A 57,671-nucleotide genomic window follows, 5' to 3' on the forward strand; every position below is an offset into this window, starting at 1 on the left:
TGAATATGTCTGTCAGCATTCTGCCGACACTCGCGCCCATTTGTACTGAGGGGCCTTCCCGACCAAGCACCAAGCCTGCGCCAATCGCGCCAATGCCGCCAAAAAATTTCACGGGGATCACCCGCCACCAGCGTACAGGGCGAACACCATCTAGCGCACCTTCAATCTCAGGGATGCCAGAGCCTGCCGCTTCAGGTGCCATGCGTATCACGAGATAAAAGCCAAAAGCAGACAGTATCGAACTGCTCAGCATAATGACAACAATGGTCGACCATGCCAGATCAGAGCGGCCATCTAGCCAATGTTCACGTTGATTGACCACCCAATCGATAGTGATATCAAAGAAAGTACACAGAAGCCCTGCAAATAGGCCAACAAACACGGAGAGAAATAAAATGGGCAGCGAGCTTTTGTGAGTGGCAAGAAAGCGCCGCATGACGCCTGAAGTTGGCTTCCTTTCTGGATTGTTGTCGGTATTGTCACCAGATGGGGTGGTCATACAGCGGCTTTCCCTATGAATTACTAGATACCTAACCAGCATAGAGCAGTTATGTGGCTCACTATTCTTCGGAAATGATACAGCGAGTGATCATTGGCATCAGTCCTCGTGATCATCAATAAGTGAATACACAAGGGCTGACGTCTTTGATAGACAGTGTTCTTATTACGCAGCGAGAATCGCTTTAAGATCTTCTTCAACGGTCGAGATAGAGCGCATGTCGAACGTGTCTTGAATGATCGTAATCAAGTTGTCGGTGAGGAATGCGGGAGCGGTAGGCCCGGTGTAAATGCCTTTCACACCTAGAGCAAACAAAGTCAGTAAAATCACGATGGCTTTTTGTTCAAACCAAGACAAAACGAGGGTTAATGGTAGTTCATTAATGTCGCACTCAAATTCATTGGCAAGCGCAAGTGCAAGCTGAATGGCCGAGTAGGCATCGTTACACTGGCCAACATCAAGAAGACGAGGAATGCCGTTAATGTCACCGAACTGATTCTTGTTGAAACGGTATTTACCGCAAGCCAGTGTCAGAATGATAGAACTTTCAGGCGCTTGAGCAGTGAAGTCGGTGTAGTAGCTGCGCTCAGATTTATCACCGTCACAACCACCCACTAAGAAGAAGTGGCTGATGTTGCCTTTCTTCACTTCTTCAATAACGGCAGGGGCAGCAGCCATCAACGCGTTACGACCAAAGCCAATGGTGATCATGTGTTCAATTTCGTTGTGTTTGAAGCCATCAAGTCCCAGAGCACTATCGATCACTTGGCTGAAATCATCACCTTCAATGTGCGCTACACCCGGCCAACCGACAATGCTGCGGGTAAATAGGCGATCTGCATACTGGCCGATATCTGGGTTAAGCAGGCAGTTTGATGTCATCACAATCGCACCAGGGAAGTTGGCGAACTCTTTTTGCTGGTTTTGCCATGCGCTGCCGTAGTTACCCACTAGGTGTGGATATTTGTTGAGTTCCGGATAGCTGTGAGCAGGGAGCATTTCACCATTGGTGTAAACGTTGATGCCTTTACCTTCAGTTTGTTGAAGGATTTTTTCCAGATCGTGTAGGTCGTGGCCTGATACTAGAATGCATTTGCCTTTAATCGGTTTTACATTGACTTGGGTTGGTGCTGGGTGACCAAAGGTGGTGGTTTCACCGGTATCCAACATTTCCATCACTTTGTAGTTCATCAAACCAATTTTCATTGAGTAATCGAGCAGCTCACCCAAGTCTTCAGGATCGGTTCCAAGCCACGCCATAATGTTGTGATAATCACCATACACAGCGTTGTCAGTTTGACCGAGTACCAGGGCATGCTCCATGTACGCTGCCGCACCTTTTAAGCCGTAAAGACACAGCAGACGTAAGCCGATAACGTCTTCATGCACGCTGTCTTTTCCGCGGTTTACCGCGACATGTGGAGCAAGAGCCAATATTGCTTCAGCATTCTTTGGCAGTTCAAAACTGGCGACAGGCGGTAATGCAGGCAGGCTTTTGTCTGCCATTTGGTAAGCTGCACGGACATGTTGTTCAAGGCGTGCTTTGTATACTGACGCTTGATGCGTCAGTTCAAGAATGCGCTCAGGGTCGAAGTTAACGTTGGTAAGAGTCGAGAAGAAAGCCTTCGGTGCCCATTGGTTGATTTCGTCGTTGACGATGTCGAATTCACTTGCCAGATTCGCCCAGAAAGACACCCCTTGTAATGCGTACACCAACACATCTTGCAAGTCTGACACTTCGGCGGTTTTTCCACACATACCTTTCGCGAATGAACAGCCTTTGACAGTGGGTGTTTGAATTGTCTGCTCACATTGAATACAGAACATAGCGGGTCTCCAGTGGTGATATTGATTTATTTCAATTAATGCACTGTGATTGCATGCTTTGTGCCAACAGTTATCTATTTGATATTAAATAATATTTATTCAATTTCAATATTCATTCGATGTAAAAAAGACAACGCGTTTGTTGTCTTTTTTACATCGAGCGCGGAAATTGGAGAAGAAAACCTTTATCGATGAATGCCGAGCTTTTTCCCCATACGATAGAGGTTGCCCCTGTCCATGTGCAAAAACTCAGCGGCTTTTGACCAAACACCCCCCGTTTTTTCTAGTACATGAGAGATAAGGTCTCGTTGGTAGGCTTCAACCAACTCGCGCATATTTTGGTTTTCGGCGGGGAAATACTGCGATGTCTTTTTGACATCATCACTCGTGACGACCACATCAAAATGGATCAGATTAATCGTGTGGCATTGGTCCTGAATTGCGCGCAATGCTGCGCGCGTCAGCGTATGTTCAAGCTCACGAACATTACCTGGCCAAGGTTGCTCTTCTAGCATGGAGAGCGCTTTTGCGTGAATGTGAAGATTTGGCACATTGAATTGATGCCTGACTTTTTCGAGCAGATGACCCGCGAGCACGGGAATGTCGCCTTCGCGTTTTCTCATCGCCGGTACCGTTATTGGAAACACGTTCAAACGGTGAAATAAATCGGCGCGGAAATTCCCTGCTTCAACTTCGTCTTCAAGCTTGCGATTTGTCGCGGCCACAATGCGAACATTCACCTGCAAGTGCTTGTCACTGCCTACGCGTTGTAACTCACCTTGCTGGATCACTCGCAGTAGTTTTGCTTGTAAAACGAGCGGCAATTCGCCGACTTCGTCTAAAAACAATGTACCACCGTCGGCTAACTCAAATTTACCCGCACGATTGTTAATGGCTCCCGTAAATGCGCCTTTTACATGACCAAACAATTCACTTTCCGCCAGGCCCTCTGGCAGTGCCGCACAGTTAACGTAAATCATCGGTTTGTCGTTGCGATTTGATTGAGCATGAACGCTATGCGCAACCAGTTCTTTGCCTGTACCGGTTTCACCCGTAATAAGAACGGCATAATCTGATTTTGCGACGGTCGCGATATTCGTTCGTAGTTGGTGCATTTGCGGGCTAAAACCGACCATGTCACCTTTTAGTGAACGAGCTTGTCGGATTAGCGTTTCGGTCACGGTTTTTTGTTTGTGATTTTGCGTTTTCAACGCTTCGACTAAACCAATATTTCGCAGTGTGGCAGCAGCAAGTGCGGCGAAGGTTTCAATGGCTACGGGCTCAATGTGGTCAAAAGCACCCACCGTCAGGGAATCCATCGTGAGTGCACCAACAAGTTGGCCATCGACATACAAGCTACAACCCATACAGTCATGGACATCAATGGTTGTGTTCTCGGTTAGCAAGACGCCATCAAAGGGGTCGGGTAGCTCGCAGTTTGCATCAAAGCGCACTGGGTTCAGGCTCTTTACAATGGCATCTAATCGAGGATGTGATTTTGGAAAGAAGCGACGCCCCAAAACTGCGCTAGACAAGCCTTTTACAGCGACTGGCGTGAGAAAGCCTTCTTTATCAAATATAAATAATGCGCTGGCATCGTAGGGAAAAACCTGCCCCATTCCTTCTATTAACCGTTGGTATTGTTTATCACGATCAAGGTTAGAACTGAGGTTCAAGGCAATATTCAGCAGAACATGATCCATATTCGAAGTCATAATAGAAACCACAAAAAGAAGAGGCGACCGATGGTATCAGTGTGATGTCATTTAAACATCATCAAAGGAAAATGATTGATGTCTGATTGACAGCGATCAAGCGGTACTTGTTTTAATACGGAGCAGGTCGGTATGATCGAGTGCTCTCGACTGAGGTAATGACGCTTTAGCCGCGCGAAAAGGATGTAGAAATGAAAATCGAGGATGCTGGTTCAGAGGATATGGCGGCATTGTTTGCTTACTTAAACCGTCAGCTTGAAGAGAATGGAGCAGAAGGTGGGGCGTTGTTTCAGCCATTATCTCGCGACGAATGTGTTGTGTCTGACGATGTAAAGAAGCGCTTTAGCGATGGTGTCCTGGCCGATAGGGAATCGTCAAACTGGCGTAAGATTTGGTTGGCGAAAAACAGCAGCGGAAACATAGTCGGTCACATTGATTTACGACACTATGCTGACGAGCATTGTCGTCATCGCGTGTTGCTGGGGATGGGCGTTGATCGCGCAGTTCGTCGTCAGGGGTTAGGCGAATCACTTCTTAAAACCGCGATCGCTTTCTGTCAGAACGACGAAAAAACCGAATGGCTGGATTTGAATGTGATTGGCTGCAACGAGAAAGCCATCACGCTATACCGTAAGCTCGGATTTGAACAACTGGGCGAGATTTCCGATTACTACCGTATTGATGGCCAAAGCTACTCGGAGCTGACATTCACATTACCAACATCTCATAAGGGCTGACACACAAAGAAAAGTGCTCACTGAACGAATCGGAAACAAAACAGTGCGTCTAGCCTTAGTTGAGTGACAAGTGATGGTCGGAACGAAAGTGTCGAGGTTGATGTGAAATGGGGTCGATAAATTCCACCTCTTTTGCCAGCAACTGCAAGGGGGCTAAATAGTTGTCAGCGCTGAGAGGTTGCAATTCAGGGTAGTACTTGTCATTCAAAATCGGCCAGCCAAGCGTTTGCATGTGAACGCGCAGTTGATGGGTTTTACCCGTCACCGGATGCAGCTCAAACAGTGCCTTTTCGTCGGATTGCTTTAGGCATCGAATCACGGAATGGCTGTTGGCTTTACCCTCTGTCACCTGCATGCGAAAACGCGGTTCAGACTGCTCAATTCGGTTTTTCACTTCCCATTCTCGACCAACAATGTTTTCTCCCTCTCGAAGATTGGCAATCGCTTGGTAGGTTTTGTGTATTTGCCGTGTCTCGAACAAATGATGGTAAAGATGGCTCGTCTCAGGGTTGACTGAAAACATGACTAAGCCCGCCGTCACTCGGTCTAACCGATGTAGCGCTTGCAGTTCCGATATACCGGTACTTTTTCGTAACCGATTCTGCAAACATTCATTCACGTAAACACCGCCGGGTAAAACCGCGAGAAAATGGGGTTTGTAAACCACCACAATGTGCTCATCCTGAAACAGGATCTCTTCTTGGAAGGGAACACGAGGCTCGTTTTCAACTTCTCTGTAGTAGTAGATCCGTTGTTGCGGTTGAAACAGAGATTGCGCGGAAACGCGTGTTCCATCGTGGTAATGAACCTTGCCATCAGCCATGCGCTGTTGCCAGACCTGAGCATCAATGAAGGGAAACTTGATAACGAGGTATTCCAATACGGTAGAAACACCCGGATTCGTCTGCGGTAGGCTCAGTTTTGAGGGATAGTCGGAAATGGTCATCGAATGGTCCGGTTTATACCCAGCATCTTGACGTTGCATGGGTATCTGAAGGCAAAAAGCGCGAATTTGCGTCTAGCTGGAACGCCACCTTCTGTGTTTTATGGCCAATCATACTGAATGACAAAACCGAGAATAAGTGCGGGGTGCATTGTAAAGGATAAAGGTCGTCGTCTTTTGATTTTTTATTCGTTACATCCAAGGTTCTTGAAGTCGCTTGGATACAAACTTGGTTCGCGCTATTCGTCGTCAATCAACAATCAACAATCAATAATCAACAATCACTCAAACCGAACAGTATCGGTTCGTGAACATGTAATTGTTTTTTCCCTGATGTTTAATTGTGTACATTGCGTGGTCGGCAAGTTTAACGAGTTCTAACGGTACGTCATCGTCATCAGGGAATAAAGAAATACCAATACTGGCCGTCACGGTGACTTCCACGCTCCCTAAATGATAGGGAGCAGAGACAGCTTCAATCATTCTTTCCGTCACTTTACGAATCGATTCGATATTGACGATATTAGGCAGTAAGATTAAAAATTCATCGCCACCAATACGTGCGATGGTATCAACGTCTCTTACACAAGCACATAACCTTTTCGTGGTTCTTTTTAACACCTGATCACCTGCGTCATGACCGTGAGTATCATTTACCGCCTTGAAGCCATCGAGATCCACAAATAACACAGCCACCTTTCTGTTATGGATTTTCGCATGAGCTAATGCGTTTGATAGACGCTCCATGGCAAGCTTTCTAGTGGGCAGACCCGTTAATGTGTCATGGTTTGCTAGATGGTCGATATGCTTCTTGGCCTCTTTTAAAGCGGTGATATCTTCTTTTACCGCAACAAAATGACTAATTTCACCATTGCGCTGTTTTACTGGTGCAATCGACGCAATTTCCCAAAAGTACTCGCCATTTTTTTTGCGATTATAGAATTCGCCACGCCATACTTTGCCACTAGAGATGGACTCCCACAGATTGGAATATTCTGCTGAGGGCATTTCTCCTGGCTTTAAAATACTGGGTTTATTACCGATGAGCTCTTCTGCTCGATACCCTGTGGTTTCAATGAAGGCGGGATTCACGTAGTTAATCAGCCCCGTTCTGTCGGTAATGATGATTGATGACGCTGACTGTTTAACGGCTTGAGAAAGAATACGAAACTCTGATTCAAGTACGGCATAAGTGAGCAAAATTAGGGTAATTGCCATTCCAGCAATAATGAATATTCCGCCAAGGAATACTAATGATGCGGTTATGTTGTTGGCCATAAAATAGTGTTCTAACGGCGACGCCAACATGATGGCACCTCGTATCCCATGGATTAAACCAAACAGCCCGAACATCGACGCCACAGCAAATCCTGCTGAGCGCCAAGGCGCATTCTTCTCTTGTAAAAAAGTAATGACTACATTGGTGCAAATAATCATAAATGCCAGAGAGACAACGGCAATTCGGATGTTTAAATTTTGGTCAATGTAATTGAAGTAACAGAGAAGTGCTGCAGAAATTGGGACAAGGGCATAATCCAATATGACCAATGGTTGTCGACCAACAAAAATGCGGATGCCACGTAGAATGAGCTGAAAGCCAAGAATATATAGCGAATTAGCGACCACAAGTGAAAAGAGATCTGGAATGGCGTCTCTAAACGAAATCAAAATACTCGCGAGGGCGACACTCGACATCCCCAGCGCCCAAAAAGCTGAACCGTTTGGTTTTGATTGTGAACGCCATAGAGAAAACAATGCGACGGCTGATCCAATAGAGATAAGCGCTGTTACGGTGAGTAGGGTGCGGTTATCTAGTGCAAGCATTTTTTTACCTGTCTTATAGTGAGTCGTCCTGCATTGATGGATCTGTTTCAATCCAATCTGATAGGTATATTTAATTAATATTACAACAGTAGTGTGGATGGTAAAAACATACACATAATATTAACGTCTAAAAGACGCACTTCACATCTTTGTGAGAGTTTGTTTTTTACGATCTTTTAATTTGGAGATCAGCGTCGATATGCTTGATGTTAAGAATTGCATTTTTTAAAAATGCGAGTTGGAAATTTCTATTTTCGGCAGTAAATTTCAATCGGCCTGTATGAAAATTGAACGCATTATGTGATGGATGTAGAAAGTATCCGAGGCCTTCCGGATAGGTTTTTCCTACCTAATAACCTTTAGTGTGCTAATCAATTGCAGGGTTTTTGAGCAGTGGGAATTTGAGTGTTTCTTGGTTACGTCTTTGATTTTATGAAATAAAACGATCTTTGTTATTATTTTCTTACTTTTACACATCAAATCTATTTTTGACAACAATTGCGTTATTTGTAAGTCTGTTTTTAATTGAACGTTCAATCAAAAAACATTTTTGCTACATTTTTAACCAATCAAGGAGGATTTGATGCCAAAGGTAGGGATGCCCGCAATTCGTCGCCCACAGCTCGTGGAGGCAACCATGTCTGCCATCGACGATGTCGGTTTGGCTGGGGCGAGTGTCGCCCTGATCAGCCGAAAAGCAGGGGTGTCTGCGGGGATCATTAACCACTACTTTGGTGGCAAACACGGATTGCTGGAAGAAACCATGCGTTCTGTGCTCCGTGAACTCTCTAAGGGTGTTCAACAAAGGTTGAACATGACCGACCCAAACGATGCCAAAGGGCGCATTCTCGCCATTGTTGATGGCAACTTCGACCCCAATCAGGTGAGCAGCAAAGTGACCAAAACGTGGCTGGCATTCTGGTCGCACGCCATGCACGACCCCGCTTTATTTAGACTCCAACACGTTAACGAAAGACGTCTGCTTTCACATCTTCGCGTTGAACTCAAAAAACTGATGCCCTCGGATCGCGCTGCGTTTGTTGCGCAGGGAATTGCTGCATTGGTTGACGGCATCTGGCTTCGTGGGGCGCTCAATCCGCAAGGTATCGATTCGCTAGAAGCGGTTGCGACGATTGAAGACTACCTCGAACGCCAACTTCAAGACTTTCCATCCATATCAAAAGGCAATAATTAAATGGATATTAAACAGTTATACATTCACGGAGGCTACGTTGATGCGACCTCCGGCGAAACGTTTCAAACCCTAAATCCAGCAACGGGCGAAAAGCTGGCTGACGTGCAACAAGCGAGTCAGGCCGATGTGGATGCTGCAGTAAAGTCAGCTTGGGAAGGCTTTCAGGTTTGGTCGGCAATGAGTGGTGCGGAACGTCGTGCGATTTTGAACCGCGCCGTGGCTATTTTGCGTGAACGCAATGATGAGCTGGCAGCACTAGAAGTGCTGGATGCCGGTAAGCCAATACAAGAAGCGCAGTACGTTGATGTGGTGACAGGCGCAGACGTGATTGAATATTACGCGGGTCTGGCGGTGTCTATTCAAGGCGAACAGCAAAGCCTTGGTGAAAATCAGTTCTTCTATACGCGCAAAGAGCCTTTGGGCGTATGTGCGGGCATTGGTGCATGGAACTATCCGATTCAAATCGCGATGTGGAAAGCGGGCCCAGCGTTGGCGGCAGGCAATGCCATGGTATTCAAACCCTCAGAAGAAACGCCGTTAACGACGCTGAAACTGGCTGAGATATTTTCGGAAGCGGGTATGCCAGATGGCGTATTCAATGTGGTTCAGGGCGACTACCGTGTCGGACAGATGCTCTCTCGCCACAAGGATATCGTTAAGGTCTCGTTTACGGGCGAATGCGGAACAGGCAAGAAAGTCATGGCTGATGCAGCAGGCTCGCTTAAGTCTGTCACGATGGAGCTGGGCGGCAAGTCCCCGTTGATCGTGTTTAACGATGCTGACATTGATAACGCCGTTTCAGGTGCCATGCTTGCGAACTTCTACACCCAAGGTGAAGTGTGCACAAACGGCACTCGCGTGTTTGTACATGATGATATCTACGACATCTTCCTCGAAAAATTGGCAGCTCGCACAGACAAGCTAATTGTGGGCGACCCAACACATCCTGATACCCAAATCGGCGCGTTGATCTCCAGAGACCATTTAGGAAAAGTGCTTGGCTTTATCGAACAAGGTAAGCAAACCAGCGCACGCTTGCTGTGCGGCGGTTACCAAGTCACCGAGGGTGGGCTGGACAAAGGTAACTTTGTTGCGCCGACCATATTTGCAGACTGTACCGATGACATGCCTCACGTTAAACACGAGATTTTTGGCCCTGTGATGTCCGTGCTGCGTTTCAGCGATGAGCAAGAAGTGATTGCTCGTGCTAACGATACGCAGTATGGCCTTGCCGCTGGCGTGTTTACCACCAACTTCTCTCGCGCACACCGAGTGATTGCCAAGCTGCAAGCGGGTATTTGTTGGATCAATAACTGGGGAGCATCTCCGGCTGAAATGCCTGTTGGTGGCTACAAGCAATCAGGCATTGGACGCGAAAACGGTGTTCAAACGCTGAATCATTACACCCAGACCAAGAGCGTTTACGTCGAGTTGGGTGACGTAGATAGCCCGTACGCGTAATAGGATTTTTTTAGCATCATGGCAATTGAAACAGAATTTGACTACATCATCGTTGGCGCGGGTTCAGCGGGTTGCGTGCTGGCGGATCGCCTGACGGAATCTGGCGAGCACAACGTATTGATCCTCGAAGCGGGCGGAACAGACCGCAGCATTTTTATTCAGATGCCGACCGCGCTTTCTTACCCAATGAACACCGAAAAATATGCATGGCAGTTTGAAACCCAAGCCGAAAGCGGATTAGACGGTCGAAAGTTACATTGTCCTCGCGGCAAAGTGCTGGGCGGCAGTTCTTCCATCAACGGCATGGTGTATGTGCGTGGCCACGCCAGTGACTTTGACCAGTGGGAAGCCAACGGCGCGCAAGGTTGGAACTATCAATCTTGCTTGCCGTATTTCAAACGCGCTGAAACCTGGATTGGCGGCGAAGATGACTATCGCGGCGGCAATGGCCCTGTCGGTACCTGCAATGGTAACGACATGGCACTGAACCCGCTTTATCGTGCGTTCATTGATGCAGGCGAACAAGCGGGTTATCCGGTCACCGAAGATTACAACGGCTATCAGCAAGAAGGCTTTGGCCCAATGCACATGACGGTGGACGGCGGCGTACGTGCGTCTACGTCGAATGCCTATTTACGTCGTGCCTTGAAACGCAGCAACCTCACGTTGATCAGAGGCGTGACGGTGAACAAAATCTTGCTGAAAGAGAAACAAGCGGTAGGCGTTTCGTATCGGAAGAGCGGTCAACACCATGAAGTGAACGCACGCAAAGAAGTGATCAGCGCGGCGGGCTCTATTGGTTCACCGCAGTTGCTTCAGCTCTCCGGTATTGGTCCGAAAGCCGTGCTGGAAAACGCAGGGGTTGAGGTAAAGCACGATCTGCCGGGCGTGGGTGAGAACCTGCAAGACCATCTGGAAGTTTACTTCCAGTATTTCTGTAAAGAACCCATCACCCTGAACGGCAAGCTGGGTTTGATCAGCAAAGGGTTGATCGGTACGCGCTGGATCTTGTTTAGAGATGGATTGGGCGCAACCAACCACTTTGAGTCATGCGCATTTATTCGCAGCCGTGCTGGCATCAAGTGGCCGAACGTTCAATACCACTTTTTGCCAGCGGCGATCCGTTACGACGGCAAATCAGCGGTGGAAGGGCACGGCTTTCAGGTGCATGTTGGCCCGAACAAACCGGAAAGTCGTGGTTATGTGCGTATCACCAGCGCGCGTCCAGACGACAAACCTGAGATCGTTTTTAACTACATTGGCACAGAGCAAGACAAGCAGGATTGGCGTGATTGTATTCGTCTGACCCGTGAAATCTTGGCACAAGATGCGATTGCGCGTTTTGGCGATGGTGAAATTCAGCCAGGCGAAAACGTGCAAAGTGATGAAGAAATCGATGCCTGGGTGAAAGCCAATGTGGAAAGCGCGTACCACCCATCATGCACCTGCAAAATGGGCGCAGAGACTGATCCAATGGCAGTACTCGATGCAGCGCTTCGCGTGCGTGGTATTGAAAATCTGCGTGTGGTGGATTCATCGGTATTCCCAACGATCACCAACGGCAACTTAAACGGGCCAACCATCATGGTGGCAGAGCGTGCCGCAGACATGATCTTGAATAACGGACTCTTGCCTTCCACCGATGTGGCGGTATGGCAAGATCCAAACTGGCAGACTCAGCAGCGTTTGGTTCCGCCAGAAAACGCATCTGAAAGTAAAACAGTTTCGGATGCACATAGGCAATAACAGTCAACCAAGAATAGAAAAACCGATCTTGTGCATCGAGTAGCTAAACCAAACTCGAGAATAAACAAGACAACGAATAAAAAACTGAAGGGCGCGGCTTACTGCAACGCCCGCAGACAAAGAAAGGAAGAGGAAAGCATCATGGATATTAAACAGACTCAACGACTGACAGCACTAAGCCTGACCGTAGCGGCAAGCTTGATTGCTGCACCAGCAATGGCAAACCAGTGTGAGAAAGTGAGTTTTTCAGATGTAGGTTGGACGGATATTACCGCCACCACCGCAGCAACGACGCTTGTACTGCAAGGTATGGGATACGAAACCGACATACAGCTGCTGTCTGTCCCTGTTACCTATACCTCGCTGGCAAACGGCGACATTGATGTGTTCCTGGGCAACTGGATGCCAACCATGGAAGGGGATATTGCCAAGTACCGCGATGCGGGCACGGTTGAAACCATCAACATGAACCTTGAAGGCGCGAAATATACCTTGGCCGTGCCAAAGTACGCCTTTGAAGCGGGCGTAAAAACCTTCGCAGATATCGCCAAGTTTGAAGATAACTTCAAAGGCCGCGTGTATGGCATTGAGCCGGGTAACGATGGCAACCGTTTGATCCAAGACATGATCGATGCGGATGCATTTGGGCTTAAAAGCTTCAATCTGGTTGAATCCAGTGAAGCAGGCATGTTGTCACAAGTGAAGCGTGCTGTTCGTCGCGACCAGTGGATTGTATTTTTAGGCTGGGCACCACACCCAATGAACAGCAACTTTGAATTGGAATACCTAGCTGGCGGTGACGACTTCTTTGGTCCTAACTTTGGCGGCGCGAACGTTTACACCAATGTACGCCAAAACTTCACCACCGAGTGTCCGAACGTTGGCAAGCTGCTGACCAATCAGAAATTCTCGTTGGCGATGGAAAACGACATCATGAACGGCATTCTTAACGACGGCGTGAAGCCTGAAATGGCTGCAAAAGAATGGCTGCAAGGTAACCCAGAGGCGCTAACTGCATGGTTAGACGGTGTTAAAACGCTGGATGGCAAAGATGCACTGCCAGCCGTTAAAGCACATCTCAATATCCAGTAAGGCATTGACTGCTGCCCGTCCGCAGTAAGTGTCGGGAGCAGAGGGTGAGGGCGCATTGATGGCGTCACTCACCCAAACCATGATGGATTTTGGAGTACACATGAACTGGATTACTGACAATAAAATACCCCTCGGCGATTACATGGAAACCGGCGTAGATTGGTTAACAGATAACGCTGCTGGCTTCTTCGATGCGCTTTCCCTGTCACTAGAATGGCTAATCCTATCCCTTGTCGATGTGATGCAATGGATGCCGCCATACGTGCCAATTCTGCTGACCGCCGGACTTGCTTGGCTTTTACACAGAAGCATCCCGCTGGTGGTGTTTGTTTGTGCCGCATTATTGCTGATTTTAAATTTAGGCTACTGGACGGAGATGATTGAAACCTTCGTACTGGTGCTCACTGCTACCTCGTTGTCGGTATTGATTGGTGTGCCACTCGGCATTCTCGCTGCACATCGCCCGTGGCTGTATACCTTTATGCGTCCGGTTCTCGATTTAATGCAAACCATCCCAACGTTTGTCTACCTTATTCCAACGCTGGTGTTGTTTGGTCTTGGCGTTGTGCCGGGTTTGATCTCCACCATTATCTTCGCCATCGCAGCGCCAATTCGTTTGACCTATCTGGGTATTCGCAGTGTGCCAGAAGAGCTGATTGAAGCGGGCAAAGCCTTTGGTGCGACGCCACATAAACTGCTGTTCAAAGTTGAGCTGCCTGCGGCAATGCCAAACATCATGGCGGGCATTACGCAGTGCATCATGCTGTCGCTTTCCATGGTGGTTATCTCGGCGTTAGTGGGTGCTGATGGTTTGGGTAAACCGGTTATCCGTGCGTTGAATACCGTGAATATTTCTCAAGGCTTTGAAGCGGGTCTTGCCATTGTACTCGTGGCAATTATTTTGGACCGCTTATGCAAAGCGCCTGCATCACAAGGGAAAGAGGGGTAATCATGAAGGCAGTAACCATAGAAAACTTGGACGTGATTTTCGGTCAGTCGATCGATAAAAGCCTGACCTTGTTAGATGACGGAAAAACGCGCCAGCAAATACAAGAAGAAACGGGCGATGTGATTGGCGTGCATAACGCCACACTGAGCGTCGAAGAAGGGGAGATCTGTGTACTGATGGGGCTTTCAGGTTCAGGAAAGTCCAGCTTGCTTCGCGCGGTCAACGGCTTGAACCCGGTCACTCGTGGTTCGCTAAAAGTGCGCAATGGCGATGAGATGGTCGATCTCGCCGGTATTGATGACAATGCGTTGCGCCATTTGCGCTCACACCGTATTTCCATGGTGTTTCAAAAGTTCGCATTGATGCCTTGGCTATCCGTGGTTGACAACGTTGCTTTCGGTTTAGAAATGCAAGGTGTTGGCAAAGACGAACGTCGTCAACGTGCCATGGAAAAGATCGACATGGTTGGTCTGACGGAATGGCATGACAAACTGCCCCATGAGCTGTCGGGAGGCATGCAGCAACGTGTTGGTCTTGCGCGAGCGTTCACCATGGACAGTGACATTCTGTTGATGGATGAGCCCTTCTCGGCACTAGATCCGCTGATTCGAAACCAGTTGCAAGACGAGTTGTTAGAACTTCAACGTAAGCTCAACAAAACGATTCTGTTCGTGAGCCACGATTTGGATGAGGCGCTGAAATTGGGCAATAACATTGCCATTATGGAGTCAGGCAAAATTATCCAACACGGTAAGCCAGAAGACATTGTGTTGCGCCCTGAAAATCAGTACGTGGAAGACTTTGTGGCGCACACCAATCCGCTCAACGTACTGCGAGGCCGCTCGTTAATGACTGCCATTGGCGATCTTGAGCGCGAAGGAAACACCTTGGTATTGAACCGACACGAACAAACTGTGTTGGAAACCGATGCAGAAGGCCAAATCACGGGTGCGAAACGTCTAGATGCCAATCTTCCAATTGTTCGATGGCAAGAAGGCGAGAGCATCACTGATCTTGCTGTGGACTCGGTTGTGATTACGTCGGCAGATACTTCTATGCGTCATGCACTGGAAATCCGCTATCACACGGGGCAGTCTGTGTTGCTCAGTGACGAAGAAAAGATCATTGGTGTTTTGTCGGACAATGATTTCTACCACGCGTTGCTTGGGAAGCATTTTTCGACTGCGGCTTAGAAAACGCCAGAAACAGTTTTAATTTTAAAGCCAGCTTTGAAGCTGGCTTTTTTTGATGGGCTAGACGGTGTTGATATAGTTAGATTTGTATCCCTCGCTGTGTTTCTTGATAATTTAATATTGTAAGTTAGTAATAATAAGAATAATCTAAATAGCTAATAAAAACATGTCTAATAATAATGCTAAATTCGCACTTTTGATGTACTAACCAACTAGTGTATAGAACTAGTTAATGATTAATCTTCAATAGTTGCTCCGCGTATTTCCTACTGTGTCTTACATTTTTCATGCCTTAAATGAAAAGGTATTACCCATGTTTGATATAAAATATTAGGAAATAATAATGAAAGTTATGCAGTTAGGTTTAATGCTAACAGCTTTAGCATTCTCAACCTCATCATTTGAAACACAAGCATCAGGCCTATCCCCAGGTCAGGTACTGAATAAAACCCATCGAGCTAACACCCATAACATTGTTAGAAATTTTGTTGAAACAAGGAAAGGTTATGGATACGTCACCTTCACCGGAGGGAAGGTGATCGGCAACACTAGCAATGATTTCACAGTCACAGTTGGTCCTCATAATACAACGCTCGGTTCGGTATTGGGCGGGGTTGATTTGAACTTCAAGCCTGAAGATGCCGAATGTGTGCGCGGCCTACATCTTTCGTTAAGTGTGGGCTCCGATGTTCCGTTTTCACTCAGTCCAACCTGTGATGCGCTGCTTCGCACCGATATCAAACGGACGATTAGCCATACCGTTGCTAGCTTTGACGTGCCTATCCCTGCAGTGCCGATAGATCCTGCTGGTATCTTTCGTCTTGGTGTCAGTGTTGGAGCGGCATTAAAGGTCGGTGCAGACTTTGAGGCTGGTCTTGAAGTGGGCGGTTTCGACAAACCCAACAAGCCGATTAAGATAAATGGTGTGCGTCGACCCGATTTTATCTTTGCAAGCGTGAGACCATTTATTTCTGGTGATGCAACAGCCAAAGGTTATGCCCGTTTAAATCTTCTATTTAAAACTGTTGAAAAAGGCGTGAAAGGTTCGCTCACCTTAATTAATGCCGGCACGAAAGCCTATGCGGAAGCGGGTGTTACTTATAAAAAACAACCGGGTAAAAAACATCAGTACTATACCCGACTTAAATGGGATGCAAATGCACAGGGTGGTAACGGTAAAGTTGGACTTTATTGCGATGTTAAACTGTTTGGTTTTGCGAGAATATTCTATGCAGAAACAGATTTGATTAGCTGGTCGCCAATTTATGAGTTCAATCAAACAATTTACGATCAAACGGCATATTTGTAATTTGTTTTGGAGGTATGTGATGTGCCTCCTGTTATTAAATGGATAAGCAATGAACAGAAAATTACTCCTGCTCTCGCTGTTTGCCTGTGTTGTGGTCGCCACGTCATTTATTATTTTCACACCGGTTCCCAACCCCACAGCGGAAATCAATACTCACGATGGCAACGCTGTCACTTCTGATGTTTCATCCAGCACAATACCGAAGGCATTGGCTTCTTACGACTTTACCAATGATCCATTGAGTACGATGACGCCGTCATCCAAACCGCTCGAACTGCGAGCTTACCGCGCAGTCATTCGCTCAAAGCTTACCAGTCGGGGCGTTGTCTTGGCAGACTTCTCCAATGCATTGAGCATTGAGTTCGATACCGGGGGTGTAAAACCACATAAAGGCGTTGCCTATGATGTGAAGTTTGAATCAGAAGACCCCAAAACTGAGATCCCATCGTATCTCGGTTTTACTTTCAATTATCAAGCGGGGGAATTCAGCGATGTATCAATGCTAGGGTTGCCGCCCCAGCACCCACTGAATATCGTGACGGCCTTATTGGCTCAGTTTTCATACTTTGATGGCATTCATAGCCTGCAGCTTCCTGATGGCACGCACACCTACCTTTATGACATTAATGGCAACCAAGTCACGCGTGAGAAAGCCACCGATTCAAGCTCCTCGGCTAGCTACGCAACCCTGTCTGAAAGAGAAACGTGGAATTTGACGTTGGATGCGTCGTCGTTTCCCTCGCAATTACATTCCAGTACTGGGAAGACAGTAGAAATGGAGGGCTCTGAGCTTCAGCTTGAACAGGAAATAACGATGACCCCCATCAAGCCAGATGCTTTGATTCTGGCGAAAGTCAGTTTTGGTGCTGGCGTGAACGCAAAATATAAAGTGGCATTTAACGATACTGCGCCAGCCATAGAAGTGAATGAAGAAAACTTCATGGAGACGCTGGTGTTGTTTGATGCGAATCCAAATTTGGACACAGCCCAAGCATTAGGACTGTTTCTGGTTAACCAAGGTTGGGGGTACGTTCGTGATTTGCTCAGTTCAGACGAGATAACTGACAGCATGCGCTCAAGCCTAATTTTTGCGTTGGAGCGATCTGGTGAACGAGAAGGTGAGTACCTGCTTGCTTCGCTGATAGAAGATGATTCACTTGGTGAAACTGATCGGCTGCGAGCGATTATGTCGATAGTAAAGATGGGCGAGATAAACAGTCAGGTAGCGTTGAGCACATTGCAAAATATGCTCGATCATTCCAACAGCTTGCTGGGACAAACCGCTATGTTGAACATTGGCATTCTTGGAAAGCAAAATCCACGCATGACAAGTGATGTTACCGCGTTTCTAACCCAACGATTATCTAGTGAAGGGGCGGGCTACAATGAATTGCTGGCAATCAGTAACCTTGGAAATCCAGAGATGGACAGCCGAGTACTGCCTTACTTAGACAGCCAATATGCAGATGAAAGGCAGGTTGCGGTCAAATTGCTAAGTCGAAATCCTGATATGCAGCCCACCTTGCTCAAGCAAATGCTGAACGATGAGCATCCTAGTGTGGTCAAAGCCATCACTTTGGGTATTGAAACAAACAGCCAAGACCTTCAGCTCACTGAGAGTTATCAAGCACAATTGCGAAGTCGTTTAGATGAACCAGATATTCTCGCTCCCACTCGGGATTTGTTGTTCATGTTTCTCGCCAACAATGCACAACCCACGGCGTTGAATAAATCGACCGCGCGTAAAATGTTGGAGACCCAAGGCGTGTCAGAATCGACGCTTACCTTAGCGCAGCAGCTGCTGAAGCAATAAAAACCAAGCGACTGAAAACAAAAAACGCCAACTTTTTGAGTTGGCTTTTTTTTGTGTCTCAGATTGCCGCTTACTTACCGCAGCATTTCTTGTATTTCTTGCCGCTACCGCATGAACAAGCGTCATTACGGTTTGGCGTTTTTTCAAACACTGTGGTTTGTGGCTTGCAAAGCAGTGTTTCGAACTCAGTAATTTCTTCTGGTTGCTCTGCATCTACTGTAATGGTCACAAACAGCTGGTTTTCAAGCGCTTTGGCTTCCAGTTCAGCTTTACGCTCTTCAGTTTGTACCGTCAGCATCAACGGAAGGTCTTCTGAACCCGGCTTTGCTGCACGCTTGGTGTTGTAACCAAAACTTTCGTATTTTGGTTTTTTTTCAATTCTGCCTTTATAGAAAAACTTAGACATGGGATTTTCCGGGTTAGTTGAATGCGGAGTGAGGTTATACAGCAAAACGCATCCGCAATAAATATTAACGAGACATGATCCCGCAATTCATTACTGCTGAAGCCCAAAGAGGCGAAGATTCAGGTGAAATCGCCGCCTAAAGGGACATGGACATTTCCGAATGTCTACTGGGTAGCGTCTATCGCGAGTCGACGAAAGGCGTCAGTCTTCTTGTCTTCTTCGCTGCAAACACTCAGTAAATCGTCGATGAAATGCTTCAAGGCGCGGTGCTCAATCTGCTTGATCTGCGTTTGCTGGGCTTCCGGTAACATGTGATACATGCTTGCCGCACCAAAATCACCGAAGATGATATTCGCTTCTTCGTCAAACAAGGTGTTATGGGCGTACAAATCGCCGTGACAGACCTGACTGTCATGCATGTGCTGAAAAACGTCTTCCATCTGCGCGACGATTTTTTCGATCTGTGCAATCGACAGCGTAAAACCCTGCGGGAAGGTATCTCGCGTGCATGTTTCGAAGTTTGGTGGCAGGCCAAGGTTCTTAAAGTGTGACGGGATCAAATTCATCACCAGTGCAAGAAAACCGGGCTCGCTGACCTGTGCTAACGACTGCACAAGGCTAGGATGATTGCCGACCTTTAAGCACGCATTAAGCTCGTCCTGTGGGTAGCCATCACTGGTGACTTCGCCTTTAAATACTTTCACCGCGATGTCATTGGGAAAATCGCCTTGGTTTGCATTCCATACGGCTTTAGAAATCACGCCTGACGCGCCTTGACCGAGCACTTCTTGTCGCTCAAAACTGGACGATGGGACATGTGGGACAGACTCAACATTCGCATCAGATTGGCAGAACGGATTTCCTGCAAACGCAAACCACGCCAGTTTTGGCAGGCTAAGCAAGTGATCGGGGCATTCACGCAATTGGTTTGCAGAAATACGCAAAAGCTCGAGGTTTTCCAATTCACCCATTGTGTGCGGCAGCGAGGTTAACTGGTTACCTGCCAATGCCAGTTTTTGCATTCGCGGGCGTTGGCCTACGGCATCTGGCAAGGTTTCAAGTTGATTGTCAGTTAAGATCAACCAGCGGAGTTTTGGCGGCAGCGCGTTTTCGGACACATAGCGGATGTGGTTAGCTTTAAAGCCAATCATTTCTAACTCTGGGCATTCACCCAGCACTTCTGGCAGTGCTTCAAACAGATTGTCTGAGGCAAAGATGATTTTCAGCTTGGTCAGTTGCTTGATCTCAGCGGGCAGAGAAGAAAGCTGGTTTCCAGACAAATCGAGAATTTCTAAGCTGTCAGCCAGCGAAATAATCTCTAGCGGAAAAGTGGTGAGGTTGTCGGAAAGGCTTAGGCGTTTAATACCTGCAAGTTCGCCGGAGGTTAGCTGAGAAAGAGTGTGCAAAATGAGGAATCCATGCTGATCGAAAACAAAACGGAGGGTAGTTTACAAGAAAGCCAATCAAAAAGGGTAATGACTTGTCCCGCTAGCAGCGGGGTGATGGGCGCAATGCCTCGTTAAAGCCTTGCCAACAAATCGAACGACAAGCTTCACGTGAGGTTTAACGCAAGAACCGTAGGATATGACCTTTGAAAATCTTATCGAGATAGTCAGTGTTGTCTGGTTTGGTATGGCTACTGGTGAAACCGTATTCGAGCATCTTGGTGCTCAGTTTGTTTTTGCGTCCTCTGCCTGGGTCAACAATAATCACTTCGCAGTTGTCGTTGGCGTGGTTTTGAATGAAATACGCAAGCAAGTCGACATGCTGATCTTCATAGAGCAAATCGCTACCAATGATCAGATCAAATAAACCCAGTTTACTCGTATCATCCGCCCAATCGGCACGTTCATAAGTAATATGATTGCCGTTATTCAGTTGGGTGTTTCTATCAAGAAAACCTTCGACTTCAGGGTGATGATCTGTCGCGGTAATATCTGCATCTTGCTCGTTGAGTAACAAGCTCGACAACGCAATGCCGCAACCCATTTCGAGAATTCGCTTCCCCTCGGTATCAAAACTCAACATATGGTTGGCGAGAACTAAACTCGATGGCCATACCACGCCAAAAATTGGCCAAGAAGCAGAAGAAATCCCAAGGTTTTTGGCGATGTCACAAGGGTCACTAAACTGCTGCTTGTCACGCAGAGTGCATAGATGGATATCGTTGTTGCCAATCTCAATGGTTTGATAGCGAACACGAAGAGGGGGAGTGATGATCGTCATAGTCTTTCCTGGCCGAGTAACGAGACGAAGCTCTGCCAAATATCGGTCTATAGATGACGAAACAATTGAGTTATCAGGTTAAAGCAAACTGGGGGTTACACAAGGTATTAAACAGGTTGTCGGTGGTAATGCGAGGCACAGAGACAAAAAGAGCGCCTGAGATCAGGCGCTCTTTGTTGAATGCAGTTTACATTGTCTGCTGGCGAAATATTCGCTGTGTCGAATCAGTGCGTTTTACTTGGGCCGTTGCGAACCAAATCTTTACCAGTCTCAAAAACTTCCTGCGTGACACTGCGAGCAAGGATCAACTGGTGATTGTCGTCTAGAACCGCGACAAATGGGCGGCCATCTGAGTTGTTGGTTGCAAGGGCAACGCCCGCAACGCCTTTTAATCCAAACCCGCCGCTTTCAATTGCGATAAGAAAGGTTTCCAACTCTTGCAGGTTGTCGATGATATCAAGTTCGTTATTCATTTGTTCAACACTCATTGTGCGCTTGAAGAATTTAACTGCGCAGATTATTTCACGTCATCACACGATTTGGCAATGTACAGCGCTATCGGCAAGCGCTTGACTGCGTCATCAACCGCCTTCGCATGGGGGATATGTCAGAGCATTTGTTGATGTTCGCTCGAAAATCTGGGGGCTGATTAATGCATTCATGTGTTGGACGGCGACAATACCCACATTTATTTTCGAGGAATTATGATTCATGGAAGAACTGGTTGGCGGTCGTGAAGGTGTTATCTATAAGCGTGGGGATATCGTGGTACGCCCGTTGAATGCGTGGTCTTCTACCGTTCATCTTTTACTGAATCACTATCACGCGCAAGGCTTAACGGAATGCCCGACATGCTTAGGCGTAGAAGGTGACACCGAGCTACTCAGTTACGTGAAAGGCGATGCGTACAATTACCCCTTAACGGGTGCGATTGCCAGTGAAACGGCGCTGATAACGGCGGCCAAATTGTTAAGAAAGCTGCATGATGCTTCAACATCGTTTCTCTCTAAACACCACACCGATTCATTGACATGGATGCTACCCGCGCGACAACCGCAGGAAGTGATTTGCCATGGCGACTATTCGCCTTACAACGTGGCGTTGAATGGCAAAACAGTGGTTGGTGTGTTTGATTTTGACACCGCCCATCCCGCCCCGCGAGTGTGGGATATCGCCTATGCCGTGTATTGCTGGGCTCCGTTCAAAACCGACAAGATCGACGCATTGGGTACGCTGATAGAGCAAAGTGAACGCGCCAAGCAATTTTGCGATGCCTATGGCGCGACAAAGCAAGATCGTACCGTGTTGGTGGATACCATGGTGGCGCGTTTAACTACCTTAGTGCGGTTTATGCATGATGAAGCCAACGCAGGCAATGCGCAGTTCAAAGCCAACATAGAAGATGGGCATCACCTGAGCTATTTGGCAGACATTGATTATTTAAAGCGCAACCAAGAGACGATAACGGCGAGGTTGTTGGCGTGAGGGAGCAAGCAGAGGTCTGTGGTGTTTATGCCCCAAAATGAGTTAGGTTTATTCTCTGCTCGGAATAAGAGAATCCTCATTGTTTAATCTGCGCCTGACTTTTAACCTGTTGATAAGTTAAGCAGATAAAAAGCCAATACATACTGATGGAAGTGATATTTTAGGGGTTTCTATAAACCTATATTTTAAACGATGAAAAATTGACCTAAATTAGATATAAGTAAACAAATACGTGCAATTAATTTTTACTAAATAAGGGGTTATCTTTTTTTTTCGATATTTAATCACTTAATAAATTGTTATTATTCATTGGTTTAGTGGTGCCGCCTCATAAAATATAAGTTCACAGTTGTTCAAAGTGTGATACGGAAACGCATCACACCACATCACATCATCGTATTGGTGAGAAAGCCAAGTGAATTTAGAAATACGAAAAATCGTAAATTAAAAGAGTTTATCGTAGGTGTAATTAAAGGCTGGGAATTAGGCGAATTTTTGGCTTATATGGATGAGTTTGAACGCCATTTAGTGTGTGAAAGGTGCAGTAATAAAATAATAGAAGGTTAGTATTCGTATGTGTTGATTGTATTCTATTTCAGTGCTTGTGATGTATGCTAAATAAGCTTACCCTCAGATGATTCTTGCTCCTCGGTGACGGGTATGGTTAATGTGTCAGCAAAAAAATAGGTAGCCAAAGCTACCTATTTTTGATTTTACGTTGGTTTAGTATTGACTGAAGTCAACAGTGATTGGAGAAACTGTCGTTGCTCTGTGTCGTGGTGAATGACTCTCTAAGCGATAAGTTTGGCCTGCCATCTCTTCTGTTAATACCACGTCAAAACGGTAAGTTTCGTTTTCAGGCTCATGACCACCTGCAATCAAAACAGAATGCTTATGACTGTATCCGACGTTATAGGCGCAGAAGGTCAATGTGTCTTCATCATTGACTAACTGCAAGGTTTGCCCTTTGAATGTCTGAGGGGAACAGGTGTTGAGTGAGGCTTCTTTTTCAAGCGGTATCACTTTCTCAACACGTATACCATCACGATCAATCACGATCTCGGCACGCAATTGAGTCGTATTTGAAGCGGTAGCTTGAACATCGTTGTCGCTGAATGCACTGTTGTTTTCAACGCTCCATTCAAACGCCGATACCGTGCCTTCTTCTTTTACGATGATGCCAGTTTCATCCTTAGCGATAAGTTTGACGGTATATGCACTAAATTCATGCTCGCCGTATCGGATTTCTTTGGCGTTATCCAATGCTTGCTGGTGAACACCGTTGATGTACCACTTGAACGACTGTACACGTTTTTCACTACCGTCTTCATCATAGAATTCTACGGATGGATTGAAGGCGAAAACCTGCTCGGCTTGGTCTGTATAATGTAGCGTCATGAATCGCTGGTTTAACGCGGCATGCTTTGGAGCAATGACAGAGAAATAACCCGTTTTGGCGTATAAGCGATTGGCCCAGCGCTCGGCGTTATAAGCATAAAACGGATAACCGTTCTCTTTCATGATTGAGATGTCGGTTGAACGCCACATGTCTTTTGCCTGATTTAACCCACCTTCATACCAACCTGTTGTACCAGCAGGGCAACCAGCAGAGGTTGATTTACACACATTATCCAATGTGGTGTTGTCAGGCAGGAAGTGACGCCAAGGAACTTTGTTGAAATCAGCGCACACATTGCTGTCACAAAAATTCGGGTCGCGTATTCCACCGTAAGTATATTCATCATGTAGATCGCCAAATGAATGGCCAAGCTCGTGAACAAATACATGTGGATTCATTTTATTAGACGTGGGTACCATACCGCCAAGGCCACCATATACATTGGTATTGACCATTACCATCGACATATCATAATGCGGTACGACCTTAGCTATGGTGCCGCGCACTCGATAATTATCGACCGATAAAGCGCGTGCCTCTGAGAACGTCCCACCGTTATAAAAACCTGCATCGAATGCCGTATCTTTGTTATTTTTATGTTCAATAGCAGGGCTTGGGGTGTTTTCCGCAACCAGGCAATTGTCGTAGGTGATAGGGTCACAACCTTGTTCAATCGACCAATCAGCACCGCGATCATTGGAAGCCACGAAAACGGAATGGATGTTGTACATCGCGATGTGAGGTACAAGGTTTTCATAACTCAAAAAAGCTTCAATCGCATTTTTGACATGTATATCAAATAATGCACGGTCACGTTCAAGGTATCCATCCCCCGTGATCACCAAATCCCAGCCTTTTCCGTCAGTGCGACCTGTGTACAATTTGTGGTCGCCATCAGCAGAGGTATATACCGGTTTATCAAAATCGATAACCGGACGAATGCTTGGGTCGTAGTCAATCTGTTCGGCAAAAAACACTTCGCCTTCACCGTAGCCCAGTAGCGCAACATAATCGGATTTGATTTTGATCCGGATGTCGCCTGCGCGATAGGTTTGATTGAAGATGCGGATTTTGTTTTCCGTCATCGGCTGGTAGGTTAAGCCGCCGTCAAGGCTGTATTCATACAGCGGATAGCTAATGACATTTTCTGATAAGAGTATCTGGTTTCCGTCACGAACCAAGCTTGGATCTTGGTAGTTAATGCCACCCAGAATTCGATTGACACCGATTAGCGCAAGGTAATATTTCTCTGGATTCTCCTCATCAAACGCTTGAATTAATAAGTCTCTATGAGCAAGTAATTCGCTATTGATATTGGCAGAAATCAACAGTTCGACAAACGTCATGATCGGGGCGTGTTTCTCTTGATACATAACGCTTGGGTCATAAACCTCTCCATCATAATTGTTGCCTAATGCTGGGTAGTCTATGGTGGGTGCTACGCCTGACACCGTGGTGAAGGTGTATGGGGCGGTAATAGTATTAATGGTGTGAAAACGCGAGTAGGTATCACGGCGAGTACTGAGGTTGATGTCGTAATACTGAGCGACCAGTCTAGGTAAGCAGGTACCCTCAAAAGCAGAATAATCGCTGTCAACAAAATCGGCAATATCGTGATAGACGTAAAGATCACCACCTTCCTTTATAAACGTTTCTATTTCGGTACATGGTTGTGGGTTGTTCTTTTCAATCTGTGCGTAGTAAGCGTGATGCCGACTGACATTCAATGGCTCATTGACGAAAGAAAAGTTGACGTCATTGTTTGCCACGTAGGCAGTGAGGCGCTCGTCCACGGCTTCACGTTGTGTGAGAGTGTAACTGGCTGATTGGCCCGAATATAAACCAATAGCATTGAGCAGTACGTCGGAAAGTGGGTGGACATTATTCCAGAAAGTGTAAATATCATCCCGGATTACAAATACTCTTGAATCACTGTTCGGTGCTAGCTCTGGTTTAATGTGTCCAAAGCTAATGCCGTCAGATGATGACAAAAGATTGGCGGAATAATAACCCATGATGTTGTTCATTTGTGAGGTGTATGAATCAACATAAACCTGATTCTGTGGCCCTAGAATTGTGCGCGCATCTTGGTTGTGGTTAATAATGGCCTGCGCCAATGTTAGCTGTTGTACTGGGGAAACGAGAGCCGCAAGAGAGAGATAATCACTGTTTGCTGTACTTGTCTCTAGTTGCTCAATGATGACGCTATGGTTATTTAGAATCGCAGTGTTAATGGCTTTATTGAAGTTAAGTAAACCGAAACGATAGGCAGCACCTTCAAGACCAGTAAGTGTATCGACATGTTGATGGAAGCTATTTGCATCTTCTATAATGGTGTCGAGTTGGGTGATGTCGTTTAGATTGATGTTCTTATTGTTGAGAAGAAAAGCTTTATAGAAGGGAAGTGTACGTTCATTGTAATCATTTCCGACTAGGCCGCTGAGAGCGTCACCTGAGAAATCAATGACACCATCGCTGTCAATAAACGCCTGAATTTTTAAAACCAGTTGACCTATGGGGTAGTTAAACGCAACGTCATCTTTATTGCTAAGTATTTCATCCATGCCAGCTAGTGCTGCGCTATGATAATTGGTCATTAAGCATGCCAATATCATCAATGCCGATTTTTTCAACATTTACTCCTGTTAATAATACAGTTCGATAAACAACGTTATACGCTCGTAAAAAGCCAATTATAGATTCGATCCGTTTGGCCTTTTGTATCATTGGCGAAAGTGTTAGCTCGCATCAAATCAAATGCTTAATCAATAGGATGAAAATCATTAATAGATGAGAAGGTTATGTATTTAACCTATTTTCGAAGTCATTAATAGTAGTGGTTCTTATGTTAAAATGTTGATTTTTAAATAAAAAAATTATAGATAGTTATTTCATCATGATAATGAAAATAATATTTAGGTAAGTTTTAATTAAATATTTATTTCATTATGTTTCATGGGTGCATGCTTTATTGTGCATTTTGTAGGTTTTATAATGCATTTGTGTTGTAAGTGCCTGATGACAAGCCGTGAGCGTAGTGATTGAAATTTTTCATGTGAAATTCGCATTTTGTCTCTTGCGTGCATGTAAATTATCAATAATAAAGGTTCTTTATATTTATCGTGATTATGGCGGCGCAGGGCCTATTTAAAGGTGGTGGTATATTTATTGTATCGGTGTCTGGATGATTAGTTGTTTCAGATAAACCAAATCTAAAAGGCTTTCGATGAATTAATATAGGCTGGTGGCTGGAGTGATAAATAACGCTTCTGATTGGTCAGTTTTAATTTATTAATTAAATAGGGTCGAATAAGGAAAATTTATTTCTCGTGAAGTAACCGCTAAACAGGGAAGTATTAGATGATGGCGTTCATTGCTGAACAAGTGATAGTTAAGAGTGTCGGGTATTTCAATTGGCTATCCAAGTGCAATCACACGCGGATTTTTGCTCCTGTGCTTCCGGTGAAGCCTTTATTTGGGTTTTACCGAAGCCGTGCTACTGGCTACTGGCTAACGTCTTCCGCTTCAAACTGAATGGCTGCCTGTTCTTCAATGTGGCGGAAGTAGTCACGGTCTTCGGTCAGGATATGCATGATCAACCATTCGGTTAGGAATGTTTTTACTTTTCCGGGCTGGTCGACGAGGCGATTTTCGGTGATTTCATATTGGGCTTCGTAGACGTCAAAAATTTGAGTAATCAACTTGTGGTGGTGCGCTTTATGACGCAGGATTTTATCCTCAGGATAACCCACTTCTTCAAGCAGTTTTTCTTCACGGCGGAAATGCGTTTCTGCATAACGAATTAATTTATTCAGCGTTTCAAAAATTACCTGATCATCGTCACCCCGACGAATGTTGTCGTAGAAGCGATTGGCAATATCGAACAGCATCTTGTGCTCGTCATCAATGCTTTTCACGCCTGACTCGAAAATCTTTCCCCAAGCAATAAATTTTGTCGTCATATCATTCCCTTAACCCAATTAAACCAGTGTAAGGCAGTTCAAATTTGAGCGAAACGATAGACCTCATGAATAGTAAGTTTAATTTATTCGTCAGTAATAAATGAGTGATCAGCAAGGATTTAGTCAATCGCTGTTTCCAACCCATTGATGCGTGACCTTCTATTGATAAGTCATGGTGAGCCACACGCGTATTCATCAGGCAGAGGTGATTTTTGACAGCGGGAATGACACAGGGAAAGAAATCCCAGAGTGATGTGAGCCGCATTCAATACGCCAATTCTACGTTACTGATTATTATGTAACTTAAGTGAAACACTCGAATACTACCGTTGCCCAATCTTAATTTGAGTAGTTGGTAGGAAACAAACATGACTGTACGTCAGCGGCTGCTGATCGCCTTTACCCTCTTTATCGCGTCAACCATTGGGCTTGGCAGTCTGGCTCTTTGGATATCATCACGTTCTGCTGATGCGTATTCGGAATATGTGAACGAGCAATTACCCGAAGTGTGGGCGCTAATGGCGTTTGAGCGCGACCATCGCACCTTACTGACGCTGTCGCAGAAAATTAAAGCGCAGCTTTTGTTCTGGAATGAAGTCACTCCTCAGTTTGACGCGTTCAAAGATAACTACGAGCAGAGTTGGCAGGCGTTGTCTCGGTATCCTTCCCTAAGTGCGTGGCGCGATGAACATGTTGAACAGAAGCAAAATCTGGATGTTTATGTAGAAAAGCTTGGTGATGCGATAGCCAATCAGAGTTTTTACGATGCTGGAAGGCTGGTGGATTTTGATATGTATTCAACCATTGATCCTATCCTTCTGGCGATTAATGAAAAACTCACTGAACGCCAAGCCCACGCGCAATATACTGCGAATGGGCTGATAGGCTTTTTGAATCAGCAGGCTAACGTTATCTATATCGGTGGTGGTGTCGCATTGCTCATGGCGATGGTGCTGATGTTATGGCTTCGGAAAACCGTGATTATTAGACTGAATAACATTTCTACTGCGCTAACGAATATTGATACTGAGTCCGATCTCTCTGTGCGCATCGACGACCATTATCATGATGAAGTCTCGGCAGTTGCGCGTGCCACTAATAATTTACTTGAGAAGTTCAACCAGTTTGTTAATCACATTCAGACTCGCACGGGAGAATTGGATCAACAGTCGGATACGCTGGGGAACCAAAGTCGCAAGGTTTCTGACATCAATGAAGATACACGCTCACAGATCACAGAGGTCGCACATTCATTAACCGTCATGGAAATGGCAACCGCGGAGATTGCTTCTGCTATGAAAGATACTCGCGAATGCATCAGTAAGTTGGCGCATGACAACGGCGAACTTCAAACGCAAATGACGGCGACTGAACAATCCATTGCTTACAGCGTCAGCACGGTGGAAAAAGTGGAGGTGACGATGGCGAGCTTGAAACAAACCAGTGAGCAAATAGCCAGTGTGATGGATGTCATTGAAAGCATTGCTCAGCAAACTAATCTGCTGGCCTTGAATGCCGCAATTGAAGCGGCGCGAGCAGGGGAGTATGGACGTGGTTTTGCTGTGGTTGCTGATGAGGTTCGTAGCCTTTCACTGCGTACTTCTGAATCAACCGGCGATATTCGCACTTGGATCAATGATCTGCTTGCTCGAGTGGATGCAGCCACCTCGTTGCTTAATGATTCTAAGCAAGCCAGTGAAGATAACCAAAAAGCCAGTGTTCAGTTACAACTGTATTTGGGTGAAATGAACCGTACCTTTGATGGGTTAGAGCATCGCAGTACGGAAGTGGAGGTTGCGCTATCTTCGCAGCATAGGGAAATTGAGCAACTCACTGAGCGTCGCCGAGATCTGAAACGAGGCAGCCAATTACTCACGGCAGCCATCAGTACAACCAACGATGTCAGTGGTGAGCTAAGTACCCAATCAACGGCGTTGACCAAGCTGACAGATCAATTCCAAATTTAGCCTGGTAAAGTCTTTGGCTATATCATTAATCCCTAGGATTCGCGTGAAAGAGTCATCAACACCAAGCAAAATTGCACTTAAATTGAATGGGCTCGTGTAGTTCAATTTTGCGATGAGGTAGTGCCACCATGGCGTACAAAAACACAGAAAAAGCAAAAAACGAAGCGGTGGAGTGGGCATTAACCCATGGCATGGCGTTGAAGCAAACCCTAGATTCCGCAAGGCACCCTGCATTTGCCTTAACGCCAACGGTAATTGAGCAGACGCGTTTTGAACGGCTTAAGTCATCGGTCCATCTGCTGGGTAAATTGGTACATGCCGTATCGCAAGATCATGATTATTTGCATGAAGCCATCGCGCCTATCACGGCAGGCAATGTGTTTTTCAAGACTCTACTCAAAATGGCAGACGATATTCATTGCAGTGACGGGCCTCAATCATGTTTGCCTATGCTGCTGATGCGCAGTGATTTCATGGACGATGCACAGCTTGGTCCAAAACTGGTTGAATTTAATGGCATCGCGGCGGGTATGGGACCGTTCGGTCAGCGCATTCATGAATTGCACTGTTATTTGGCAAAACAATGGCCAGCACCCTATACGGAATGGTCGGGTGATGAAGTCGGACGACCCGTTAGCAATTCCGCGTTGCAAGGTTTGGCGGCAGGCATTGCTGCGGCGACATGGAAGATCAAACAGGAATTTTCAGATGCAGGGACACCAACATTTCTAATGGTGGTGCAAGAGCGCGAAGACAATGTGTATGACCAACACTTGTTGGAACACGCACTGCAAGACAAAGGTATTCGAACGGTGCGTCGTACTTTTCGTGAACTGTATGATGGGCTTTCAACGGGCGAGAACCAGCGTCTTTTGCTAGATGGTATTGGGGCAATTGACACGGTTTATCTGCGCGCGGGTTACCAGTTCTCGGATTATGTGGCACACGACATTATTGATCGCGCATGTTGTGAGGCGCTTACGCAAACTCGCGTCATGATTGAAAAACATCGCGTGGCGGTGAATGCGACGGTGAGCCAGCAGTTGGCGACCAGCAAGCGTATACAAATGCTGCTTTCTTCCCAAAGTGCAGAGTCATTAACGCGTTTTGGTTTGAGCGAATCGGAAGCGAATGAAGTGAAGCATTTGTTGGGCGATATGATCGCGGTGGACGCGCAAAGCGCTGAATGGGTGAAACAACGCCCCTTGGATGAGTGGGTGTTGAAAAATCAGGGAGAAGGCGGGGGTCACTGTGTGTTTGGCGATGACATTTATACCAAGCTAAAGGCGTTAGATCCTAATGAATACGAAGCGTGGGCGTTGATGCGCAGGCTGCTTCCTCTTCCTCGTTCGCAAGCCGCGTATGTGGTGCGAAAAGGCGAGATTTACGTGATTGACGATTTGATCAGCGAAATTGGACTGTTCACGGTTCATATTGATGGTGAGCCGGCATTGGAAAACGGCGGCTACGCGGGGTATCTCATTCGCAGCAAGTCATCTCAAGTCTCTGAAGGCGGCGTTCACAGTGGCATGGGCGCGTTGGATTCATTGGCATTCAAAGCTTAGCGATCTCGAAAACCCTCTGATTTTGGTGATTTTTGAGCACGTTGAAACGATATTTTCTGCCCTCGGTCTTGGCGATTGAGGGAATTTTTGCGAATAACTGACTCGTAAACAACCTGTCATCGACTAATTTTTCTCGGAAAACGTCGCCAAAAACCATTTTGAAAACTCACGCGCAGGCGGCTTTAAAGGCACGTCTTTTCTTGAAACAAGATAGTAGCTTGATGCCGACGGTAAGGCTTTGTCAGATAGCCGAACTAATTCGCCTCGTTCAATTTCCGCTTTGCTCAATACACTTCTCGCTAGAATAACGCCTTGGCCTGCAATCGCCGTTTTCATCGCGAATTGATATTCATTGAAACGAAGTTGACGGCAGTTATCGCTAACCTCTGTGCTGTGTGCTCCTAGCCATTGTTGCCAGCCTGGGGTCACGTTCACCAGTTGTGGGCTGACATCCACGATCATCGCAGATTGTTCAATCAAGGTTTTTAAGTCGTTAGTGCCTAGCTGTTCAATAAGGGCTGGGCTTGCACAGGGAAAGACGGTTTCATCGGCGATTTTATCGAACGTGAGGCCTTCTTGGCTGGGGTTGTAGGTATAGCGAATGGCAAGGTCGAGTGAGTGAGAACGAAAATCGACTTTTGTATTGTCGGTTTCGAGATGAATGCTTAAATCGGGATAGGACGCATAAAACTGAGGCAGTGCATCCATCAGGCGAAGATATGCAAATGACGATAGGGCACTGACTGAAATCTCGCTGCTGGCCGCGCTTGATCGTAAGTGGTGCGTTGCAGACAGCAATTGGTCAAATGCGCTGGTGCTGGTTTCTGCCAACTGTTTGCCCATTTCGGTTAATACCAACTTGCCTTGATGGCGGAAAAACAGCGGTGCTTTGAACCATGCTTCGAGTTGTTTTATTCGCTGGCTGACCGCTGAGGGCGTCACATACAGCATTTGGGCTGCAGCTGCGATCGTCCCAGTTTTGATGACAGCATCAAATGATACCAAGGCGTTCATTGGTGGAATTTCATGATTCATGGTTAGCCTTCGTTCATCAGTCCTTTGATGCTGTCTACCTTAGCATTTATCGCCTATTACCGTATCTATCTTCCCATTTGCGCATTTGACTTCTTGTTATAGATGCCGCGAAAGTAACGCGACTTAAGCACAGCTTACGCCCCCTAAGAATTGATAAATATCGCGCCCATCGACTTGAGGATAGGGTTGTCGCATGAATACTCACGCCTTTGAACTGAAGCCTCGTAGCCTGAAATCTGATTCAGATTCAGATTATCGGCGAAGTGAAAAGACGAAAATAAGGAACATGTGATGACGGTAAATAAAGAGAACTGGGGAAAATATGAGTTAATTTTTGCCATGGTGGTGTCTGGTACGTTAGGTGTCTTCGTGACTGAATCAGGGCAATCTGCGCTCAATGTGGTGTTTTACCGATGTGTGTTTGGTTTTATGTTTCTTGGCGTGTATTCAGGGCTTCGGGGATATTTGCGTTTCAGTATATTAACGGCCAAAGATTGGGCGTTAACCGCATTCGGTGGCATTGCGTTGGTGGCTAACTGGTGCTTGTTGTTTGCCTCGTTTGAATATGCGCCGATTGGGGTTTCAACGGTGGCATATCACGTTCAGCCTATCTTTGTGATGGTGCTAGCGACGCTGTTTCTGAACGAAAAGTTTGCGGCGCATAATTGGCTCTGGATCGGGCTAGCATTTATCGGCGTGACGCTGATTGTCGGACTCGAAACGGAAAATGCGGGCTGGGGGGTAGCAACTGGCGTTCTACTCTCGATATCAGCGGCGTTTCTCTATGCCATTACCACGCTTATCACGCGCCAGCTTAAACACATCAAACCGCATATGCTTGCTGTGGTTCAGCTCGCTATAGGTGGTGTTGTCCTGTTCTTTATTGCACCCATGGAGCAAGTTCCTACGACAGGCGATCACTGGTTTTGGCTGTTGGCTTTAGCATTGATTCATACATGCATCATGTACATATTCATGTATAGCGCCTATCAAAAACTCGAAATTTCGATGGTGGCGGTGCTGGGGTATATTTATCCCGTCGCTGCGGTGATGGTGGATTACATGGTTTATGACAATGCAATCACGCCGCTGATGGCGCTAGGCATTGCGGCGATATTATTCTCAGGCTACGCGATGAATCGCTCACTGACGCCAAGACGTATTCTGGATGCGGTAAAACGACAAGCTACACGCCAGCCTTGCTAAGCGCCCCGACTAAACCCAACAGATGAATCGAAATAGATTGAACGAAACAGGCTAAACGAGCGTGCCACCTGAAAGTGACTGGCTCAGTTCACGCTATTGTCTAATCTTCGATGTTGGGTGTTTTGGGGTAGGGGTATTTGACATGGCCGATACGAATCACAAACACCGTGATGGCCATGATCAGAGTTGCAGCGGCAATGGTCATGATTCGCCAATCGTCCATGTTTTTCATGTCGAGAATAAGATACCGCGCCAGTGCAACAATACCGATGTAAAGGGGCATACGAACTGGCACTTTGCCGGATTCAAAGAAGCTGTGAACCATCGCCAGTACTTCGAGGTAAATAAAGAGCAGTAATAAATCTCCGACTGATACGGTTCTATTCACGATAACGAGATAGATTTCTTCGCCTATGGCGTAAATCGTCGCGATGACAATCAGTACCAATACAACATTTTCCAGACTATGTATGACTTTGGTTGTCGTCTTATGCTTAGGCATCGGAATCTCAAACTGTCCTTAGTTATAAGGTCAGTCTAACGAGATAACTTGAGTGGGGTTTGTATCATTAGCAAGAGCACACTCCCTCAGTGCTGAGGGAGTGTGTAGGTGAAGAACGCGAGATCTTGAATTGTTTAGCGTTGTGCAATCAAATAATTCAATGCACCGCGAATGGCTGCAACTTGTGCATCGTTGCACTCTTGGTCGGTGACTTTCTCGCTGTCTGGGTACACTTCTGTGGTGGTGCTGTACTGGCAATTTGTAAAGCCAGTGCACAGTCCCAATGATTTCACTGGGTAGTTGATCACACCGTCTTGCTCAACAGGTGTACCAATAATCAAGCCCTTGTTGTCAGCTGGCGCAATGTGCGTCACTTTACGCACTTCATCAATGATCGCCGTTTGGAAATCGGTGTTCGGGTTTTCACTGTCTCCCACGGTATAGAATCCATCAGGCACGGTGTCTTCTTCGTAATCTTTGCCATCACGAGCGGCCAGTGCAGGACGAAATTCAGAATCGTCGGTATCCGTGGTTTCATGCAAATCAATGTGCGTGAAGACTTCAACGCTTAAGCGTTTTACCCACGCCATCACATTGGCGGACTCTTCCGATGGGCTGTTTTCTACGAACGAACGGTTTGGATCAACTGCAATTGGGTTCCAACGGTTGATGGTTTCATAACCCCAAGGGCTGATACACGGTGCAACAACCAGGTTGAAGTGCTCGGTATAAGCCAGTGCCTCGGTATCAAGAAACTGCAACGCGCCATGCACACCGCTGGTTTCGTAACCATGAACGCCACCCGTGATCAGAACTGTTGGCTTGCTTTGGTCAAAATTACGGCTTCGAATACCGAACTGCGGGTAACGCGATTCATCAAAAGACAATGCGCCGTATTGCGTGATGTCGAAGCGGTCTTTCAACGCCTCGATTTTTGTCATCACATCCTCTTTGTAGCTGCGCTTGATGCTGGTGGTTTTGAGCCACTGCGCTTTTTCTTCATCTCCCCAAGGCTGCCCTGGTGTGCCGATAGGGAAATTGATGGATGCTATCATGATAATTCCTCATTGAGAGATGGTGAGTTGCTTTCTAGGTTAAACGGCTTGTTGACTGACAGGGTCAGAATTCTCTGGAAAGAGAGAGTAGCACACTCTTTTGCGCATTCAATTGCCATCACATGCTGATTGATAACTATTTTATCATTAATGGCAAGAGGTCATGGTGACATTTATTCCTGCTTATACTTCATGGGGTTAGTATCTGGCTGAAAAATAATTTCTCATCTTTAAGTCATCCTTAAGTGATTCTTAAGACTCACTGATTAGGCTCTCATTATCGCTTACAGCTAGGAAAGAAGCGGAATGGAAAAGAAGCCTATATTTGCCACCTTCGAGATAGTGACAGAATCGCATTCATTGAGAGCGGACGTGGAGCACTATATTGCCGAACGTTATCGCATCGCGTTTGATGCCACTATCACTGAGTTCATGCCTTACTTCTTCTGCGCATTAGATGAAGAAGGGAACATCTTATCGGTGTGTGGCTTTCGCACAGCAAACAACGAACGCTTGTTTCTTGAGCAGTATTTGCATCTTCCGGCTGAACAGCTTATCTCACAGCATTTTGGTGCGCGTGTTGAACGCAGCGCGCTGATTGAATTTGGTCAGCTCGCTTCATTTTCACGCGGGGTGTCGTTACAGCATTTCACCTACCTTTCCCGTTATCTGGTTGAGCAAGGATTTAGCTGGTGTATCTTCACCGCGACGGGGCCACTGCAAGCCATGATGAAACGATTTGGCTTGGCGCCCGTGTCGCTGGTAGATGCCGATTCAGCATGCATTGATAACGCTGAATCTGTGTGGGGGAGCTACTACCAAACACAACCTAAAGTGTCGGCGGGAAGCTTAGTCGCAGGGGCTAAGCAGCTTTCGCAGATTGACCTGAGAGCATCAAACACACATTTGGCTTCAAATACGGCCATGTACAAAACAGGGCTGGGGGTGTCCCATGGTTAATGTGTTAGCGCGCATCCGCCATTTTGCACAGACCACGCCGACCAAAACGGCGTTGGTCGGCCGTGACGCCATTGGTGTGATTGGTAACGTGGATTACTGCACCTTATGGCGCGACATTGAAACCTTGAGTGACACGCTTAAACAATGGAAGACCAAACGTATCGCGTTGCTTGCTGAGAACGGCATTGCCTGGGCGAAGGTTGATCTTGCTGCATTACTGGCACAGGTGACGGTTGTGCCCGTGCCGACGTTTTTCTCTCGTGAACAAGTTGCGCATCTCGTTGCGGAAGCGGATGTGGATTTGTTGGTGGGGGATTGGTCGACACTGGCTATTTCACCCCAAGGTGAACTGGCCGGATTACCCTGCTACTCGCGCCTTGCCGCCAACACATTGAGCAGCGATACGATAGCAAAGATAACGTTCACCTCGGGGTCAACCGGTTCGCCAAAAGGTGTGGCACTGAGCGCACAAACCATTGATGCGGTGACGCAATCTCTGGTTCAAGCCGTCAGCACACAAACTATGCCGTCTCGCCACCTTGTCGCGTTGCCGTTGTCCACACTGCTTGAAAATATCACGGGAATTTACGTGCCATTGTCACTGGGTGTTGAAACGGTGGTGTTAGAAGGATTCGAAGTGGGGCTTCGCGGATCAAGTGGCTTCTCACCGGATATTTTCGGCGCGGCGTTGGCACAATACCAACCAGAGAGCATGGTGGTGACGCCCATGTTGCTGTTGGCTTTGACAGAAATTGCCAGTGTGCAGCCAAGCATTACACAGCCTTTAACATTCATCGCCGTCGGTGGCGCGAAAGTGCCGGCGTCTTTGCACCACAAAGCGCAACAGCTTGGTCTGCCCGTGTTTGAAGGTTATGGGCTATCTGAATGTGGCTCGGTGGTCAGCCTCAATACGCCATTCGCACACCGCCAAGGCAGCGTGGGGAAACCGCTGTCACATTGCCGAGTCCGTATTGCCGATGACGGTGAAATCGTGGTGCAAGGCGCGGCGATGAATGGCTATATCCATGAAGCGATAGATTGCCAAAACGATGACATTCATACCGGGGATCTTGGCTACCTCGACGAAGAGGGTTACTTGTTTGTTTCAGGCCGCAAAAAGAACGTATTGATCACCGCGTTTGGACGCAATGTCAGCCCTGAATGGATTGAAGCAGAAGCCTTGGCTTACCCACATTTGCGTCAAATGGTGGTGCTTGGCGATGGCTGTGCCGTGTTGTCTGCGGTGGTGGCAAGTCATGACCATGAACAAACGCTTAACCAAATTGCACAACTTAATCGCCACCTACCGGATTATGCCGCCATCGGGCACGTTATTTTCACCCAATCTTTTCAGCATCAGGACAGTTTAATGACCGCGAATGGTCGACCGCGTCGTGATGTGTTTGCACAACAATTCTCTTGTTTTATCCCAAATAACCAATGCGTGAGCGTGGCGGATTTTTCCGTGACCAGTTGCTCCGATATTTCACTGACTTGAATACGTAGGGAAGCTATTGCCATGAACATGAATACTTCAAGCAACACGATGACAGGCAACAACAGACCGTTTTTTAACACACTGGAGCAGCAAACCTTGGCGGCACGAAATGCCATGTTAAGCGCCCCCATTTTTGAGGCGTGTCGAGCGGGCAATGTTGACCTGAATACTTACACCGCGTTTTTGGTGCAAGCTTTTCATCACGTTAAACACACCGTGCCTTTGCTGATGGCCTGTGGCTCGCGATTGCCAGAAAGCGATGAGTGGTTGCGTCAGGCCATTGGTGAGTACATTGAAGAAGAAAAAGGCCACCACGAGTGGATTCTCAACGACTTAAACCAGTGTGGGTTTGATGCCGAATTGGCTCGCTGTAACCAGGCAGAAGGTGCGGTGGGTTTACCCATTGAAATGATGGTTGCGTATCTCTACCACCAAATCGACAGACGCAATCCTATGGCCTTTTTTGGCATGGTTTGGGTGCTGGAAGGCACGAGTGTGTCCGTCGGTGGTGACATGGCTGCACTGGTGAAACACGGTTTGGGTTTGCCTGATGCGGCAATGAGCTATTTGACCTCACACAGCACATTGGATGTCGAACATATCGGCTTTTTTGAAACGCTAATGAACCAAGTGACGAACCCTGACGATCAGGCCGCCATTATTGACGGTGCTAACCGCGTGTTTGCACTGTATGGCCAAATGCTGTGTGAACTGCCGATTAAGCAACAAAGCCATGCTGCATAGCGTTTAGCCAATAGCGAATTGAAGAAGGGGACAAACATGAAACTGAATGGCAAACGTGTCTTGCTGACAGGCGCAACGGGTGGGATCGGAAAAGAGATCGCTGCTGCGCTCGCAAAGCAAGGTTGTGAACTTATCGTGGTGGGCAGAAAAGCGAGCCAACTGGCTGAACTGGTGGCAAACCTTGACGATTCATCGCGTCACCAATCTTTGATCGCAGACTTGGCGCGAACCGAAGGCCTTGACGCGGTATCGCAGTTTTGTGCCTCGCTTGATGTTGCGGGAAAGCCCGTCGATATCGTGATCAATAACGCGGGCTGTAACACCTTCCTGTATCTGCAAGATCGCGATCCAGCATCGGTAAAACGCGACGTTGAATTGAACCTGATCGCGCCCATTCTACTGAGCCAAAGTGCGCTTGGTTGGATGGCACAAGACGGGGTTATCCTGAATGTGGGCTCAACGTTCGGGGCGATTGGCTTTCCCTGTTACACCAGTTATTGCGCCGCAAAAGCAGGGTTACAACGCTTTAGTGAAGCACTCAGCCGCGAGCTTAATGGCACGGGTAGGCGCGTTCAGTACTTGGCTCCCAGAGCGACCAATACCTCGTTGAATGATGCGCGTGTGACTGAGATGAACGAAAAGCTAGGAAACAAAACTGACGAAGCGGCATTTGTGGCGGCGCAAGCTGTCGACATGCTCAAACAAGAGACATCAGTGAAATGGATCGGCTGGCCTGAAAAGTTATTTGTCAGGCTCAATCAGTTGTTTCCGTCTTTGGTGGGTTCTGCAATCAAAAAGCAGCATCAGACCATCACGGAATACGCGACAAAAACACGCTGCGAATAAGCAAACGGATAATTTTGAGGGAACGACGATGAACACAGGTATCAGCAAAACCATCAACACCATCTTAAAAACAACCACCAAATCATTGTTTGTTATGCTGGCAATGGCTGCGGGTTTTAACGTTGCCGCTGCAAATGCAGATGAAACGCTCAAAACAGTACAAAAACAGTGGGCAAAGTGCCAATACGACACCTTTAATAAAGAGAACAAAATCAGTTGCCTGAATTCTTTGATTGCAATGAATCAAGAAGAGTTGGACAGTGACCCATCACGTGACGATCTCAAAGTCTGGCTTGCCATCAACAAAAGCACGCTAGCCGGTGCGGAAGGCGGATTGGGTGCTTTGTCTTTGGTGAAAGAAGCTAAAGGTATGCTTGAAGAAGTGATTTCGTCAGACTCACAAGTGCTTGAAGGGTCTGCATACACCAGTTTGGGCTCACTGTATTATCAGGTGCCGGGGTGGCCAATTGGGTTTGGGGATGACGATGAAGCCGAGCTTATGTTGCAAAAAGCCCTCGTAATTAATCCAAAAGGTATCGATCCAAATTTCTTTTATGGTGACTTTCTAGCAAACAACGGCGACAAAGCACAAGCCATTGCCTTTTTGAAAAAAGCCCAAAAAGCCGCACCGAGAGAAGGGCGTGAATTGGCAGATCAAGGCCGACAACGTGAAATTGAGCGCAAGCTGAAGGAACTAGAATAACAATGCGAATTCTTTTGATTGAAGACGATCAAATGTTAGGTGAATCCATGGTGGCCTCGTTAAGCCGCCATGGATTCACCGTGGATTGGGTACAAAAAGGCGGCGGCGTAGAATTGCTGCTCAAAACGGAAAGCTTCACCGCGGTGATACTGGATTTAACCCTGCCAGATGTCGATGGCATCGACGTGCTCAAAAGACTGCGACAAGCCAAACACACCATACCTGTGATGATTCTGACAGCGCGAGATGACATAGAAGATCGCGTTGAAGGTCTAGACGGTGGTGCTGACGATTACATGGTGAAACCCTTTGCACTGGAAGAGCTGCTGGCGCGTCTGCGTGTGATGATCCGCCGTATTTCGGGTTATGTGGACACGAATATTGAACTGCACGGCGTGTCGGTGTCTCTGGCCAATAATCGTGTTGAGTTAAACGGCGAAGCGATCAAAGTCACACCCAATGAATTTAAGTTACTCACAACACTCATGACCCATGCAGGCCGCGTGATGAGCAAAGACCAATTGCAGCAAACCTTGCATGGCTGGGATGAAGGTGCGAGCGAAAATGCCTTAGAAGTCCACATTCATAATCTGCGGAAGAAAACGGGCGGTAATTTGATAAAAAACATTCGCGGTGTGGGATATATCATTGAAAAATAAAGCGCCTATTTCGATTAAACGAAACCTGATTTTTAGCGCTGCGGTATTAAGCAGCTTGCTGGTTCTGGGTTCATGGTTTTTCATGTATACTGAAACCCGTCATGAGATAGACGAAGTCTTTGATGCTCACCTTGGTCAATCCGCAAAAACATTGGCGCTCGCCGCGATGAGTTGGGGTAACAGTCCACCGAAAAAACTGGACGAGATTTATGCCGATTGGTTTTCTTCCATTAACAAAATGGCGGTGGATGAAGAAACGGCTACGCCTTATGGGCATCCGTACGAAAAAAAGGTGCTGTTCCAATATCTGTCTAACGGCAAGCTCGTCGGCAAAAGCGCCAATGCACCGGATGTATTTTTAGGCACCTTAAACGAAGCGGGCTATAAAGATGTGACGGTTGAAGGGGAACGTTGGCGTACCTTTCAATTGCCTTTTACGCCGCCTGGTGACACGTCACCGGCATTCACGATCCTCGTCGCTGAAAAGATAGGTATTCGAGAGGAACTGACAGCAGAAGTGGCGCTTTCTATCGGGCTTCCACAAATTCTATTGATCCCCTTCCTTGTTGCGTTAATTGTTTTGCTGGTTAATCGGTATTTTCGCCCGATTGAAGAACTACGAAAGCTGATTGCTTCGAAAAGCATTAATAACTTGCAGCGTATACGCGTTGAAAACCCCACGATTGAGCTTGAGCCATTGGTGAAACAGATTAACTTTTTGCTGGCGGAGTTGGAAAATGCGTGGAAGCGCGAAAGACGCTTGATCAGTACGGCGGCCCATGAATTAAAAACACCATTGGCCGTATTAAGGTTAAACGCTGAAAATGCGATTCAAAGTGTTGATGAAAAAGAGCGCAACAAAGATCTGAGCAGCATTTTGGCAGGCATTGATAGAACCGATAGGGTGATTCAACAACTCTTGGTGCTCTCTCGTGTGGAGCAGCAAAAAGACTTTGTCCTGCAGCCAATGGATCTTGTGAGCATGCTTCGTGAAGAGATCGCCAACTTAGTGCCTATTTCACTCAAGTATTCACAGACAATTTCTTTGGTTGGAGCCGAAAAAGCGTCGGTTAGCGCGCACCCCGTCATGCTTTCCATTTTGTTTGCCAACTTAATAGACAACGCCATTCGCTATTCAGGGCAAGGTTCCTCGATTACGGTAGACGTTGAGCTTCTTACTGATTCAAGCCAAGTGGCAGTGACGGTGTCGGATACGGGGATGGCGATGCCCGAAGACGTTCGCCAGCGTATTTTTGATAAGTTCTATCGCGGTCATTCTAACAAAGGGGATGGTGCAGGGCTGGGCATGTCTATTGTGAAAGACATTGCGCAGATCCACAGTGCGAATGTGCAGGTCAAAAGTGCAGGTGAAGGCGAGAGTGGCAATCAGTTTATCGTCGTGTTTGATCGTGTTTGATCGTGTTTGATCGTGTTTAGAGGGTAAATGCTGATCGTTAGCGCCAAAAAAAGGGCCTAAATGTCTTTAGGCCCTATCAGCAGTCGTTTTCAATACTTGGAGTATTTAATTACTTGTAGAAAACTTCTACTTTGCCTTTCAGCGTCATCAGAAGCGGTTGACCACGGCGGTCCAACGCTTTTGGTGATGGGAATTTCACCCAACCTTCGCTGATGCAGTATTCTTCAACGTCAAAGCGCTCTTTGCCGTTAAAGACAATACCGATTTCGTGTTCAAAACATTCGGCTACATGATGCGGGCTACGTGGATTGCCTGCAAGGCGATCTGGCAAAGCGGGTAGCGAGTTAGTGTCGTTCATGTTCGTGACCTGTAGTCAAAAAAAGTGCGTCATTGTAGTCAAGATAACGCCCGCGCTCAAGCAGCGAAAACAGTTACGTCGTATTGTCCAAAAATGCAGCTAGCTTGATGCTTAAAATGTTTGAAATGGCGGATATTTGGCTGATTACCTTTCACATTACCGCTTACAAGCACTCACATCAAAATGCGCAACTTACGCGTTTCCACTTAAGAATTCTCAGCTAAATACTCTTCTAAGCGATCTGACAGCCATGCTGTGAGTGCACCTGTGTGCCCATCCATCGAGGTGATTTGACCATAAGGTTGTAATTGCATCGCGCTGGAGTGGCGCAATACCTGCAATGTTCCGCTTCTTAAGTACTTTCTTAACAGCACCGATGGGACGTTTGACCAACCAGAACCGTCTAAAACAGCATCGCGTAAGTGCTCATAAAAGGGCAGGGCGATGTAGTGCGGCGAGATAGGGTCGAGGGCCTTTAGGCCTTCATCATCGACATACGCGAGCGTCACTTCGGTATAGCGTTCTAGATCTGCCCGCTGAACGCGTTTGAGTTTGGCGAGAGGGTGGTCTTTATGCACCACTGACATCATACGGATCTGCCCAAGCTTTTTAGAGCTGATGCGACCAAAGGCACGAGTTTCCGGTAGCAGACCAAAGGCAACATCGACCATGTTTTCATCGACCATTTCGTATAGCTCTGGCGGTGGTGCGACATATAGCGACACGCTGGAGTCAGGAAATAGCTGGTGGATTTCACGCATGGTGGCACGCCAGAACGCTTCGGGAATGGCATCGTCTCGACCAATTCGCAGCGCGGATTCAATGCCACTTTCGAATTGACGACACTTGGCACCGATATCATGGACGGCTTGCAGTACCCGTTCGCAATCGTCGTGGATCATGCGGCCTACGTTGGTGAGTGTCACGCTGTTACCAGAGCGGGACAACAGTTCTACTCCAAGGTTATCTTCCAATGCACTGATGGCTGCACTGACGGTGGTTCGGCTTTTTTCTAGCTCGCGAGCGGCTCCGGCAATGGAACCTGTTTCGACGGCGGTGAGGAACATTTCTATTTGGCTACTTCGCATTTTATGTCCATGTCGGCGCATGTAATCGGCAAATTGATTTTAACTCTAAATAAAAAGAAGAAAACCCCAGCGACCAAAAAGTTGTCGCTCAGTAACTCATGGATTGCCAAAAATGGCTGTATTGTGGTTATCAAAGCGCTATTGGAAGGCGCTGCAGTCAAATTTTTTGTCACTTGTGGGGATTTATGTCGTGTGAATATGCGAAAGAACGTAACTTACTGAAATTTTCTAGTTTTGCTTGTTTTTGCTTTGCTGCATTGGGTGTTGGGATCGGTCTTTGGGCTGGATCTATGGCGATAGTCTTTGATGGTGCTTACTCTTTGGTCAGCTTGTTTCTGTCATTGATGGCACTTGGCGCAACGGTTTACATTAGCAATGGCACAGCAAAAAACGGAAAATCAGGTCAGTGTGTTTCTGCGCAGAAAGCCGCGGTTATTGAATCATTGGTGGTTTTGATTAAAGGTCTCGCCGTATCAGTGGTCTGTGTGGTGTCGTTTGCATCTGCCTTTGAAGCAATGTTTAACGGTGGCCGTGAAGTAAACGCAGGTTTTGCGCTGATTTTTGGTGTGGTGAATCTTGTTGCGTGTATGGCGTGTTATTACATCGTCAAAAAACACTCAGGCAAAAACGCGTCGACGATTTTGAAGGCGGAAACCAGTCAGTGGCTGATGGATACCGTTATTAGTGCGGCCGTTCTGGTCGGCTTTATCGTGGCGGCGGCTTTGATGGAGGCCGGTTTCACTGAGTATGCAATGTATGCAGACCCAATCATGGTCATTTTGGCTTCTGTCTATTTTGCTACCGTACCTGTGAAAATGGTGGGTGATTCAACGAAACGTTTGTGGAGCATCTATCAGCAACAAGATAGCGTTTCTGGTCATCGTGTATTGGCTTGAAAGCACCGCAATTAATCGACTGACATTTCAGGAAAGGGGCAGCTCGATGAGCTGTCCCTTTTTTTGTCTGATGTATTCACCTGTGCTCTCTCAGATCACCGAGCATTTGCAGTTAAGACGGAAAAATTAGTGCTTATTTGTTGATAGCCGCTCTGCAAGTAGTTCAATCCAATGTTTAACAGGCACATCGCTGCCTGATGATAGGTGAAGTTGGCAGCCAATGTTCGCGGTCACGATAACCTCGGGGCTGTCACCTTGCAGTGCTTCGAGTTTTCGTTTCAACAGCGTTTGACTCAGCTCAGGTTGTAACAACGAATACGCGCCCGCAGACCCGCAACATAAGTGATCTTCTTGAGTTTTCGTTTGGATCACGCCCAGTTGCGACAGTGTTTTGTATAAATTGTCTTTACGGTCGATACCGTGTTGTAGTGAACATGGGAAATGCACTGCAGCGCGTTGGTCACTTTTCTTGAGTGGTAAACGGCTCAAATCTTCTTGCGCCAAGATGTCGCTTAGATCTTTGGCAATGGCAGCCACCGCATTCGCTTTATCTAGATACGCCGCTTCATCGCTTAATAGCTCTGGGTATTCTTTAATGGAAATCCCACAGCCAGAAGCGGAAATGACAATGGCCTCTGCGCCATTTTCAATGTGTGGCCACCATACATCGATATTTCGTTTGGCTTGTTCGATGGCACGTTGGTGTTCCGCAAGATGAAGGTTCATCGCGCCACAACAGGTTTCTTTGTTGATGGTGATAAGCTCAATGCCAAGGTGGCTCAATACGGCTCTTGCCGCGGCCAATGTGTTTGGGGTGAGCGCCTGTTGCACACAGCCTTTAAAACCAATCATGGTTCGGTGTGCTTTTGTTGTTGAAATTGGCTTGGGTAAATGTAATGCGGAGACGCTGGCATAGCGCTTGTGAGTCTGCGCCATGGGTAGCTTTTTCTGCAAGGCTTTGGGTAAAAGAAGTCTAAAGGTTCGAGCAAGTGTCATGCTCATACTAACCAATAGAGAATGTGGGAAAACGCGGGTAAGGATGAATCGATACAGTTTTTCTTTTGCTGTTCTCGGGACTTTCTTTTCAAGTTGCTGTCGGCCGATATCAAGAAGTTGGCCGTATTTTACGCCGGATGGGCAGGTGGTCTCACAGCTTCTGCATGTTAGGCAGCGATCGAGATGCCGTTGTGTGTTTTCGGTGACTTCGCCCCCTTCAAGCATCTGCTTTATCAAATAAATGCGACCGCGTGGTCCGTCTCTTTCATCACTGAGTTCTTGATAGGTAGGACAGGTAGCATTGCAGAACCCGCAGTGTACACAGCGTCGCAGTATGTCTTCGGCTTTTTGTCCTTCTTTTGATTTTAGAAACGTACTGTCGAGGTTCGTTTTCATCGTGAATTCTCTCCAAGCCAAGAATACATGCGACCGGGATTGAATAGGCTTTGCGGATCAAAAGCGGCTTTGAGTGCTTGATGCAGTCGTTGATGCGTCGGTGATAACGGATGAAAGCAGGGCTGTTGTCTGTTTTCATTGCTATAGCAAGCAACGTGTCCGCCGTGTGCCTCTGCGAGCGGGACTAATGCATCGAGTGTTGCGTCTATTTTTACCCAACGAATATTACCCGCCCAATTGATCAAGCTGTGTTCATATTGCGCCAAATGCGGTGTGGCCGGATTAATCGAAAACCGATAAAGCTTGCCACTGTTGCTAAAAAACGGATGACGAAAATTACGAATTGATCGCCAGAATAGCGATTGATGTTGCAGTGTTTCACCGCCGATTTCTTGCGCGGTGCTTCGCACCGTTTGTTCTGAACCAGCAAGACGAAGATACAAACAGCCTTCCACCCATGCAGCGCCAGAAAGCGGGTAACCTTTGGCGACAAGGCTTCGCATTTTTGTGATGGCTTGCTGAGCATCCATGTGACATTGCAAGGTTTCTACCTGCTCGGGTTTTGGCATGACGCGAAGACTGACTTCCGTAACAATACCCAATGCACCCATGGCGCCAGCTTGAAGGCGTGACAGATCGTAACCCGCCACATTCTTCATGACCTGACCGCCAAATCGAAGATGTTCGCCAAGGCCGTTGATCAGTTTTACGCCAAGAATGGCATCGCGCAGTGACCCATGAAAAGGGCGAGAAGCGCCATTGATGTTACAGGCGAGTGAGCCGCCTAACGTTGCCTTTCCTTCAAATGCAGGCGGCTCGCCAACCAGCATTTGGTTGTATTCAGCGAGTACAGATTGCAACTCGGCGATGCGCGTGCCGGATCGTGCGGTGATCACCATTTCACTCGGGTGATAAGCAATGATGCCATTATGGTTGGTCAATGAAACGGGCTGGCCGACCGCTTCACGACCCATGAAGTGTTTTGTATTGCCACCAATCAGATTGAGAGGCGTGTTGCTGGCTTTTGCATCTAAGACTTGTTCAATGAGGGAGTGCGTGACATCAGCCATTGGGGGCGCCTCCCTTTTCTTGCTTAGATTGGCTGCGCTTCATTATCGTGTGTTCTTGGCAATGCTTGGGCGTAGGAATGCCTTTTCCGGGATTTAGCAGGCTGTCAGTGTCAAACGCGGCTTTCACGCGCAGAAACTGAGCGAGTTCGGCATCGTTAAATTGCTCATACATTTGATCGATCTTTTCCATCCCGACACCATGTTCTCCGGTTATGCATCCTCCGGCTTCGACGCAAATTCGCAAAATCTCTGCACCAAAGGCCTCAGTTTTTTCTAGCTCGCCCGGTACGTTTGCATCAAACAAGATCAAGGGATGAAGATTCCCGTCGCCGGCGTGGAACACGTTCGCGACGCGTAAATCATAGTGTTGGGATAAACGGTGAATTTCGGTTAAAACAGGCGCTAATTGACGGCGCGGAATGGTGCCATCCATGCAGTAATAATCGGGAGAAAGTCTCCCAACTGCGGGAAAGGCAGATTTCCTGCCTTTCCACATGAGTGCACGTTCAGCGTCGCTGTTGGAAACCTTTAATGATGTCGCGCCGGCTTTGTCTAAGATGGACTGTGTAACAGTCAACTGATGGTTCACATCGTCAGCATTACCATCAAGCTCACACAGCAAAAGAGCGTGTGCATCTTTGGGATAACCGGCATGAGCAAAATCTTCTGCGGCTTGAATGGCATAGCTGTCCATCATTTCTAAACCAGCAGGAATAATGCCTTGGGAAATGATGTCGTTGACGGCGTTGGCGGCATTCTCGACGTTGTCGAACCCTGCGACGATCACTCGTGCCAGCTCGGGGATGGGTAAGAGTCGGACGGTGATTTCTGTCACCACACCTAACATACCTTCAGAACCTGTCATCAAAGCAAGAAAATCAAACCCTGCAATGTCTGCGCTTTTGTCGCCAACGGACAAACGCGCTCCCTGTGCTGTCACAACAACCAAGGAGATAATGTTGTGTACGGTAAGGCCATATTTGAGGCAGTGCACGCCACCTGCATTTTCCGCGACATTACCGCCAATCGAGCAGGCGATTTGTGAGGAAGGATCGGGCGCGTAGTAAAGACCATAATCGGAAGCAAATTCTGATATCGCCAAGTTACGAACGCCGGGTTGGACAACCGCGAGGCCACTTTTTATGTCGATATTAAGGATGCTGTTTAGCCTAGCAAGAGAGAGCACAATGCCGCCTTCGATCGGAAGCGCACCGGCTGAAAGGCCTGTTCCGGCGCCGCGCGCCACAACGGTGATCTGGTATTGGCTACAAAGCGCCATGATGGCCATGACTTCTTCCGTTGAAGCGGGAAGCACCACGCAGGTGGGTAGCGAACAATAGACAGACAACCCATCACACTCATACGGGTGGAGTGTTTCCTTATCTACAATGATGTGCTCACTGCCGACGATGCGCTCAAGCGCGTCGAAAATTGCTGCTTCCATGCATGTCTCCCGTTGTGTATGTATTCGGATGTTAAAACGTTAGTCGATCCTGTTACCTTGGCGCGGACAATCCCTACACTGCTCGGTAAAAGTGTGGAGCATGTAGCTTATTCACCGCAACGCAATACAGAATTGCTGTCAGCGAACCAACCGAGTATGGGTGATAGCGTTGTGTATGATTCCTCGGTATCGTTCTGGCTTAACACGTTAATTCATATTGGATTTCCACGGTGAAGCGCTGTATGGTTTCTGTTCGCTAACGGAGGGATTATGGATAGCCTAAAACTGAAACTGCCACCTTTGCTTCAAGTCATTATTGTGATGTTACTAATGAAAATCATCGCTTCGGCGACTCCCGCCATTAGCTTTTTACTGCCTGTTTCTAAGCCCTTATTTGTATTGCTGGTCGTGTTAGGTGGGGTATTTGCTGTAGCCGGTGTTGTTGCATTTCGTCAGCATCAAACCACGGTAAATCCAACGCTGAAAACGGAATCTACTTCATTGGTGCAATCGGGTGTTTATCGTATTACACGTAACCCAATGTATGTGGGTTTCTTGCTTTTGCTCGTGGCGAGTGCTTTCTATTTTGCTAACCCGTACACCTTACTAGGTTGCGTACTGTTCGTGCTTTATATGAACAAGTTTCAGATTGAGCCGGAAGAAGACTATCTGGCAAGCCAATTTCCTGATGAATACCCTGCTTATAAAGAGAAAGTTCGCCGCTGGCTTTGAAGCATTTTCACGTCATTTGGTTGCGCTAAAGTGAGATCTATATGTTTCATTTAGCGAGTAGTGCGAAGAAAAAGACAACATGCGTGTTTATGTTCGATAAACTCAAGGTATCTGAGATGGAAACCCACAACTAAGTCAAATGCTTGCCATACCTGTTCCTTTCGTTGTGTCACTGCTGCTTGTGATTGCCGCCATGCTTTTGTATTTAAAGCTGGGGCAATCCGGTATGAAATCGATCCTGTTCGCGCTTCTTTGTGCCATTTGTACGTCGGTAGTTGGACTACGTTGGACGTTTGACCTCCAAATGCTGAGATTTATTCAGCCTATTTTGGCATCGATTCTGCCAGTTGCTGCGTGGTATTGTTTTGCGAGAGCGCATCATATACAGCCGCCATCTCGTTGGCATTGGTGTTGGCCTTTTGTCATCGCGGCTTGTTCGTTTAATTATCAAATTTGGCCGCAAGCAACTGATATCGTCTTAATTGCTTTATATGTGGGTTACGGCGGTGCATTGATACGTTCTTCTTTCACAATGCCGGAAGAGGTGCGCTTATCAAATGTCGAAAGAGTCATCATGGCGGAACGAACGGCAGGGGCAATGCTGCTTTTCTCTGCTTTTATTGATAGCGCGTTGTCGTTTGATTTCGTGGTCTATAACGGCGACCACGCGGCATTCATTATTTCACTGTCATACCTTGTTTTGATCCCTATGGTGGTTATCGCAGTGGCGATTGTTGGTTTCAGTACGCTGCAAAACCACACAGAGACGACGAGCGAATCAACACGCATTTTGGTCAGTGACGCCGATAGACAAACGCCCGAATCACCCACACAGAGCAAATCTCAAATGTCAGATCAAGATGCTACCGATATCATGAACAAGCTTGATGTGTTGATGATAGAAAAGGCATCATTTCGAGATCCTGACATCACGTTAAGTCGTTTATCCCGGCAGCTTGGGATACCAGCCAAACAGGTTTCTATCGCAGTGAATCAAATTCGTGGTGAGAATATTTCTAAAGTTATCAATGCTTATCGCATTGAACATGCAAAGGTGTTGTTATCAACAACAGAAGACAGCATTACGGATATCTATCTTGCCTCTGGATTTCAGACTAAATCAAATTTTAATCGAGAGTTTCTTCGCGTGACGAGTCAAACGCCAAGTGCCTTTAGAGCCTTATCGGAATCGCCGTCTTAGTTATCGCGCACGGCTGGGGTGACTGCCGAGTTAAAAAACTGCGTAATATCCGTGAATATTTGGTCGTGTAGCGTATTTCTGTCTGTACCAACTCCGTCCTTACATACCACACCATCACCGGGCCGTTCCTCTTCTAATATTTGGTTTGCTCCGGGTTTACACAACTGCATAAAACTGAAATGGGTCGCTTGCTCAAAAACTTTATAACGGCGGTTGAGCAAGGGAATGTGTTCGGCAAGATAGCCTGACTCCAATGCTTGCGGCAAATCTCCAATATCAATACCCGCTGCCAGAATAAGTACCGGTGTATTGATGGTATTTAGACTCGCTGTCGAGAAACTGCGGGCAAGGCCGAGGTCAAGAATAACAACGTGTTTGAACCTATCATCGGAAAAGTCGCTGGATGTTGGCTCGGCCATTTGTGAAGACTGCAATCCAAGCTCTGTTGCCAGCCCACAAGTCCGTGGGTTTGGAAATAAAAGACACTGTTTTTGGAAGGTGTCTCGGTCGAATTTCGCGCCCACTAACTGCGCAACACTCCAGCCCCCTAATGAGTGTCCAACAGCCGATATGTTGTTGGCATCAATGACACGATTCCAGCGCTCATCGCCTAACAAAAAGTCCAACACTCGTGTTAAATCGCGAGGACGTTGCCACCATTGTTCAGCTTGATGGGGAGAAAGATCAAAAGTGGTGGTGCCGGGGTGATCAGGGGCGGCGACGATGTAACCCTTTTTGACCAGATCGTTTGCCAGCCAGTTGAGATTCCGCCAACTGCCACGGTATCCGTGTGACAACAAGACGACGGGGTGTTGGGCCTGATTCACTATTGCATTCTTCACAACAGGGGTGCCTTGAAATGCAATGTTGTCTGCGACCAATGCGGCTGGAGAGATGTCAATTGTTGGATACCAAAGCGTGACATTTAACGGGCGATGGGGATCATCTTCAAGTTGAAATTGAGTGAATCCGACGGTATTTGCCAACGCATTGAAAGAAAGAAAGAGCAGTAGCAGAGAGGCGATAGGGTTCATGTTGTCATTCCTTGTCAGAAGATGGTATCGAGTACGGTTTCGTATAATATTCCCTCAAACCCAGTATTGATGCGGCTTAAAACCGGATCGAGGACGACCTAAAACCGATTCGAGTACCTATTACACGCAATTTTCACCTTTCCTTTTCTTTCTTCACTCAAGTATTCCAATCCTGAGATTTAATGATACTGTATATAAAAACAGTTAAGCTAGGTGTCTTCGATGCTCACATCTCTTTCGATTGCTAACTATCGATCTATCATGTCTCTTACTCTTCCCCTTGGGGCGTTGAACCTGATAACAGGACCTAACGGCAGTGGTAAATCGAACCTTTATAAAGCGCTTCGTTTACTGGCCAAAACGGCCTCTGGTGGCGTGATCAATTCACTGGCGGAAGAAGGTGGTTTGCACTCAACCTATTGGGCGGGGCCAGAAACGATCTCTGACGCGATGAGGCGCGGTGATGTTGAGGTTCAAGGCACTAAGCGAAACAATGTGATGAGGCTTAAGCTGGGGTTTGCCAGTGACACCTTTGGTTATGCGATCTCGTTGGGGCTTCCTGCACCACAGCAATCCGCATTTGCGTTTGACCCTGAAATTAAACACGAATGCATTTTTAACGGTGACTATTATCGACCGGCAAGTTCGTTGGTTGAGCGTAAAGGGGGCGTCGTTAAGATCCGTCAAGGCAGGCAGTGGGAAGTGATTTCTCAACACATTCCTAATTACGACAGTCTGTTTGACTCTCATGCCGACCCGGCGTCGGCAGCGGAAGTTTTCCATGTTCGAGAAATGATTCGAAGCTGGCGTTTTTATGATCATTTCCGTACTGACAGCGATGCCCCTGCACGAAAACCACAGCTCGGCACACGTACGCCTGTGTTACATCACGATGGTCGAGACTTGGCAGCTGCGCTACAAACTATTATCGAAATTGGTGACAATGAAGCGTTAGATCACGCCATAGAAGACGCCTTTCCCGGTTGTAAGCTGCGTGTTGTCACCAAAGACGATGGCCGTTTCTCGTTGGAATTTTTCCAAAAGGGTTTATTGCGACCATTAACGGGCGCAGAGCTTTCTGATGGAACGTTGCGATTTGTGTTGTGGATAGCGGCACTGCTTACGCCAAGGCCGCCTGCGTTGATGGTACTGAATGAGCCGGAAACCAGTTTGCATCCTGATCTATTGCCCGCTTTGGCGCGTTTGATTGGTCATGCTTCACAGCACTCCCAGATTTGGGTGATCTCTCATGCAAATCGACTTATCAATGCACTGAATGAACATCCCGATTGCCATTCCATCGCGCTGGAAAAAGTGTTGGGCCAAACGGAAGTGCAAGGTCAAGGAATGCTAGATGGACCGAATTGGAATTGGCCTGAATAGATCAGAATATCGAGTGGGATTGGAAAAAGTGACAAAAAATCGTGATAAATGTCTCTTTAAAATTGTCAGCTAACTCCTTTCGTTTCAAAGGAAAAGATCAGGTGTCAAAATTAATGCCCAAAAACGTATGCAATTCTGTATGTGGAAGTGAAAATTTGTGCCTATAATTAATCCGCTGAGACGATTTTAGGATGAGCGTGCTGTAAACATGTTTGCATATTAAGTGTGATGTGTTCATCGCTACACGATGAAAAGGAAAACCACCATGCGGGTTCCATTTATTATCAAACTTTTGTTTCCAATTTTGCTGCTGATGGGCTTGATGATCAGCCCTGTGCTTTATGCTTTTTAGCTAGCGTGGATTCGATTAGGAAAAACAGCCACCTTTTTAGGTGGCTGTTTTTTTATGGGTGTTGAATATTTCGGGGTTATACCATTTGGCTTTCGAGTGAATTTTCTTTGTCTAGTGGATACACGGAGGCCGCGAATTTAAAGGCCGCAGGGACAAAATAAAACGAAAGTAGCGTTGTGAGTAGAGTACCGCCTGCGATGGCAATTGCAAAGGGAGGCCAAAATCCACCGCCAGCTAAAATTAACGGTAAGAAGCCACCAATCGTGGTAATCGTGGTAGAAGTAATGTGGCGTCCACAACTGCTGACTGCTTCAACAATAGCATCTCTGTTTCCCGCTACCGCAGCAGGGCTGGCTTTGAGTTCAGCCAATATGACAATGGCGGCATTGATAGCAAGCCCCACCAAACCCAGTAAACCAATGATCACGGTAAAACCAAACGGGTAACCAAAAATCCAGACAGACAGTAAGCCCAGTCCGGCGGCTTGTGCACCGACTAAGAAGATGATCCCGCCCAACCTGAATGAGTTAAAAGACACCACCACAACCGCAATCAACAACGTAATGACTATGGTCAGGTTTGCCATTAGTTGGTTAACAGACTCATTTCGCTCAGCCGATTCTCCTCCAAACTCAATTCGATAACTCGGGGGCAACTGAATGTTGGCTTCGGCGAGTTTTTGGTTGAACGCATTGAGTGCGGTTTGAGGCAGCACGCCTGCAGTAAGGTAGCCTTCAATGACATTAACACGTTCACCGTCACGACGAGGAATGGCGCCTCGGCTTGGCTCTACATTCAAATCGGCGATGGCGGTAAGAGGAAGATCTATTGGTCCTTCATTGCCAGCTAGCGGCAATCTGATCCGGCTTAATTGGGAAAGGCTGGTGCGTGATTCGTCATCCACTCTGACTCTCACAGGAATTGATTCTGTTTCTTCAATCACGCTGCCTTGCACAATACCGGACATAGAGGCGTTAAGCAGCGTGGCAACCTCGCTGAGGGACATACCTGTCAGTTGGCTTGCTTCTTCATTCACATTGATGGTGATTTTTGGCACGCCGGGCTGCAAGGTTTCGCGAGTGTTGATCACATCAGGTGTTTGCGCCATCAGTAGACGTATTTCTTCGCCAATTTCACGCAATGTGTTGAGGTTTGGCCCGTATACACGAACTTCAAGTGGTGCATTAAACGGAGGGCCTTGTTCAAGCTTTCTAACCAAAATTTGGGCGTGAGGCAGGGCACGAGAGAGCTCACTTTGCAGCTGAGGGATCATTTCGTTTGCGGCACTAAAATTTTTGGCTTTTACCATGGCTTGAGCGAAATTTGGTGCGCCACGTTGTCTACCCATCATGTTGTAGTAGAACGATGGGTAGTTGCTACCTACCACCCAGCCAATACTCTCCACATCGTCATTGTTTGCCATGATGCTGTCGATTTCTTGCGTGGTTTCCAAAGTGGCCGTCATGCTGGCTTGCGGCGCTAGGTAAACCTGAATTTCAAACATGTCTCGGTCTGAAGGTGGGAAGAATTGCTCGGTGAGCTGACCTGCTGCCCAAAATCCTGTCATGGGCACGATGAACACTAAAGGAATAGTGATCAGTGGGAAACGAATAGCGCTATGTATAGACGTTCTAAACAGTGCGCTTAGCCTAGGAAGTGTAATGCCAGCGTGATACCAACGCGTGCTGGATTCGCCTGCAGGCAACCATCTTGCAGCAAAGGCAGACACGAGCAGTTGGGATACCAGGTAAGAGCCAATCAAAGAGAAACTCACGGTGATGGCGATAGCGCCAACAAATTCACCAGCCGGCCCTGGCATTAGGAAGATCGGAGCGAAAGCCAAAATGGTGGTGAGGGTCGATCCCAGAAGAGGTAACCAAAGGTGGCGAATCGCGCGCATGGCGGATTCTAGTCGTTTCACGCCTTGCTGGCGGTAGTGCTGAATGGTATCGACCATTACGATGGCATTATCCACCATAATACCTAGCGATACGATCAAGCCCGTGACGGACATTTGGTTTATCGGTAGGCCAGTGAAACTCATCAGCGCGAGCGTAAATGCTGAAGCAATGGGAAGCGATAGTGCAACCAACAATGCGGAACGAAAACCCAAAGTAATAAACAGAACAATGAGCACTAGCCCAAAACCAAGGAGCAGGCTTTCGACTAAATCAGACAAGCGAGTTTCGGTATAACGTGCCTGCTTGAAAATAGGTTCAAGCGAAATATTGGCGGGTAGTTCAGTGCGAAAAGCGTCTAGCATGGTCTCTGCTGATGCTGTCCAACGGTCTACACGAATATCACTTTGCATGCGTGCTGATACAAGTACCGCGGGTTTCCCATCCATAATCGCTATTTGGGCAGGCGGAGATGCAGCGGCTCTTTCTATCGTGGCAATATCTTGAAGCCTAACCAGAAAACCATTGCTATCTATGGCAACGGGAACGCGTTTGACGCGGTCTATAGAATTGAGCGCTCCTGCGACTTCGAGCTGAAAACGTGCGTCTTTACTGTGAAGTTCACCAGCAGCATTTTTTGCGTCTGCACCAGAAATTGCGTTGGATAGCGACAGGGCGGATTGACCTAATGCGCTTGACGCGGCGACATCCAATGTGACCAAAATTTCCTCATCGGGCAGGCCATGGATATCGACAAAGTCCGTATCAGAAAGGTTTCGCCATCGCTTGGCGAGCTCACTGGCATAGCGACCCATGATCAAGGCGTCAGGTTCACTGCCACCTTGCCATTGGAGCGCGACGATGTAGGTAAAGGCGTTGGAATGGTCATTGTCAAAATTAGGTGCCAAGGCACCTTGAGGAAGCTGTGGCGTTGCATCGCCTAACTTATCGCGAATCTTCGACCAAACCGGTTCAGCGTTGATTATTTCATCATTTAGCTCAACGGTGATCACTGAAATACCGGGTTTAGATTGTGATTCGATGAGGTTAATGTCATCTAAACCTCGAAGAGAGCGTTCGATCTCTTCGGTGACGAGGGCTTCAACCCGCTCTGCACTTGCGCCGGGGTAAACGGTGGTGATTGTCGCCCATCGGTTGACCAAGGCCGGATCTTCAGCTCGGGGTAATGTCGACAGTGCCGATAGCCCTGAGACCAAAACTAGCACAGTAAACAACACCAATAGTCGTGTATTTTTGAGCAGCTTTTCCATGATGCTTACTCCGTCAATACTTGGACTTGTTGGCCAGCAATGACGCGGTGTAATCCTTCGATTACGACGAGTTCACCGTCGTCAATTGCCCCCGAAACGTACGCATTTTTGTCGTCAGCATGAAGCACCTGCACAGAGCGGCGTGCTATCTCATGACTGCCACTCTCGTTCGGAACCGCAGCGTACACATTCCACATGCCGCGAAGTCCATCTGTAACGCCTGCGAGCGGCATCCAAAACCCTTCATCAGGAGAAAGGTAATTGTATTGTAGGTAAGCCAGTTCGCCGTTTATGGCTGACGTTTCTTCAGGCAACAGAAAGCGCAATGTGATGGTACGCGATCGCATATCAATGTCTGCGCCAGGGTTAAGTAACTTGGCAGGATATTGCTGACTACCCACGCGAATAGTTGGATCTGTCATCTGATTGATATCGGCCAACGCTTTAACGGGGATGCCGATTTGTGCTTCTTTTTGTGAATCCGCCAACAAGGTTAATGTGGGTGCACCCATGCTGACTACATCACCATTGGACACGAATCGATGGCTGATTTTTCCGCTGTAGGGCGCGTAGATAGTCGATTTGTCTTTGCGTAACGCACTGGATGCAAGTGATGCATCAAGCTGACGAATATTGGCCAATAGGGCGTCACGTTGGCTGGTCAGGGAATCGATTTCTGAATCTGCGCTGAAGCCTTTTTTCTTAAGTTGACGTTGGCGTTGCAGATTGTTTTTGATCAGGTCGAGTTGTGCGTCCAGTTGTTCAAGCTGCGCAGAAAGTTGCTGAGATTCTGTATCAAGTAACAGGGTATCGAGCACAATGAGTGGATCGCCTGCTTGGACCGTGTCACCCACATCGACCATGAGCGCATTCACTTTTCCGCCGAGTTCAAAACCGAGATTGGCGCTTTGCCCAGCTTGAACGGTTCCCACGAATTCTCGGTTAATGGTGTATCCGGGAGTCATTGCCACTGAAAGCGTCGTCACTGATGGAACGCTCTCTGGCGGCGTTTCTTCCTGAGCTTGTGTTTCTTTATTGCACGCCGTCAGTAGCGACAGGGATGCAACAAGAACAATCGTCGACGCATATCTAGGCATGGCAAAATACTCATAATCCGTTTAGTATTTAGACTAGACTGTCTAGTCCATATTGATCAAAAATAAAGCAATCAAACTGGACTGTCTAGTTTGATTGCTTTATTTATCTCCTGTCGTTTCATTTAAGGAACATTAATGACAACGCATCTTAATCAGCGAAAAGAGCAAAAGAGAAAGCAAATCTTAAAAGCGGCAATCGAGCTCTTTTCAAAGCAGGGCTATGGCATTTCAATGGATGCGATTGCAGAGCATGCGAAAGTCAGTAAGCAAACGGTCTACGCGCACTTTTCCAGTAAAGATCACCTGTTTGAAACCTGTATTATCGACAAGTGCATGACGTCTGGGCTGAATTGGGATCTGAAAAGTGATAAACGTCCTGCCCATGAAGTGTTATGCGAATATGGTTGGCTTTTTCAGAGCATGCTATTGGGTGAAGAGGCGAGGCATACATTCCAGAACACTATCCGTCAGTCTGATACACACCCTGAGATTGCCAAAATTTTCCTTGAGCAGGGGC

At 47.1% G+C, this 57,671-nt stretch carries 47 protein-coding genes (1 of these 47 only partly in view); 25 read left to right on the top strand and 22 right to left on the bottom strand.

What is annotated here, in order from left to right; all coding sequences use genetic code 11:
* From A1OO_RS23345 to norR, 3 genes are all read right to left on the bottom strand, one after another.
* A partial coding sequence (locus A1OO_RS23345; protein ID WP_017003379.1) for a chloride channel protein occupies window positions 1-499 on the bottom strand: 499 nt, incomplete at its 3' end.
* Between the two features lie 165 nt (window positions 500-664).
* The gene (gene hcp / locus A1OO_RS13975) at window positions 665-2,326 is read right to left on the bottom strand and encodes a hydroxylamine reductase (protein ID WP_017003380.1); all 1,662 of its coding nucleotides are present in this window, start codon (window positions 2,324-2,326) and stop codon (window positions 665-667) included.
* A gap of 185 nt (window positions 2,327-2,511) precedes the next feature.
* The gene (gene norR, locus A1OO_RS13980) at window positions 2,512-4,041 is read right to left on the bottom strand and encodes a nitric oxide reductase transcriptional regulator NorR (RefSeq protein WP_026023863.1); all 1,530 of its coding nucleotides are present in this window, start codon (window positions 4,039-4,041) and stop codon (window positions 2,512-2,514) included.
* 191 nt (window positions 4,042-4,232) lie between these two features.
* Here norR and A1OO_RS13985 point away from each other — a divergent pair, with 191 nt between their 5' ends.
* On the top strand, window positions 4,233-4,778 hold the full coding sequence (locus tag A1OO_RS13985; RefSeq protein ID WP_017003382.1) for a GNAT family N-acetyltransferase: 546 nt from the start codon (window positions 4,233-4,235) through the stop codon (window positions 4,776-4,778).
* Window positions 4,779-4,833: 55 nt separating this feature from the next.
* On the opposite strand, the gene A1OO_RS13990 is transcribed toward A1OO_RS13985, so the two are convergent.
* Both A1OO_RS13990 and A1OO_RS13995 read right to left on the bottom strand, forming a co-directional pair.
* Window positions 4,834-5,724, bottom strand: a complete 891-nt coding sequence (locus A1OO_RS13990; protein ID WP_017003383.1) for a pseudouridine synthase — start codon at window positions 5,722-5,724, stop codon at window positions 4,834-4,836.
* 282 nt (window positions 5,725-6,006) lie between these two features.
* Window positions 6,007-7,659: a GGDEF domain-containing protein gene (locus tag A1OO_RS13995; RefSeq protein WP_241819123.1), complete on the bottom strand. Its 1,653-nt coding sequence runs from the start codon at window positions 7,657-7,659 to the stop codon at window positions 6,007-6,009.
* Window positions 7,660-8,128: 469 nt separating this feature from the next.
* On the opposite strand from A1OO_RS13995, the gene betI reads away from it, so the two are divergent.
* The 8 genes from betI (at window position 8,129) to A1OO_RS14035 (ending at window position 18,303) form a co-directional block, all read left to right on the top strand.
* Window positions 8,129-8,740 carry a transcriptional regulator BetI gene (gene betI / locus A1OO_RS14000; protein WP_016958517.1) on the top strand — a complete coding sequence of 204 codons (612 nt, stop codon included), beginning with the start codon at window positions 8,129-8,131 and terminating at the stop codon, window positions 8,738-8,740.
* The gene (betB, locus tag A1OO_RS14005; RefSeq protein ID WP_017003385.1) at window positions 8,741-10,201 is read left to right on the top strand and encodes a betaine-aldehyde dehydrogenase; all 1,461 of its coding nucleotides are present in this window, start codon (window positions 8,741-8,743) and stop codon (window positions 10,199-10,201) included. It abuts the gene before it with no gap.
* 18 nt (window positions 10,202-10,219) lie between these two features.
* The gene (gene betA / locus A1OO_RS14010) at window positions 10,220-11,947 is read left to right on the top strand and encodes a choline dehydrogenase (protein WP_016958519.1); all 1,728 of its coding nucleotides are present in this window, start codon (window positions 10,220-10,222) and stop codon (window positions 11,945-11,947) included.
* Between the two features lie 141 nt (window positions 11,948-12,088).
* Window positions 12,089-13,039, top strand: coding sequence for a choline ABC transporter substrate-binding protein (locus A1OO_RS14015; RefSeq protein WP_016958520.1), 951 nt, complete (start codon window positions 12,089-12,091; stop codon window positions 13,037-13,039).
* Window positions 13,040-13,139: 100 nt separating this feature from the next.
* The gene (gene choW / locus A1OO_RS14020; RefSeq protein ID WP_026023865.1) at window positions 13,140-13,988 is read left to right on the top strand and encodes a choline ABC transporter permease subunit; all 849 of its coding nucleotides are present in this window, start codon (window positions 13,140-13,142) and stop codon (window positions 13,986-13,988) included.
* A gap of 2 nt (window positions 13,989-13,990) precedes the next feature.
* Window positions 13,991-15,181 carry a choline ABC transporter ATP-binding protein gene (gene choV, locus A1OO_RS14025; protein ID WP_016958522.1) on the top strand — a complete coding sequence of 397 codons (1,191 nt, stop codon included), beginning with the start codon at window positions 13,991-13,993 and terminating at the stop codon, window positions 15,179-15,181.
* Between the two features lie 343 nt (window positions 15,182-15,524).
* On the top strand, window positions 15,525-16,490 hold the full coding sequence (locus tag A1OO_RS14030) for a hypothetical protein (protein ID WP_016958523.1): 966 nt from the start codon (window positions 15,525-15,527) through the stop codon (window positions 16,488-16,490).
* A gap of 49 nt (window positions 16,491-16,539) precedes the next feature.
* On the top strand, window positions 16,540-18,303 hold the full coding sequence (locus A1OO_RS14035; RefSeq protein ID WP_016958524.1) for a HEAT repeat domain-containing protein: 1,764 nt from the start codon (window positions 16,540-16,542) through the stop codon (window positions 18,301-18,303).
* Between the two features lie 70 nt (window positions 18,304-18,373).
* Here A1OO_RS14035 and A1OO_RS14040 read toward each other — a convergent pair whose 3' ends face one another.
* The 4 genes from A1OO_RS14040 to A1OO_RS14055 all read right to left on the bottom strand — a co-directional run bounded on the left by A1OO_RS14040 (window position 18,374) and on the right by A1OO_RS14055 (window position 21,408).
* Window positions 18,374-18,709 carry a PBPRA1643 family SWIM/SEC-C metal-binding motif protein gene (locus A1OO_RS14040; RefSeq protein ID WP_017003386.1) on the bottom strand — a complete coding sequence of 112 codons (336 nt, stop codon included), beginning with the start codon at window positions 18,707-18,709 and terminating at the stop codon, window positions 18,374-18,376.
* Window positions 18,710-18,873: 164 nt separating this feature from the next.
* Window positions 18,874-20,115 (bottom strand): leucine-rich repeat-containing protein kinase family protein, encoded by a 1,242-nt coding sequence (locus A1OO_RS14045; protein WP_016958526.1) that lies wholly within the window; start codon window positions 20,113-20,115, stop codon window positions 18,874-18,876.
* Between the two features lie 157 nt (window positions 20,116-20,272).
* Window positions 20,273-20,935 carry a class I SAM-dependent methyltransferase gene (locus tag A1OO_RS14050; protein ID WP_016958527.1) on the bottom strand — a complete coding sequence of 221 codons (663 nt, stop codon included), beginning with the start codon at window positions 20,933-20,935 and terminating at the stop codon, window positions 20,273-20,275.
* Window positions 20,936-21,159: 224 nt separating this feature from the next.
* Window positions 21,160-21,408: a hypothetical protein gene (locus A1OO_RS14055; RefSeq protein WP_016958528.1), complete on the bottom strand. Its 249-nt coding sequence runs from the start codon at window positions 21,406-21,408 to the stop codon at window positions 21,160-21,162.
* Window positions 21,409-21,646: 238 nt separating this feature from the next.
* On the opposite strand from A1OO_RS14055, the gene A1OO_RS14060 reads away from it, so the two are divergent.
* The gene (locus A1OO_RS14060; RefSeq protein ID WP_016958529.1) at window positions 21,647-22,420 is read left to right on the top strand and encodes a phosphotransferase; all 774 of its coding nucleotides are present in this window, start codon (window positions 21,647-21,649) and stop codon (window positions 22,418-22,420) included.
* Between the two features lie 723 nt (window positions 22,421-23,143).
* On the opposite strand, the gene A1OO_RS14065 is transcribed toward A1OO_RS14060, so the two are convergent.
* Both A1OO_RS14065 and A1OO_RS14070 read right to left on the bottom strand, forming a co-directional pair.
* Window positions 23,144-26,455 carry a M64 family metallopeptidase gene (locus A1OO_RS14065; RefSeq protein WP_017003387.1) on the bottom strand — a complete coding sequence of 1,104 codons (3,312 nt, stop codon included), beginning with the start codon at window positions 26,453-26,455 and terminating at the stop codon, window positions 23,144-23,146.
* 867 nt (window positions 26,456-27,322) lie between these two features.
* Window positions 27,323-27,781: a bacteriohemerythrin gene (locus tag A1OO_RS14070; RefSeq protein WP_016958531.1), complete on the bottom strand. Its 459-nt coding sequence runs from the start codon at window positions 27,779-27,781 to the stop codon at window positions 27,323-27,325.
* Between the two features lie 368 nt (window positions 27,782-28,149).
* Between A1OO_RS14070 and A1OO_RS14075 the strand changes: the two genes are divergently transcribed.
* The gene (locus tag A1OO_RS14075) at window positions 28,150-29,748 is read left to right on the top strand and encodes a methyl-accepting chemotaxis protein (protein WP_017003388.1); all 1,599 of its coding nucleotides are present in this window, start codon (window positions 28,150-28,152) and stop codon (window positions 29,746-29,748) included.
* 128 nt (window positions 29,749-29,876) lie between these two features.
* On the top strand, window positions 29,877-31,313 hold the full coding sequence (locus tag A1OO_RS14080) for a glutathione synthase (protein ID WP_017003389.1): 1,437 nt from the start codon (window positions 29,877-29,879) through the stop codon (window positions 31,311-31,313).
* Between the two features lie 123 nt (window positions 31,314-31,436).
* On the opposite strand, the gene A1OO_RS14085 is transcribed toward A1OO_RS14080, so the two are convergent.
* Window positions 31,437-32,348: a LysR substrate-binding domain-containing protein gene (locus A1OO_RS14085; RefSeq protein ID WP_017003390.1), complete on the bottom strand. Its 912-nt coding sequence runs from the start codon at window positions 32,346-32,348 to the stop codon at window positions 31,437-31,439.
* Between the two features lie 291 nt (window positions 32,349-32,639).
* On the opposite strand from A1OO_RS14085, the gene A1OO_RS14090 reads away from it, so the two are divergent.
* Window positions 32,640-33,554 carry a DMT family transporter gene (locus A1OO_RS14090; protein ID WP_017003391.1) on the top strand — a complete coding sequence of 305 codons (915 nt, stop codon included), beginning with the start codon at window positions 32,640-32,642 and terminating at the stop codon, window positions 33,552-33,554.
* A 100-nt stretch (window positions 33,555-33,654) separates the two neighbouring features.
* On the opposite strand, the gene A1OO_RS14095 is transcribed toward A1OO_RS14090, so the two are convergent.
* The gene (locus tag A1OO_RS14095; RefSeq protein WP_017003392.1) at window positions 33,655-34,056 is read right to left on the bottom strand and encodes a phosphate-starvation-inducible protein PsiE; all 402 of its coding nucleotides are present in this window, start codon (window positions 34,054-34,056) and stop codon (window positions 33,655-33,657) included.
* Window positions 34,057-34,190: 134 nt separating this feature from the next.
* Window positions 34,191-35,111, bottom strand: coding sequence for a M14 family metallopeptidase (locus tag A1OO_RS14100; protein WP_017003393.1), 921 nt, complete (start codon window positions 35,109-35,111; stop codon window positions 34,191-34,193).
* A 306-nt stretch (window positions 35,112-35,417) separates the two neighbouring features.
* Between A1OO_RS14100 and A1OO_RS14105 the strand changes: the two genes are divergently transcribed.
* The 7 genes from A1OO_RS14105 to A1OO_RS14135 are packed head-to-tail and all read left to right on the top strand — an operon-like array spanning window position 35,418 to window position 41,938.
* On the top strand, window positions 35,418-36,071 hold the full coding sequence (locus tag A1OO_RS14105) for a thermostable hemolysin (protein WP_017003394.1): 654 nt from the start codon (window positions 35,418-35,420) through the stop codon (window positions 36,069-36,071).
* Window positions 36,064-37,569, top strand: a complete 1,506-nt coding sequence (locus A1OO_RS14110; protein WP_017003395.1) for an AMP-binding protein — start codon at window positions 36,064-36,066, stop codon at window positions 37,567-37,569. The genes A1OO_RS14105 and A1OO_RS14110 overlap by 8 nt, the downstream gene beginning before the upstream one ends.
* Window positions 37,570-37,617: 48 nt before the next feature.
* Complete coding sequence (locus tag A1OO_RS14115; protein ID WP_026023867.1) at window positions 37,618-38,313, top strand: TenA family transcriptional regulator; 696 nt, start codon at window positions 37,618-37,620, stop codon at window positions 38,311-38,313.
* 36 nt (window positions 38,314-38,349) lie between these two features.
* Window positions 38,350-39,159, top strand: coding sequence for an SDR family oxidoreductase (locus A1OO_RS14120; protein WP_017003397.1), 810 nt, complete (start codon window positions 38,350-38,352; stop codon window positions 39,157-39,159).
* Window positions 39,160-39,187: 28 nt separating this feature from the next.
* Window positions 39,188-39,862: a hypothetical protein gene (locus tag A1OO_RS14125; RefSeq protein WP_017003398.1), complete on the top strand. Its 675-nt coding sequence runs from the start codon at window positions 39,188-39,190 to the stop codon at window positions 39,860-39,862.
* Window positions 39,863-39,864: 2 nt separating this feature from the next.
* Entirely contained in the window at window positions 39,865-40,521 is a 657-nt protein-coding gene (locus A1OO_RS14130) for a response regulator (protein WP_017003399.1), read from the top strand.
* A complete protein-coding gene (locus tag A1OO_RS14135; RefSeq protein WP_017003400.1) occupies window positions 40,511-41,938 on the top strand; it encodes a sensor histidine kinase in 1,428 nt (475 codons plus the stop codon). Before A1OO_RS14130 ends, A1OO_RS14135 begins: the two co-directional genes overlap by 11 nt.
* Before the next feature lie 109 nt (window positions 41,939-42,047).
* Here A1OO_RS14135 and A1OO_RS14140 read toward each other — a convergent pair whose 3' ends face one another.
* Window positions 42,048-42,296, bottom strand: a complete 249-nt coding sequence (locus A1OO_RS14140; RefSeq protein ID WP_017003401.1) for a DUF3297 family protein — start codon at window positions 42,294-42,296, stop codon at window positions 42,048-42,050.
* A 206-nt stretch (window positions 42,297-42,502) separates the two neighbouring features.
* Window positions 42,503-43,384 (bottom strand): LysR family transcriptional regulator, encoded by an 882-nt coding sequence (locus A1OO_RS14145; protein ID WP_016958537.1) that lies wholly within the window; start codon window positions 43,382-43,384, stop codon window positions 42,503-42,505.
* Between the two features lie 185 nt (window positions 43,385-43,569).
* Here A1OO_RS14145 and A1OO_RS14150 point away from each other — a divergent pair, with 185 nt between their 5' ends.
* Window positions 43,570-44,280: a cation transporter gene (locus tag A1OO_RS14150; RefSeq protein ID WP_017003402.1), complete on the top strand. Its 711-nt coding sequence runs from the start codon at window positions 43,570-43,572 to the stop codon at window positions 44,278-44,280.
* Window positions 44,281-44,406: 126 nt separating this feature from the next.
* Here the strand turns inward: A1OO_RS14150 and glcF are convergent, their stop codons facing one another.
* Genes glcF through A1OO_RS14165 form a run of 3 tightly spaced genes read right to left on the bottom strand, consistent with a single transcriptional unit; the run spans window position 44,407 to window position 48,186 of the window.
* Window positions 44,407-45,672 (bottom strand): glycolate oxidase subunit GlcF, encoded by a 1,266-nt coding sequence (glcF, locus tag A1OO_RS14155; protein WP_017003403.1) that lies wholly within the window; start codon window positions 45,670-45,672, stop codon window positions 44,407-44,409.
* Window positions 45,669-46,742 carry a glycolate oxidase subunit GlcE gene (gene glcE / locus A1OO_RS14160; protein WP_017003404.1) on the bottom strand — a complete coding sequence of 358 codons (1,074 nt, stop codon included), beginning with the start codon at window positions 46,740-46,742 and terminating at the stop codon, window positions 45,669-45,671. The genes glcF and glcE overlap by 4 nt, the downstream gene beginning before the upstream one ends.
* On the bottom strand, window positions 46,735-48,186 hold the full coding sequence (locus tag A1OO_RS14165; RefSeq protein WP_017003405.1) for an FAD-linked oxidase C-terminal domain-containing protein: 1,452 nt from the start codon (window positions 48,184-48,186) through the stop codon (window positions 46,735-46,737). The genes glcE and A1OO_RS14165 overlap by 8 nt, the downstream gene beginning before the upstream one ends.
* A 270-nt stretch (window positions 48,187-48,456) precedes the next feature.
* Here A1OO_RS14165 and A1OO_RS14170 point away from each other — a divergent pair, with 270 nt between their 5' ends.
* Both A1OO_RS14170 and A1OO_RS14175 read left to right on the top strand, forming a co-directional pair.
* On the top strand, window positions 48,457-48,918 hold the full coding sequence (locus tag A1OO_RS14170) for a methyltransferase family protein (RefSeq protein ID WP_016958543.1): 462 nt from the start codon (window positions 48,457-48,459) through the stop codon (window positions 48,916-48,918).
* A 139-nt stretch (window positions 48,919-49,057) separates the two neighbouring features.
* A complete protein-coding gene (locus A1OO_RS14175; RefSeq protein WP_016958544.1) occupies window positions 49,058-50,119 on the top strand; it encodes a helix-turn-helix domain-containing protein in 1,062 nt (353 codons plus the stop codon).
* Here the strand turns inward: A1OO_RS14175 and A1OO_RS14180 are convergent.
* Complete coding sequence (locus A1OO_RS14180) at window positions 50,116-51,153, bottom strand: alpha/beta hydrolase family protein (RefSeq protein ID WP_017003406.1); 1,038 nt, start codon at window positions 51,151-51,153, stop codon at window positions 50,116-50,118. The two genes, A1OO_RS14175 and A1OO_RS14180, sit on opposite strands and share 4 nt — an antisense overlap.
* Window positions 51,154-51,375: 222 nt before the next feature.
* Between A1OO_RS14180 and A1OO_RS14185 the strand changes: the two genes are divergently transcribed.
* Window positions 51,376-52,536, top strand: a complete 1,161-nt coding sequence (locus A1OO_RS14185; RefSeq protein ID WP_017003407.1) for an AAA family ATPase — start codon at window positions 51,376-51,378, stop codon at window positions 52,534-52,536.
* Window positions 52,537-52,964: 428 nt separating this feature from the next.
* Here A1OO_RS14185 and A1OO_RS14190 read toward each other — a convergent pair whose 3' ends face one another.
* Window positions 52,965-56,057, bottom strand: a complete 3,093-nt coding sequence (locus tag A1OO_RS14190) for an efflux RND transporter permease subunit (RefSeq protein WP_017003408.1) — start codon at window positions 56,055-56,057, stop codon at window positions 52,965-52,967.
* A gap of 5 nt (window positions 56,058-56,062) precedes the next feature.
* Window positions 56,063-57,154: an efflux RND transporter periplasmic adaptor subunit gene (locus A1OO_RS14195; RefSeq protein ID WP_016958548.1), complete on the bottom strand. Its 1,092-nt coding sequence runs from the start codon at window positions 57,152-57,154 to the stop codon at window positions 56,063-56,065.
* A 135-nt stretch (window positions 57,155-57,289) separates the two neighbouring features.
* On the opposite strand from A1OO_RS14195, the gene A1OO_RS14200 reads away from it, so the two are divergent.
* Window positions 57,290-57,671: the 5' portion of a TetR/AcrR family transcriptional regulator gene (locus A1OO_RS14200; RefSeq protein ID WP_016958549.1), read on the top strand. It continues 245 nt past the right edge of the window; the window shows 382 of its 627 coding nt (coding positions 1-382); its start codon is at window positions 57,290-57,292; the stop codon falls past the right edge of the window.

This window comes from Enterovibrio norvegicus FF-33 (assembly GCF_000286835.2).
Taxonomy (GTDB): domain Bacteria; phylum Pseudomonadota; class Gammaproteobacteria; order Enterobacterales; family Vibrionaceae; genus Enterovibrio; species Enterovibrio norvegicus_A.

What these genes read in the sequence shown, in the direction of transcription:
- hcp (WP_017003380.1), bottom strand. Translation starts at nt 2,326, where the DNA reads ATGTTCTGTATTCAATGTGAGCAGACAATTCAAACACCCACTGTCAAA.
- norR (WP_026023863.1), bottom strand. Translation starts at nt 4,041, where the DNA reads ATGACTTCGAATATGGATCATGTTCTGCTGAATATTGCCTTGAACCTC.
- A1OO_RS13985 (WP_017003382.1), top strand. Translation starts at nt 4,233, where the DNA reads ATGAAAATCGAGGATGCTGGTTCAGAGGATATGGCGGCATTGTTTGCT.
- A1OO_RS13990 (WP_017003383.1), bottom strand. Translation starts at nt 5,724, where the DNA reads ATGACCATTTCCGACTATCCCTCAAAACTGAGCCTACCGCAGACGAAT.
- betI (WP_016958517.1), top strand. Translation starts at nt 8,129, where the DNA reads ATGCCAAAGGTAGGGATGCCCGCAATTCGTCGCCCACAGCTCGTGGAG.
- betB (WP_017003385.1), top strand. Translation starts at nt 8,741, where the DNA reads ATGGATATTAAACAGTTATACATTCACGGAGGCTACGTTGATGCGACC.
- betA (WP_016958519.1), top strand. Translation starts at nt 10,220, where the DNA reads ATGGCAATTGAAACAGAATTTGACTACATCATCGTTGGCGCGGGTTCA.
- A1OO_RS14015 (WP_016958520.1), top strand. Translation starts at nt 12,089, where the DNA reads ATGGATATTAAACAGACTCAACGACTGACAGCACTAAGCCTGACCGTA.
- choW (WP_026023865.1), top strand. Translation starts at nt 13,140, where the DNA reads ATGAACTGGATTACTGACAATAAAATACCCCTCGGCGATTACATGGAA.
- choV (WP_016958522.1), top strand. Translation starts at nt 13,991, where the DNA reads ATGAAGGCAGTAACCATAGAAAACTTGGACGTGATTTTCGGTCAGTCG.
- A1OO_RS14030 (WP_016958523.1), top strand. Translation starts at nt 15,525, where the DNA reads ATGAAAGTTATGCAGTTAGGTTTAATGCTAACAGCTTTAGCATTCTCA.
- A1OO_RS14035 (WP_016958524.1), top strand. Translation starts at nt 16,540, where the DNA reads ATGAACAGAAAATTACTCCTGCTCTCGCTGTTTGCCTGTGTTGTGGTC.
- A1OO_RS14040 (WP_017003386.1), bottom strand. Translation starts at nt 18,709, where the DNA reads ATGTCTAAGTTTTTCTATAAAGGCAGAATTGAAAAAAAACCAAAATAC.
- A1OO_RS14050 (WP_016958527.1), bottom strand. Translation starts at nt 20,935, where the DNA reads ATGACGATCATCACTCCCCCTCTTCGTGTTCGCTATCAAACCATTGAG.
- A1OO_RS14055 (WP_016958528.1), bottom strand. Translation starts at nt 21,408, where the DNA reads ATGAATAACGAACTTGATATCATCGACAACCTGCAAGAGTTGGAAACC.
- A1OO_RS14060 (WP_016958529.1), top strand. Translation starts at nt 21,647, where the DNA reads ATGGAAGAACTGGTTGGCGGTCGTGAAGGTGTTATCTATAAGCGTGGG.
- A1OO_RS14065 (WP_017003387.1), bottom strand. Translation starts at nt 26,455, where the DNA reads ATGTTGAAAAAATCGGCATTGATGATATTGGCATGCTTAATGACCAAT.
- A1OO_RS14070 (WP_016958531.1), bottom strand. Translation starts at nt 27,781, where the DNA reads ATGACGACAAAATTTATTGCTTGGGGAAAGATTTTCGAGTCAGGCGTG.
- A1OO_RS14075 (WP_017003388.1), top strand. Translation starts at nt 28,150, where the DNA reads ATGACTGTACGTCAGCGGCTGCTGATCGCCTTTACCCTCTTTATCGCG.
- A1OO_RS14080 (WP_017003389.1), top strand. Translation starts at nt 29,877, where the DNA reads ATGGCGTACAAAAACACAGAAAAAGCAAAAAACGAAGCGGTGGAGTGG.
- A1OO_RS14085 (WP_017003390.1), bottom strand. Translation starts at nt 32,348, where the DNA reads ATGAATCATGAAATTCCACCAATGAACGCCTTGGTATCATTTGATGCT.
- A1OO_RS14090 (WP_017003391.1), top strand. Translation starts at nt 32,640, where the DNA reads ATGACGGTAAATAAAGAGAACTGGGGAAAATATGAGTTAATTTTTGCC.
- A1OO_RS14095 (WP_017003392.1), bottom strand. Translation starts at nt 34,056, where the DNA reads ATGCCTAAGCATAAGACGACAACCAAAGTCATACATAGTCTGGAAAAT.
- A1OO_RS14100 (WP_017003393.1), bottom strand. Translation starts at nt 35,111, where the DNA reads ATGATAGCATCCATCAATTTCCCTATCGGCACACCAGGGCAGCCTTGG.
- A1OO_RS14105 (WP_017003394.1), top strand. Translation starts at nt 35,418, where the DNA reads ATGGAAAAGAAGCCTATATTTGCCACCTTCGAGATAGTGACAGAATCG.
- A1OO_RS14110 (WP_017003395.1), top strand. Translation starts at nt 36,064, where the DNA reads ATGGTTAATGTGTTAGCGCGCATCCGCCATTTTGCACAGACCACGCCG.
- A1OO_RS14115 (WP_026023867.1), top strand. Translation starts at nt 37,618, where the DNA reads ATGACAGGCAACAACAGACCGTTTTTTAACACACTGGAGCAGCAAACC.
- A1OO_RS14120 (WP_017003397.1), top strand. Translation starts at nt 38,350, where the DNA reads ATGAAACTGAATGGCAAACGTGTCTTGCTGACAGGCGCAACGGGTGGG.
- A1OO_RS14125 (WP_017003398.1), top strand. Translation starts at nt 39,188, where the DNA reads ATGAACACAGGTATCAGCAAAACCATCAACACCATCTTAAAAACAACC.
- A1OO_RS14130 (WP_017003399.1), top strand. Translation starts at nt 39,865, where the DNA reads ATGCGAATTCTTTTGATTGAAGACGATCAAATGTTAGGTGAATCCATG.
- A1OO_RS14140 (WP_017003401.1), bottom strand. Translation starts at nt 42,296, where the DNA reads ATGAACGACACTAACTCGCTACCCGCTTTGCCAGATCGCCTTGCAGGC.
- A1OO_RS14145 (WP_016958537.1), bottom strand. Translation starts at nt 43,384, where the DNA reads ATGCGAAGTAGCCAAATAGAAATGTTCCTCACCGCCGTCGAAACAGGT.
- A1OO_RS14150 (WP_017003402.1), top strand. Translation starts at nt 43,570, where the DNA reads ATGTCGTGTGAATATGCGAAAGAACGTAACTTACTGAAATTTTCTAGT.
- glcF (WP_017003403.1), bottom strand. Translation starts at nt 45,672, where the DNA reads ATGAAAACGAACCTCGACAGTACGTTTCTAAAATCAAAAGAAGGACAA.
- glcE (WP_017003404.1), bottom strand. Translation starts at nt 46,742, where the DNA reads ATGGCTGATGTCACGCACTCCCTCATTGAACAAGTCTTAGATGCAAAA.
- A1OO_RS14165 (WP_017003405.1), bottom strand. Translation starts at nt 48,186, where the DNA reads ATGGAAGCAGCAATTTTCGACGCGCTTGAGCGCATCGTCGGCAGTGAG.
- A1OO_RS14170 (WP_016958543.1), top strand. Translation starts at nt 48,457, where the DNA reads ATGGATAGCCTAAAACTGAAACTGCCACCTTTGCTTCAAGTCATTATT.
- A1OO_RS14175 (WP_016958544.1), top strand. Translation starts at nt 49,058, where the DNA reads ATGCTTGCCATACCTGTTCCTTTCGTTGTGTCACTGCTGCTTGTGATT.
- A1OO_RS14180 (WP_017003406.1), bottom strand. Translation starts at nt 51,153, where the DNA reads ATGAACCCTATCGCCTCTCTGCTACTGCTCTTTCTTTCTTTCAATGCG.
- A1OO_RS14185 (WP_017003407.1), top strand. Translation starts at nt 51,376, where the DNA reads ATGCTCACATCTCTTTCGATTGCTAACTATCGATCTATCATGTCTCTT.
- A1OO_RS14190 (WP_017003408.1), bottom strand. Translation starts at nt 56,057, where the DNA reads ATGGAAAAGCTGCTCAAAAATACACGACTATTGGTGTTGTTTACTGTG.
- A1OO_RS14195 (WP_016958548.1), bottom strand. Translation starts at nt 57,154, where the DNA reads ATGCCTAGATATGCGTCGACGATTGTTCTTGTTGCATCCCTGTCGCTA.